We start from the raw sequence: 43,966 nt of genomic DNA on the forward strand, positions 1-43,966 counted from the left end.
AGGCTCTTGGTGCCGCGGCTCCAGGTCGGTCGGGTGGGCTTCGGAGGTGCTTTTCGTACGGCGATACCCCGAACTCGGACCTCCTGTCGCCTTTGTGCGCTCTGCTCTTGGCGGGGGGTGACCCCGCGCCGAAGCGCTGGCCGCTATCCTGCTGGCCGTGCCTGGGAAAGTTGCAGACGGTCGGGGCGGGGAGCTTGGAGTTGTTGATGAGGCTGGGGCGTGCCGTTGGGGGTCCGCGCAGGGCGACAGGAGGTCCGAGTACGGGGCGTCGCCTCTCCATCTGGGGTGCAGAAGGCTCTTGGTGCCGCGGCTCCAGGTCGGTCGGGTGGGCTTCGGAGGTGCTTTTCGTACGGCGATACCCCGAACTCGGACCTCCTGTCGCCTTTGTGCGCTCTGCTCTTGGCGGGGGGTGACCCCGCTTTGGGCCGCGGGGCGGGATCTTGGCGCGGTCAGGAGTCTTCATCTTCATGGCGCTGCTAGCAGCCCGGGGTGCAATGCCTCGCGCCGCCTCGCTTGGCCTCTTCGCCGATGGCTTTGTCGCCAAAACCTTGCAGTACGCCCGGTACAGCGGCGTTTTGGCTTCGCGCCCTCGGCGAAAAATCCGGCGCGAGGCGACACGATGCATTGCACCCCGGGCTGCTAGGCGACCGGTCGCGTCGCGGACGGCGGTCTGAAGGGGCTTTTTCTCGCCGTCAGGCAAGGCCGGAGTGGGGTTCGGGGGGTTGGTCGTCCTCGGTCAATGTTTTGATTGCGTGATTGCGTGATTGCGTGATTGCGTGATTGCGTGATTGTGATCGTGTGGCAGTCGGTGCATCCAGGTCTTTGGTGACGGCGATGGGGCTGGTCTTTCATCGATCTTCTTGGTGACCGCGAGCTCGCGGGGGGCGGTCGGGGCGTTCTTTGCTGGGGCTTTTTCCCCTTGTCCGCGGTGGTTTTCGCGGTTGGTCGCGCGAGGATGTCGAACGTCGCGCTCAATGACTGGTGACAATAATTGACCCGGTCTGCGTCGCTTAAGGCGCCGGTTAAGTGGTGACCTCGCGGTGCGGGGCTTTGTCAATGAGTGTGGCCGGGTTGACGGGGCAATTGTCTGTGCGCTGCTAGGGATATCGGTATGGATGCGCTCAACACCATCGCGCTTCGATCCCTGATGGCGCTCTGTGCCCTGCCCCTCGCTTGCGGAGGCGACGGGGCGAGCGCCGAGTCGAATTGGGGCTCCAGCATCGGCGATCCTCCGAGGGATACCGGTGACAATGATGGAGGCTCGGGCAACGGCGATATGAATGGATCGATGGACGATGGTGGGGGTGGTGATGGTAATGGTGACGGCGATGGTGACGGCGAGCCGGGGCCCGACTGTGCCGACAATCTCGAGTGTCCCGAAGGTCTGTGCGTCGAGGGGATGTGCTGCGCCTTCGAGCTCGTGTGTGGGGGGGGCTGCTGCGCGGAGGGCGAGGTCTGCCTGTTCGACGCGTGCGTTGTTCCCGGTGAGGCGTGCACGACCGCCGACGACTGTGACGAAGACGAGTACTGCGAGCTCGGTCTCGGCGAGCCGAGCCCCGGCCAGGGCCAGCCACCGCCGGGCCTGGTCTGCACCCAGAAGCTGCCGCCGACGGGCAGGTGCGTCGGGGCCCCGGTCGTGTGCACCGGCGAAGCCGACGATCCGCCGGACTGCGTCGAAGCCTGCGAGTACATGCCGACGCCCGGTGAGCTCAACGCCAGCCTCGAGTGGCAGTGGGGCCACAACGCGCCGCTGTTCATCAAGACCGACGTCTGGGCGACGCCGATGGTCGCGCGAATGTACGACGCCAATTGCGACGGCGAGCTCGACGCCAACGACCCGCCCAACATGGTGTTCGTGTCGGGGAGCGCCAACGGCACCTGCTGCTCGTGCAACAACATGAACGCGTGCAGGACCGGGGTCCTCAACCTCCTCGACGGTCGCTCGGGCGAGCGGATCTGGGCCAACGACTCGCCCGAGCCGGACTCGAGCGGCTGGGCGGGGCTCTCGGTCGCCCTCGGTGACGTCGACGGTGATCAGCGCATCGATGTGGTCGCGATGACCGGCGAGGGCAAGATCGCGCTGGTCAACGCCAACGGTGAGGTCACGCGAATCAGTGACCTGCCGGTCGCGGACATCTCGAGCAACTTCGGCTGGGGCGGCGCGATCTCGATCGCAGACATGGATCACGACGGGCACCCGGAGATCGCCTTCGGTCGCAGCCTGTTCTCGACCAAAGATGGGGTCATCAAGCGCGAGTGGGTCGGGACCGAGGGCAAGGGCGGGGGGACCGGGCGCGAGATCAGCCACATGGTCGACGTCGACGGTGACGGCGTGATGGATCTGCTCGCGGGCAACACCGTGTACGACATCAACGGGGACGTCATCTGGAAGCAAGAGGCCGTGCCCGACGGGTTCACGGCGGTCGCCGACTTCGACAAGGGCGGCTCGGCGGAGATCGTGCTGGTCAAGGGGGGCTTGTGGGTGCTCGACGCCAAGACCGGCGCGATCGAGCTCGGCCCGATCGATATCCCCTTCGAGGACACGCGCGGAGGCCCGCCGACGATCGCCGACTTCGACGGCGACGGCTGGCCCGAGATCGGGATCGCGGGCGGCAACGTCTATGTGGTCTACGACAACGACCTCTCGGTGTTGTGGCAGCACCCGACCCAGGACACGTCGAGCGCGGTGACCGGCTCCTCGGTGTTCGACTTCGAGGGCGACGGCCGGGCCGAGGTCGTGTACTCCGACGAGTGCTTCTTGCGCGTGTTTGATGGCATGACCGGGGAGCTGCGCTTTGCGACCCCAAACACGACCTTCACCGCGACCGAGATGTTGGTCGTCGCCGACGTCGACGGCGACGACTCCGCCGAGATCGTGCAGGTGTCCAACAGCGGCAACTGGACCTGCGACCAGCCGCCGTGGACGCTGGGCGACCCGGACACGGGGCTCCCGCCGTGGGAGCCGGTCAGCGACAGCCAGCCCTACTATCGCGGCATCTCGGTCTACGGCGCCGCCGACAGCTCGTGGGTCGGGACCCGGACGATCTGGAACCAGCACGCGTACAGCGTCACCAACGTGTGCAGCTCGGGCGACAGCGCGTGCGACGAGCCCAACGTCTATGGCGCGATCCCGCTGCTCGAGCGGGTCAATTGGCTGCTGCCGTGGCTCAACAACTTCCGCCAGAACGTCCAGGACGCCGGGGTGTACGACGCACCCAACGCGACCGTCGACCTGAACGTCGAGTGCAGTGACCCGATGCGGATCTGGGTCAGCGTGCGCAACATCGGGCTCGCGTCGCTGCCGGCCGGGGTCACCGTCGAGGTCCGGCGCCTCGACACCCAGGCCGTCGTCGGCGAGGTCGTCACGGACCAAGCGCTCTTCCCTGGCCAGATCCAGGGCCTCGAGCTGCAGACGGCGCTCGGGCCAGACCAAACGCTGGAGTTCGTCGGCGAGGTCGTGGTCGACCCGAGCGACCCGACCTTCGTCGAGTGCAAGGACGACGACAACCTGTCCGAGCCGGCCTCGGCGTTTTGTGCGGTCCCGTGAACGAGGCGCTCAGCGCCCTCGCCGAGGCCTCGCGGACCTGCCCGACAGCCGCCGGCCCTCGCACGATTCAGGCCGTCACTCGATGTGGACCGTGGCGCTGACGATCCGTCCGTCGCGGACGCGATAGCGGGCCCGGTGGGTGGCCGGGCGCGCTTCGCTTCCGGCGGGCGCCAGCGTGAGCCCGGAGCTCGCGTCGATCTCGTCGTCGCCGTGGGCCTCGAGCTCGAGCTCGTGCATCGCGACTGCGCGGACCGACAGGCGCGGATCGGCGAACCACGACCGCGGTTGCGGCTGCGGCTGCGGCTGCGGCTGGCCGGGGTCGCTCAGCTCGCGCTCGCTCGGGTCGAGGATCCGCCAGTTCACGGCCTCGGCGAGGAAGGGGGCGGCGGCGCTCGGCTCGTCGCCGTGGGCGGCATAGAAGCCGCGCACGACGTCGATCGGCGCGAGCGCGGCGGTCGTCCGCGGGTGCGGCAGGGGCAGCTCGTCGGCGCGCAGGACCGCGAAGATCTCGGCGAGCTCGTCGACATGGTCGGCGTGAAAGTAGTGGTTGCCTGCGGGCAGCCAGCGCCAGTCGAACCACGCGCGGGTCTCTCGGGCCCACTGCCACAGCTCGTAGATGTTGATCGCCGGATCCCGGGCGCCGCCGATCGCGGTGATCGGGACCGCGAGGGGCCCGCCGTCGACCGGGCGGTAGCTCATCATCATCCGGCTGTCGGCGCGCATGGTCGCCATGGCCATGTCGCGCAGCTCGGGGTCGCGCTCGAACTCCTCGAGACCCTGGAACTCGACGCTGCGCAGGAAGCCGAGCAGGAGCTCGTCGCTCATGTCGTGCAGCGGCGCGCCCGAGCGCTCGACCGTGGCGACCAGCTCATCGAGGTCGTAGCGGGCGGGCGGTCCGAGGGCGGCGACGAACAGGTGCCGCGGCGCATGGCCGGCGGCGGACAGCCGCTTGGCGACCTCGTAGGCGATCAGTGAGCCCGAGCAGTGGCCGTAGAGGGCGAAGCTCGGCCTGTCGTCTCCGGGCTCGGGCCGGCGGCGCGACACCTCGAGGTCCTCGAGGTCCTCGAGGATCGCCTCGGTGAGCCCGGTGACGAGGGCGTCGGCGGTGGCGGGCCAGGGCTCGCCGAGCCGGGTCCCGCGACCGGGAGACTCGACCGCGCGCAGCTCGAGCCACTCGGGCATCTCGTCGACCCAGGGGCGAAAGGCGCCGGCCGAGCCGCCGCCGAAGGGCACGCAGTAGAGCACCACGTCGGCCTGCGGGCGCGGGCGCGGGCACACGAACCACGGGCCGCTGCTGGCTGCGCTCGCGTCGGGCGCGGTCTCGCTGCGATCACGGAGCTTGGCCCGGATCGTGGCGACGAGCGCGTGGATCCCCGGGGCCTGAAGGACATCGAGCAAGGAGACCTCGAGGCCGCGCTCGGCCAGGCGCGCGCGCAGGTGCGAGGCCATCAACGAGTCGAGGCCGAGCTCGCGCAGCGGCACATCCATGGCCAGGTCCGACGACGCGCCGAGCTCGTGGGTCAGGGTCTCGATGACCAGGGCCTCGATCGAGGCTTCCGTGATTGTGGCGCCGCGCTCCTTTGTGACCGTGGCGGCGCTCGAGGCTGGCGTGGCGATCGCCGCGCGGGGATCGGAGAGCGAGAGCTCGGGTCCGTAGGCCCGCCGGGTCCACGGGTAGCTCGAGAGGCTGGTGACGCGGCCGCCCGGCTGCAGCGTCTGCCAACGCGGCTCGAGACCCCGGGCCCAGGTTCGGCCGAGCGCGTCGAGGAAGACCTCGGGCCCGCCGCCGCGCGCCATCGGGCAGCACAGGCTGACCGGAGGCTCGAGCTGGGCCAGCGGCTCTTCGAGGGGGACGGTCAGGACCGGGTGGGGCGACAGCTCGATCACGACGTCACCCGCCGGGCGCAGGACCTCGCTCAGGGCCGGCCACAGGCGCACGGGCTCGCGTAGGTTCGCCCGCCAGTAGCTCGGTCGCGTCGCGTCCTCGAGCCAGTCGAGGGTCACGGTCGAGAGCATCCGGGTCCGCGGGCCGTCGCCTGCTGCGAGGCCGGGCAGCGCGTCTTCGATCGCGTCGGCGAGCATGTCGACGTGGCTGCAGTGCGAGGCGTAGTCGACCTGGATCCTGCGGGTGAACACGCCGTCTCGCTCGAGCTCGGCCATGAGCTCGAGCAGCGGCGCTGGCGATCCGGCGACGACCACGTTGCTCGGGCTGTTGACGACCGCGATCTCCAGGTCCGAAGGGCGCGCGGACAGGCGCTCGCGCAGCGCCGCCTCCGACAGCGCGACCGTGGCCATGGCCCCGGGCGTGTCGAGGCGCTCGGCGACGAGGCGGCTGCGCGTGGTGATGACCCGGGCGGCGTCCTCGAGCCCGAGCAGACCCGCGACGTGGGCGGCCGCGACCTCGCCCATGGAGGTGCCGAGGACCACGTCGGGCTCGACGCCGACGCTGCGCCACAGCGCCGCGAGGGCGACCTGGACCGCGAAGATCGCCGGCTGAACCCGGTCGACGCGGGCGAGCTCGGTCGTTGAGGCCAGCGCGGCCGCCAGGCTCCAACCTGCGACCCTGGCGATCGCCTCGGCGCAGCGCTCGAGGGCGGCGCGAAAGACCTCGGACCCGTCCGCGAGCGCGCGGCCCATGTCGAGCCACTGACCGCCCTGACCCGAGAACAGAAACACGACCCGCGGGGGCGCGGAGGCGGCGAGGGTCGGGTGGGCCTTGGCGAGCGCGCTCGCGAGGCTCGGGCGATCGTGGCCGATCGCGTGGCCGCGCCAGGCCAGGTGGGTGCTGCGGGCGGCGAGGGTGTAGGTCAGGTCGCCGGGCTCGACGCTCGGCTCGTCGACGAGGTCGACGAGCTGCTCGACCCGCTCGAAGAAGGCCTCGCGGCTGGCGGCCGAGATCGCTGCGATCAATTGGGCTTGGCCCGCGTCGGCGGTCGGGCTCGGCGGCTCGGGCGGCGGGCCCAGGACGACGTGGGCGTTGGTCCCGCCAAAGCCGAAGCTGCTGACGGCGGCGTGGTGCGGGGGCCCCCAGGCTGTCTGCTCGCGCGGCAGACGAAAGCGCGTGCCCTCGATCTCGACGTCGGGGTTGAGGCGCTCGAGGTGGAGGTTGGCGGGGATCTCTTTGTGGTGAATCGCGAGCGCGGCCTTGATCAGCCCGGCGACGCCCGCCGCGGCCTCGGTGTGGCCGAGGTTGGTCTTGACGGCCCCGAGGTAGCACGGGCGCGAGGAGGCGCCATAGGTGCTGGACAGGGCCTGAAACTCGATCGGATCGCCGAGCGCGGTCCCGGTCCCGTGGGTCTCGATGAAGCCGACCTCCTCGGGCTCGACCCCGGCGTCGGCGAGCGCGGCCCGGAGGACGCGGGCCTGCGCGAGGGTGTTGGGCGCGGTCAGGCCGTTGCTGCGCCCGTCTTGGTTGACCGCCGAGCCGTGGATCACGGCGTAGACCCGGTCGCGGGCGAGGTCGACCTCGGACAGGCGCGCGAGCACGACCACGCCGCAGCCCTCGCCGCGCACGAAGCCGTCGGCGCGAGAGTCGAAGGCCTTGCAGCGCCCGTCGGCGGCCATCATCCCGAAGCGCGCCAGCGACATGGTCGTGTGGGGCACGAGGTGGGCCTGGACGCCGCCGACGAGGACCCGGTCGCACTCCCGCCGACGCAGGGCCGCGACGCCGAGGTGGACGGCGACCAGCGATGAGGCACAGGCTGCGTCGACGCTGAGGCTCGGGCCGCGAAGATCCCACAGGTAGGACAGGCGGTTGGCGAGGATCGAGTGGCTCGACCCGGTCGCCGCGTAGGCGTCGATGGCCTGGTCACCAAAGGCCAGCAAGGTCCAGTCGAACCCGGACGCGCCGATGAAGACCCCGGTCTCGCTGCCGCGGACGCTCGCGAGGGGCAGGCCGGCGTCGGCGAGGGCGCTCCAGGCGACCTCGAGCAGCAGCCGCTGCTGGGGATCCATCGTCCGGGCCTCGCGCTCCGAGACGCCGAAGAAGCCTGGCTCGAACTCGTAGATGCGATCGAGCATGCCGGCGAAGCGGGCCTCGGCCTGGCCCGCGGGCCAGCGCTGCTCGGGGATCTCGCGGATCACGTCGACGCCCCGGGCGAGGCCGGCCCAGAACTGGCGGGGATCGTCGAGGCCCGCGGGAAAGCGCAGGCCGATGCCCACGATCGCAATGGGCTCGGCCTGCGGCGCCTCGAGCTCGGCGACGCGGGCCTTGAGCGCGTGGATCCTCGACAGCGACTGACGCAGTAACTCGGACTTGTCCATGCTTGGAAGGGGCTCGTTTCTTGCTCAGGGCACGGGCTCGGCGAGCTCGCGCAAGAGCGCGGCCATGACCTCGTCGTCGCTCGCGTGTTCGACCTCGGGGTGCTCGGCCGGGGTCGGGTTCGTGGCGGCTGGCGTCACCAGGATCTTGCCAGGCTCGGACGATTTGGCCGCCGCGGGCGTGACGAGCTCGAGCAGGTGCTCGGCCAGCGCCCCGATCGTGGGGAAGGTGAACAACAAGGTGCTCGGGAGTCGCTCGAGTGGGGGTGGGATCAGAGTCTGGAGCTGGTTGCGCAGCTCCAGGCTCATCAGCGAGTCGAGCCCGAGCTCGGCGAGGGGTTGGTCGTGGCTGATCTGCGCGGCCGCGACACCGAGCACGGTCGCGGCACGCTCGGCGATCCAGCGGGCGAGCTCGCGCTGTCGCTCGCGGGCTCCGTGGGTGTCCGAGAGCAGGGCCTCGAGGGACAGCGAGGGGCTGGTTGCTGGGCCTCCGGCGGCCGCCGACTCGGGCTCGATCAGGGCGAAGCGCGGGGTCCGAGCCATGTCCGGCTGCGCGTCGCGGTAGGCCGGCCAGTCGAGCGGCGTCGCGCTGACGCTCGCGGGCGTGGTCGCGCTCGTCAACAGCCGCGCGAGCAGATCGGTGCCCGCGTCGGGCGTCAGCGAGGGCAGGCCGCGCCGGGCGAGGCGAGCGCCGCGACGCTCGTCGCCGGCGGCGAGGCCGATGTCCCTCCACGCTCCCCACGCGACCGAGAGGGCCGGCAGCCCCTGCCCACGACGCGCGGCCGCGAGGCCGTCGAGGTAGGCGTTGGCGAGGGCGTAGGCGCTCTGGCCCGGCGAGCCGAGCACGCCCGAGAGCGAGGAGAAGAGCACGAAGTGCATCAGCGGCAGCTCGCGGGTGAGCTCGTCGAGGTGCCGCGCGCCGTGGACCTTGGCGGCGATGACCCTGGCGAAGCGCGCGTCGTCGAGGTCGCGGAGCAGGGCGTCGTCGAGCACGCCCGCGCAGTGAATGACGCCCTCGAGCTCATGCTCGTGGGCGCCGACGAGCTCGGCGAGAGCGTCGCGATTGGCGACGTCGCAGGCGGCGAACACGAGCTCGGCCCCGCGCGCTCGCAAGGCGGTGATCGCCGCCTCGCTCGCGGCGCTCGGGGGTCGACGCGCGACCAGGACCAGGCGCCCGACGCCAGCGCCGACCAGCAGCTCGGCGCAGCGCAGGCCGAGCGCGCCGGTGCCTCCGGTGATCAGCCAGGTCCCGCCAAACAAGCCGAGCTCGGCCGAGCCCGCGACCGGCAGCATGATCCGCCCGGCGGCGCCCGGGTCAGCCTCGGGGTCGGACACCTGCAACACCAGCTTGCCCGTGTGCCGGGCGCGGGCCATCTCGCGCAGGGCATCGGCGCCGCGCTCGATCGGCCAGACCCGAGCGGGGAGGGGCTGAAGGCGGCCGGCCTCGACGCGCTTGACGAGCTCGCGCAGCCCGTGGCTGAGGGCCCCCGAGGCGAGCAGCGCGGGCTCGCCGACGTCGATCGCGAAGAAGGCGACGTTCTTGCGAAACACCGCCATGCCCAGGCGTCGGTCGGCGTAGATGTCGGTCCGCCCGATCTCGAGGAAGCGCCCGCCGCTGCGCAGGATCTCGACGCCGAGGCGCAGATCTTCGCCGGGCAGGGTGTTGAGCACGATGTCGACGCCCTCGCCGTCGGTGGCCTCGCGCAGGCCCTCGAACCACTCGTGCGAGCGCGAGCTCCAGGCCTGCCTGCAGCCGAGCTCGACGAGCAAGGCGCGCTTGTCGGGGGTCCCGGCGGTGCCGTAGACCTCGGCGCCGAGGTCGAGGGCGATCTGCAGGGCCGCCTGCCCGACGCCTCCGCTCGCCGAGTGGATCAACAGGCGATCCTTCGGGCCGATCTCGGCGAGGGTCACGAGGGCGTGAAAGGCGGTCAAGAACGCGCCGGGGAGGGTCGCGGCGGCCGTCGCCGACAGGCCCACGGGGCGGCGCGCGAGCAGCGACGCGGGGGTGATCGCGTGGCTGCCAAAGCCCCCGCCGGTCAAGATCGCGATCACGGGATCGCCGACGGACCAGCCGACGACCTCGGGGCCGAGACGCGCGATCCGTCCGCTGCACTCGACCCCGAGCGGGGGCGGGCCATCGACGCCGGGGTAGAGGCCGTGGGCCTTGAGCACGTCGGAGAAGCTGACCCCAGCCGCCTCGATTGCGATCTCGACCTCGCCGCGGCCGGGCTCGCCACGCTCGAGCTCACGCAGCGCGAGGCTGCCGAGGTCGCCCGGTTGGGCGCAGGTGAGCCGGAACGCGCGGCCCTCGGCGTCGGCGATCCGCTGCGGGGGCGCGGGGGGGATCGGCGCGCCGCGCCAGCGCCCCACCCATCGCTCGTTGTCACGCAAGACGAGCTCGCGCTCATCGTCGTCGGCGAGCAGGTGATCGAGCATCGCCTCGATCGAGGCCGAGGGGCGCCCGCGCGGAGCGAGCCCGCGCGGAGCGAGAGCGAGATCGATCAGCGAGAGATCCCACTGCGGGAGCTCGTGGCGCAGCGTCCGGCCCAGGCCCCAGGCCGCGCGCGCGGACGGGTTGATCGGCTCCGACGCGTCGGGATCTCGACCCTCGATCGACCAGGCTCCGCGGGTCACCAGCGCGACCTTGGCGGGCCCCGCTTCGGCGCGGGCGAGGTGTTGCAGCGGCCGCCACAGCTCGTCGAGGGCCTCGGTCCCGAGGTGGATCGAGGTCGCGCCTTCGAGCTCGGCCGGGGTCGGCGGCGTCGAGCCATCGACCCGCGTGATCTCGTCGACGCCGCGCTCGCGCAGGGCCTCGGCGATCGTGCTTGCGAGCTCGTCTTCGCCGCCGCAGATCAGCCAGCGCCCGCTCGGCGCGCGTGCGCCCTCGACGGCCGGGGCGCGGAGCCAGGTGTCTTCGAACAGGCGCAGGTCGTCGGGGCTCGCGGTCTGCGACTCGACCCGCGCGAGCCGGAGGCCCCGCATCGTCGCGACCGTGGCGCCGTCGACGGTGTGGACGACCAGGTCGGCGACGGCGTGGCGGGCCTCGCTCTCGCCCGCTTCGGGCTCGCGCAAGGAGGCGTGAACAAAGGCTCGGCTCGGGGGCGGGCCGTGGACGACCAGGGACTCGACGCCGACGGGCAGCCAGCGGCCGGGGGGGAGCAGCAAGGCGGCGGCGTGCTGGGCCGCGTCGACCCAGGCCGGGTGCAGCGAGCCTTCGCGCGCGACCTCCTCGGTCGCGCGCAGCTCGGCGAGGGCCTCGCCCGCGCCGACGCGGAGCTCGACGATGCCGCGAAAGGCCGGCCCGTAGCGGAGGCCGTCGGCGGCCATCCGCGCGTAGAGGGCTTCACCGGGGACGAGCTCGGGGCAGCGCTCGCGCAGCTTGGCCAGGTCGACGCGCCGGTCGGCCGCGGCTTCGGCTGGGGCGCCCGCGATCAGCCGAGCGCGGGCGTGGCGGATCCACGCGCCGCCCTTCGCCGACAAGATCTCGGCGTCCCAGAGCCCGGGCTCGACCACGCGGCAGACCGCCTGAAGCTCGACCTGCTCATCGTCGGCGAGGGTCAAGGCGGCCTCGATCTCGAGCTCGCGGAGCTCGAGCTCGCCGTCGTGGGCGCCGACGGCCCGCCGCGCCCAGACCGAGTAGGCGGCGCCCGGGACGACGGTCAGCGCACCGACCCGATGGTCGGCGAGCCAAGCTTGCGCGCCGAGCTCGATCGACAGGACCCGAACACCCTCGTTGCCGGCCTCGGCGACGACCCGGCCCTCGCTCGAGCTCCGCGCGGGTCCGGTCGCGGGCCAGTAGCGCTGGCGATCCCACGGGTAGGTCGGGAGCTCGATGAAGCTGCCCTCGGGGTTGAGCGCCGACCAGTCCGGGTCGTGGCCGCGCTCGTAGAGCCGCCCGACCAGCTCGAGCATGCTGCGGCGGTCGCCGAGGTCGTGGCGCAGGCTCGGCAGGCACACGGACCGGGTCTCGCCTCGGCTGTCCTGGGCCTCGCACCACTGCTTGACGCCGTAGCCGAGGACCGGGTGCGGGCCGATCTCCACGAAGGTCACGGGCCCGCGCGAGAGCAGCTCGAGCACGACCTCGTCGAAGCGCACGGGCGCGCGGAGGTTGTCGCTCCAGTAGCTTGGATCGAGCTCGGCCCCGGTCACCGCGCGGGCGCGGACGGTCGAGTACATGGTGGTCGTCGCGGGCTGGGGGCGGAGGCCGCTGAGCGCCGCCTGCAGCGGCTCGACCAGGACGTCCATGCCCGGGCTGTGCGAGGCGTAGCCAATCGCGACCCGACGGAAGAAGCGCCCGCGCGCTCGGATCCGGCTGCCAAAGCGATCGAGGGCCTCGGGGGCGCCCGCGAGCAAGACCGTCTGCGGGCCGTTGACCGCGGCGATGTGGAGCTCGTCGTCGAGCTCGGCCTCGGCCTCGGCGCGCGAGAGCTCCACGACCGCCATGCCTCCGGCCGGCGCCTGCTCGGCGACGAGGCGACTGCGGCTCTCGATCACCCGGCCGGCGTCAGCGAGGCCGAGCGCGCCGGAGGTCACCGCTGCCGCGACTTCGCCGATTGAGTGGCCAAGGACCGCGTCGGGTCGCAGCCCCCAGCCCTCGAGCAGACGGGCGAGGGCGATCTGGATCGCGCACAGTAGCGGTTGGACGACCTCGGCCCGATCGAGGCGCGAGTTGGCCTCCGGCGCGTTGAGCTCGTCGCGGAGCGACCACCCAAGGGTGGGCTCGAAGGCGTCGGCGATCGCGTCGAAGGCAGCTCGAAAGCTCGGCGCTTCGGCATGGAGCTCCCGGGCCATGCCGAGCGCGTGTGAGCCCTGCCCGGAGAACACGAAGACCAGACGGGAGCGACGCCCAACCTTGATGGTCTGCGCGTCGCGCAGGAGCCCGGGGAGCTCGTCGAGCTCGCCGACTACCGCAGTCCGCAACCTGTGATGATCGCGGTGGGACCCAAGGGTCGCGACGATATCGCTGAGCTCGGTCGGGGTGGAGGCGGCGACGCGATCGGCGAGGGCCCGCGCCCAGGCCGTCGACGCGGCCGGTGAGCGGGCGGAGACCGGGATCAACCAGGGCCGCGGGCTGACGCGAGCTGGCGCGGCGGTGACCCTTTTTGCCGGGGCTGAGCTCGGGGGTGCTTGCTCGAGGACGATGTGGACGTTGGTGCCGCTGAAGCCGAACGAGCTCACGCCCGCGAGCCGTCGCCCCGCCCTCGGCTCCCACGCGACCGCGCGCCTGGGGATCTCGGCGCGCAGCGGCGCGAGGTCGATGTCGGGGTTGAGGGTGTCGAGGTTGAGGTGGGGGGGCACGACGCCGTGGCGAAGCGCGAGCACGACCTTGAGGACCCCGGTGATCCCCGCGGCGGCCTCGAGGTGGCCGAGGTTGGTCTTGTGCGAGCCGAGCCACAGGCGCTCGGCCCGACCGCCGAAGACCTCCGTCAACGCCCGGACCTCGATCGGATCCCCGAGGGGCGTCCCGGTCCCGTGGGCCTCGATCATCGAGACCTCGTTGGGCTCGACGCGGGCGCGCTCGAGGGCCGCGCGGATCACCGCGGCCTGCGAGGCGGGGTTGGGGACCGTCAGGCCGCTGGCGTGGCCGTCGTGGAGCACCGCCGAGCCCCGGATCAGGGCCAGGATCCGATCCCCGGCGCGCTCGGCCTCGGACAGGCGCCGCAGCGCGAGGACCACGCAGCCCTCGCCGCGGACGTAGCCGTCGGCGGCGACATCAAAGGTCCGACAGCGGCCGCTCGGCGACATCGCGCGGTTGCGGCTGAGGAACACGCCGAGCTCGGGCGCGAGCATCACGTTCACGCCGCCGACGAGGGCGCGCTCGCACTCGCCGAGGCGCAGCGAGGTCGCCGCGAGGTGGAGGGCCACGAGCGACGAGGAGCACGCGGTGTCAATCGCCATGCTCGGCCCCTCGAGGCCCCAGGTGTGCGACAGCCGGCCGGCGGCGACGGAGGTGTCGGTGCCGGTGAAGTCGTAGGCGCCGATGTCCTCGGCCGGCCCGCCGTGGAATTTGAGCTGGCCGAAGTCCTCGGTGCCAATGCCGACGAACACCCCGGTTCGTGAACCGCGCAAACTCATTGCCGGCCAGCCGGATTGTTCGAGGGCCTCATGAGCGACCTCGAGCAGCAGCCGTTGCTGGGGATCCATGCGTTCGGCTTCGCGGGGCGAGATCCCGAAGAAGGCCGGGTCGAACTGGGTGAGGTCGTCGAGGAATCCGCCGGCCGCCGAGACCATCCGCCCGAGGCGGTCGGGGTCGGGGTCGGTCCAGGCCTCGGCGTCCCAGCGATCGGCGGGCACGGTCGAGATCGCGTCGGCGCCGGCCTCGAGCAGGCTCCAGAAGGCGTCGGGCGAGTCGGCGCCGGGCAGACGGCACGCGACCCCGACGATCGCAATCGCCTCGTCGGGGGCCGGGTGTTGGCGCGGGCGCGGGCGCGCGTCTTCGGCGCGAAGGTCTTCGGCGGTGGCGGTGGCGCTGGCGACGAGGGGCGCCGGGGCTGCGGCGGGCTCGCCGAGCACGACCTGAGCGAGGGCCGCGCGCGCGAGGGCCGACACGCTCGGGTGCTCGAACACCAAGGTGTTGGGCAGCGAGACCCCGAGCGCCGCGCTGACGCTCCCGAGCAAGGAGATCGCCAGGAGCGAGTCCATGCCGAGGGAGAACAGGCCCTCGTCGCGGGGCAGCTCGTCCTCGATCATCAGGGCCGCCCTGGCCTCGCGCTCGATCCAGTCTGCGAGGGCGTCCTCGCGCTCGGTCGCGGACAGCTGCTCGAGCTCCGCGAGCAGCGCGGTCGAAGGCGCGGACAGCTCGGGCGAGCGCGGCGTGGCCTCGCCGTGGTCGGGGTCCCACTGCGTGGTCTCGACGAGCAGCAGCTCGCGCTCGTCACGATCGAACATCACGATCTTGGTGTGGGTCACGACCAGCGCGGCGACCGGGGCCTGGGTTGCGCGGCCCTGGAGTCGGCCCCAGCCGCCCAGGACGCGCGGCTCACCGTGGATCAGCGAGGCCAGGCTTCGGGCGAGCTCGAAGGCGCGCAGCGTCGACACGCCGTCGAGGTGGAGGCGCCAGCTCGCCTGGCCGCGGTCGCTCGCGAGGACATCGGGGCCGAGCGAGCGGTCGAGGTGGGCGAGCTCGGCCTCGAGCACGGACCGGGGGCACGGCTCCCAGGCCACGTCGCTCGACCACGGGTCGAGGGCCGTCGCAACGCCGACGTTGGCGTTGAGCAGCTCGCGCCAGCCCTGGCCGTCGTCGGCCCAGACCTCGACGCCCGCGCGCGTGCGGCTCACGTGGACCCGGCGGATCGCTTCGGAGCTCGCGGCCATCAACGCGTTGAGGACCGGCGCGTCGACGAGCGCGAGCAAGAGGGGGATCAGGGCGCCGGCGTCGAGCTGATCGCCCGCGACCGGCCTCGCCTCCCAGGTCGGGCGCGGCTGATCGAGGCGGACGAGCTCGGTCCAGCCCGTCGGCGCGACCAGGATCGTGCCCGCGGGTCCGCGCGGGACCTGCGGGGCGTCGGGGAGGCGATGGCGTTGGCGCTGCCAGGGGTAGGCGGGCAGCGAGCTGACGTTGGCTCGCGGGACCAGGCGCTCGAGCTCGAGCGCCACGCCGAGGGCGTGGAGGCGCCCGGCGGCCTCGGCCAGCTCGACGCGCCCGTTGCCGTCGCGGCGCAAGGTCGGGATGGTCGCGCTCCGAGCCTCGTCGGGGCCCGCGCCGCGCTCGCCGAGGACCTGCGCGATCGGGATCTGCAGGGCCGGGTGCGGGCCGAGCTCGACGAAGACCGCGTCCATGTCGTCGGCGATCGCCCCGATCGCGGCGGCGAAGCGGACCGGCTCGCACATGTTCGAGACCCAGTAGTCGAGGTCGAGGGGCGCGTGGCGACGCCCGCCGTCGACGGTCGAGTAGAAGGGCACCTCGGCGGGGGTGGTCTCGACGCTGCCGGCGAATTCTTTGAGGCGAAAGCTCGCCGGAATGACCGCGGGGCTGTGGAAGGCGTAGTCGGTCGACACCCACCGGGCGAAGCGGCCGCGGGCGCTGAACCCGGCCCGGATCCGCTCGAGCGCCGCCGAGGGTCCGGCGAGGACGCAGGCCGCGGGGCCGTTGATCGCGGCCACGCTCACATCGCTCTCGCCGAGCGCCGCGACCTCGTCGGGGCCGATTGCGACGGCGAGCATCGCCCCGCTGCCGCGCAGCTCGGCCATCACCGTCGCGCGCATGGCCACGATGTGGCAGGCCTCGAACAGCGGCAACGCGCCGCAGGCCCACGCGGCCGCGATCTCGCCCACGCTGTGACCGACGACCGCCGCGGGCCGAACCCCGAGAGACGCGAACCATGTCACGAGGCCGACCTCGAGGGCGAAGAGCGCGGGCTGGGCGAGCTCGGTCGCGTCGAGCTCGGCGTCTTGCAGGGCGTCGAGGACCGAGGGGCCGCCGAGGCTCTGGATGAGGCCGTCGATGTCTTCGATGATCCGCCGAACCTCGACCGAGGACTCGAGCAGGGCGCGGCCCATGCCCCGGTAGACGCCGCTTTGCCCGGCGAACACGAAGACCAGCGCGGGCGCCGAGCGACGCGCGTGGATCGTTGGGGCCGCGCGGAGACGCTCGGCGAGCTCGCTGGCGTCGTCGCCCGCGGCGGCGAGGCGCCAGGCCTGCTGCCCGCGGCGGTGGGCGGCCGTGTAGCACAGGTCCGCGAGCGGCGGGTGCTCGCCAGCGAGGAGCGCGATCCAGCGCTCGCGCAATTGGTCGAGCGCGTTGGGGTCGCGGGCGGACAGGGTCAGGAGCGAGGGGACCAACGGGGGCTCGTGGTCCTCGACCGAGAGGCCGCGCTCGAGGATCACGTGGACGTTGGTCCCGCTGAACCCGAACGAGCTCACCCCCGCGAACTGGCTGTGGAGGTCGGTCGCGTGCAGCGGCACGCGCAGCGGCGAGGTGTCCCAGGGGACCATGGGGTTGCCGCGATCGAAGTGGATCTGCGGCGGGATCATGCGCTGCTCGAGCGCGAGCACGGTCTTGATGAAGCCGGCCACGCCCGAGGCCGACTCGAGGTGGCCGAGGTTGGCCTTGAGCGAGCCGATCCACAGCGGGGTGTCGTCGGCGAGGCGCATGGCCTTGGCGAGGGACTCGAGCTCGATCGGGTCGCCGAGCGAGGTCCCGGTCCCGTGGGCTTCGACGTAGCCGACCTCCTCGGGCTGGACGCCGGCCTCGGTGATCGCCGCGCGCAGGAGCGCCCGCTGGGCGAGGCCGTTGGGCACCGTCAGCCCGCTGGTTCGGCCGTCGTGGTTGAGCGCCGAGCCGCGGATGATCGCGCGGATCCGATCTCCGGCCAGCATCGCGTCGCTGAGCCGCTTGAGCACGACCATCCCGCAGCCCTCGCCGATCGCGATGCCGTCGGCGCCGACGTCGAAGGGGCGACAGCGGCCGGTCGGAGACAGCATCCGGTTCTTGCTCCGCTCGACCAGGGTCAGCGGCGAGAGCAGGGCGTTGACGCCCCCGGCGATCGCGAGGTCGCACTCGCCCGCGCGGAGGCTGCGGACCGCGAGGTGGATCGCCGTCATCGACGACGAGCACGCGGTGTCGACGGTCAGCGAGGGCCCGTGGACGCCGAGGAAGTGGCTCAGGCGGCCCGAGAGCACCGAGCTGCGGGTCCCGCTGGCGGTGAAGCCGTCGACCCAGTCGGCCTCGGCCCGGCCGAGCAGCTTCGCGCCGTGATCGTAGTTGAGCGCGCCGACGAACACCCCGGCGGCGGTCTCTTCGAGGCTCGAGATCGCGACGCCGCTGTCTTCGAGGGCGCTGACGCTGACCTCGAGCAGCAGGCCCTGCTGCGGATCCATGGTCTGGGCCTCGCGCGGCGAGATCCGGAAGTAGCCCAGGTCAAAGGCGTCGACCTCGTCGATCAGCCCCGCCTCGCGGGTGTAGGTCCGGCCCGGGGCGTCGGGGTCGGGGTCGTACCAGGGCTCGATGTCGAAGCGCGAGCTCGGGATCGGGCCGACGGCGTCGGTGCTCGCGAGCAGCATCGACCACAGGTCCGCGACCGAGTCGGCGCCGGGGAAGCGGCAGGCCATGCCGACCACGGCGATCGCCGCGTGATCGCTGGCGACGATCTCACGGGGCACGCGCTGGTCCGACGCGAGGCCGAGGAGCTCGCCGAGGTGACGGACGAGGCGCGGGAGGGTCGGGTAGTTGAAGGCGATCGTCGCCGACAGGTTGAGGTCGAGGCGCTGCTCGAGCCGACCCTTGAGGGTCACCGCCATCAGCGAGTCCATGCCCTGCTCGGCGAAGCCCACGTCGTGGACGAGGCCGTGGACGAGGCCGAGGATCTCGCGGATCTCGGTCTCGACGATCCGCTCGAGCGCGGCGAGGTTCTCGATCACCTCGCGCTCACGGGGGGCGCTCGGGGCCGGGACGATCTTGGTGACCAGCTCCTCGACCAGCGGCGGCGTCCAGGTCAGCGAGCGCGAGAATTGATCCCAGTCGACCGGGACCAGGACGAGGTGGGGCGCGTCCATCGTCCAGGCCGACGCGAACCACTCGATGCCCTCGCCGACGTCGAGGGGCCGCACGCCCGAGCGACGAAAGCGTTCGCGGTCCTGCTCGCGCAGGCGCTGCGATTGGTTGGTCCAGATGCCCCAGCTCTGGCTCTGGGCGGGCAGGCCCGCGGCGTGGCGCTGCTCGGCCAGGGTGTCGAGGAAGGCGTTGGCCGCAGCGTAGGCGCCCTGCCCGGGGTTGCCGAGGACCGAGGCCATCGACGAGAGCAGCACGAAGCGCTCGATCGCGTGGTCGCGACACAGCTCGTGGAGCAGCAGCGCGCCCCGGACCTTCGGGGCCATGACCTCGGCGATCTGCTCGCTCGTCAAGGTTGCGAGCGGGGCGTCTCGGAGGGCCATCGCCCCGTGGATGACCCCGGTCAGCGCGGGCAAGGACGCGAGCAGGGCCTCGAGCGCGGCGCGATCTGTGACGTCGCAGCGGACGAAGCGGATCGCCTCGCCGAGCTCCTCGAACTGCTCGCGGGCCGCCGGCGAGGGCTCGCTGCGACTGGCGAGGATGACCTGCTGTGCGCCGCCCTCCTCGATCAACCACCGCGCGAGCTGCCGCCCGACGAAGCCGGCGCCTCCGGTGATGAGCACCCGCCCGCCGGACCAGCTGGCTTCGCGGGTCTCGCGGGTTGGGACCAGGCGGCGGATGAGGCGGCGGCCGCCGACGATCGCGACCTGGTCCTCGTGATCCTCGACGAGGATCGCGTCGGACAGCAGCGCGATCGATTCGTCTTTGGCGAGATCGATCACGCGGTGGCGGAGCTCGGGGTGCTCGCGCTGGAGCACGCGGGCGAGCCCCCACAGGGCCGCGAGCGCGGGGGAGCCCGGGTGCCCCTCGATCGCCTGGGCGCCGCAGGTGATCCAGGTCGAGGTCGCGCCCGCGTCGACGACCATGCGCAGCTCGTCGACGGCCGCGCGCGTGAGCGCGACCGCGGCCTCGTCGCCCGGGCCTTCGGGCGTGGTCCACAGCGCGATCACGTGGACGCGGGGGCCCGTGTCTGCGGCGCTCGAGAGCGCCTGGGCGAGGTCCGTGCGCAGGACCAGATCGACCTCGGCGCCAGCCTCGTCGAGGAGCTCGCGCAGCTCCTCGCCGAGGGGCGTGATCGCGTCGACCACGACCACGCAGCGATCCGAGCCCGCGACCATGTCGATCGGCGGCAAGGGCCGCCAGATCAGACGCAGCGCGCCGACCGGTGCGCTGCCCTCGAGGTCGTCTCGCTCGACCGGCAGCAGCGAGACGTCGTTGATCTGAGCCAGGAGGCCCCCGTCGCTCCGGTCCCAGAGGGTCAGATCGCCGCTCAGCGGCCCGCGGGGGCGCGAGGCGAGCACGCGGACGCGCTTCGCCTGGGTCCGAAACAGGCGCAGGTTGGCCGTGAACAAGGCGTTGGCCTGGTCGGTCGGCGCGTCGATCAGCAGGGTCTGGAGCGCGGCGTCGAGCAAGGCCGGGTGGACGCCGCGCTCTAGACCCTGCGGATCGACGGTCTCGGGCAGCGCGAGGTCGGCGATGATCGTGTCGTCGTCGCGGATCAGCCGCTCGATGCCGCGGAAGGTCGGGCCGTAGTTGTTGCCGGCCGCAGCCCAGGCGGCGTAGGGCGGCGGCTCGGCGCTCGCCTCGTCGAGCGCAGGCATCTCGCCGGCCGGGAACTCGACGTTGAGCACGAGCCGCGCCCGCGCGTGGCGGACCCAGGCCTCAGCCTTGGCGGCGAACAGCTCGACGACGTAGTCCTCGCCGTCGCGCTGGGCCGAGATCTGGACCTCGCGCGCGCTCCGGTCGAGGACCAGCGGGGCCTCGAGGACCGCGCCGTCGACCTCCCAGGTCCCGGGCACGCGGGCGATGACCTGGCGCATCCACGCGATCATTGCGATCCCGGGCACGGCGATCTCGCCGTGAACTCGGTGGTCGGCGAGCCATGGCTGGCGGCGCAGATCGAGCTCGAGCGCGAGGACCCAGCCGCCCTTGGCGGTCGGTCGGGGGCCGGACGATCGCGCGGGTGAAGCGGGCGGCGGCCAGAAGCGCTCACGGTTGAACACCGAGGTCGGGAGCGGCGCGATCTTGCCCGGCGACATCAGCGAGCGCGCGTCGAAGGCCACGCCCGCGACGAACAGCGCGGCCAGCGAGTCGAGGAGCGCGTCGACCTCGTTGTGGTTGCGGCGTAGGCTCGCGACCGCGGTGCCGGGGGGGACCGGAGCCCCGGACGGCTCGGCGTCCGCGAGCGCGCGCTCGATCACCCCCGTGAGCAGGGGGTGGGGCGAGACCTCGATGAAGGTCCGGGCGCCCGCGTCGATCGCCCGCCGCAGCGCGCGATCGAAGCGTACGGGCCGCCTGAGGTTCTCGATCCAGTACGAGCCGTCGAGCTCTTCGCCCGCGAACTCGCGGTCGAACACGGTCGAGACGATCGGCACCTTCGCGCTGACCGGCGCGAGCTCGCGAAACTCGAAGTGGAGAAAGCCGCGCAGCGCGTCGACTTGCGGGCTGTGCGAGGCGATGTCGACGTCGACCATCCGCGCGAAGATGTCGCGCTCGCGCAGCTGCTCGACCCACGCGGCCACGGCCTCGGGCGCGCCCGCGACCACGCTGCTCTCGCCGTCGTTGACGACCGCGAGGCTGAGCTCGTCGGGCAGCAGCTCCATCAGCGCTTCGAGCCCGAGCCCGATCGCCGCCATCGCCCCGCGCCCGGCGATCCGCAGGAGCAGGCGGCTGCGGCGGGCGACCACGCGGGCGCCGTCGGCCAGCGACAGCGCCCCCGCGACGCAGGCCGCCGCGATCTCACCTTGGGAGTGGCCGATGACCAGGTCGGGCTCGATCCCCCACGAGCGCCACAGGGCAGCCAGCGAGACCATCACCGCCCACAGCGCGGGCTGAACGACCTCGATGCGCTCGAGCGAGGGCGCGCCCGGGGCCCCGCGCAGGATCTCGCGGACCGACCAGCCCGTCTCCGGGCGCAGGGCAGCGTCGCACGCGTCGAGGGCCTCGGCGAAGGCCGGCGCGCGCTCGAGCAAGACCCGGCCCATGCCGATCCACTGCCCGCCCTGGCCGGGGAACACGAACGCGATCTTGCCGCTGTCGTGGACCTGGCCGCGGTGGACCACGGGCGTGGCCGAAGCCGCCGCGCCTCGGCTGCCCTCGATCTGCGCGAGCCCTCGGGCCAGGCTCTCGCGGTCCTCGACGACGACCGCGGCCCGGTGTCGGTGGTGCGGTCGGTGGTGGAGCAGGGTCCAGCCGAGGTCTGCGAGGGGGACCTCCGGGTTGCGGGCGAGGTGCTCGCGCAGCTCCAGCGCCGCCTGGTCGAGGGCCTCGGCGCTCGTCGCCGTGACCGGCACGAGCGTCGCGCCGCGGGGGGCGACTGGCTGGACGAGGCCGCGGCCGCGGAGGGTGTCGAGCAGGGCGTGGAGATCTTCGTACTCGTCTTGCTCACGGTGCACGCAAGCGAGCGCTTCGACCGGGCCATCCATCGTCTCGCGGATGGCCGCGCCGAGGACCGGGTGTGGGCCGATCTCGATGAACACCGGGGGGGCGCCCCGGCCGAGCTCTCGCAGACCATTGAGCAAGTCGAAGGGCTGACGGAGGTTCCTCGCCCAGTAGCTGGCCCCTGCAGACTCCGCGGGTGCCCATCCGTCGTTCGTCGTCGACCACCAGGCGACCGTACCCGCGCGCGGGGTGATGGTCGCGAGCGCAGCCTCGAGCTCGCCGAGGATTGGTTCGACGTGGGCAGAGTGCGAGGCGTAGCCGACCCGACCCCGTGCACAGCGAACCCCCTCGGCCTCCCATCCTCGTTGCGCGGCCTCGAGCGAGCTCGGATCGCCGGCCACGAGGGTGCGGCTTGGAGCGATCTTTCCGGCGATCGACAAGCCGGGGGGGAGTTCACCGAGCTTGTCGAGCCCGAGTCGCACGACCATGACCGCGCCCGCGCCAGCGAGGTGCGCGGCCGCGAGTCGGGCCCGAGCAGCGATGACCGCCGCGGCGTCTTCGAGCGAGAGGTGACCTGCGATGTGGGCTGCTGCGACCTCGCCAATGCTCTGGCCGATCACGGCGTCGGGGTGGACTCCGTGGGCCGCGAGCGTGCGCGACAAGGCGACCTGGATGGTGAACAGCAGCGGCTGGATGACGTCGGGCGAATCTTGCGGTTCGCGGCTACACAGGTGCTGGAGCGTCGACCAGCCGATCAGCGGGCGCAACGCGGCATCACAGGATTCGACCGCCGCGCGGAACTTTGGCTCTCGGTGGAGCAGAGCTTGACCCATTCCCAACCATTGGCCGCCGTGGCCGGAGAACACGAACACGAGCTCGGACTTCTCCGCGCTGGGCTGCGCGCGACGTCCCTCGTGTTCGTCCGAGGTTGGTGATGAGGCTGCTCGAAGCGCCCCCGGGGCAGACTCCAGCGCGAGGTGGGCGTTGGTCCCACCAAAACCGAACGAGCTGACCCCCGCCAGACGGGCCCGCTCGCGTTGGGGCCACGCGCGGGGCTGAGTCGGGACCTGGAGGCGGAGCCGGTCGAAGTCAATGTGGGGGTTGGGGGTCTCGAAGTGGAGGTTGGGCGGGATGACCCCGTGGTGCAGCGCCAGGGTCGTCTTGATCAGCCCGGCCATCCCGGCGGCGGCCTCGAGGTGGCCGAGGTTGGTCTTGACCGAGCCGATGAGGAGCGGATCCCCCTCTTCGCGATCGGGACCAAAGACCGCGCCGACCGACTCGGCCTCGATCGGATCCCCGAGGTAGGTCCCCGGTCCATGCGTCTCGACGAAGTCGACCTCCGCAGGCGGGATACCGGCGACGGCCCAGGCCCGGGCGAGCACGGCCTCCTGGGCGTCGCCCGAGGGCGCCGTGAGCCCGTTGGAGTAGCCGTCGTTGTTGATCGCGCTCCCGCGGATCAGCGCATAGATCGGGGCTCCGCGCTCCAGCGCGAGCGAGAGCGGCTCGAGCATCACGACCCCGACGCCCTCGCCGCGGACGTAGCCGTTGGCGCGGGCGTCGAAGGCCTTGCAGCGGCCGTCGGGGGCCATGGCCCCGAACTTGCTCATTGCGACCGAGCTCAGCGGCGAGAGCATGAGGTTGACGGCGCCCGCCAAGGCCCGCGTGCACTCGCCGCGCTGCAAGCTCTGCACGGCGAGGTGGATCGCTACCAGCGATGACGAGCACGCGGTGTTCACCGTCAGGCTCGGCCCGCGCACACCCAGGAGATAGGACAGCCGCCCCGCGATGATCCCGGGGTCGTGCCCGGTCGCGCTGTGTTGTTGGATCCGGGTGGGATCGTCGCCGACCACCCGATCCCAGTCGTTCCACATCGCGCCCGCGAACACGGCCGTCGCGCTGTCGACGAGCGAGCGCGGGATCACCCCACCGCTCTCCAGGGCCTCCCACGCGACCTCGAGGAAGATCCGCTGCTGCGGATCCATCTCGCGGGTCTCGCGGGGCGAAATACCGAAGAAGGCTGGGTCGAAGCGATCGACCTGGTCGAGGAAGCCTCCCCAGCGCGTCGCCGACTTCCCGGCCGCCGCCGGATCGCTGTTATACCAGCGCTCGGAGTCCCAGCGGTCGATGGGGACCTCGGTGACCGCGTCGACGCCGTCATGGAGCAGCCGCCAAAACGCCTCGGGTGAGTTCGCGCCCGGGAACCGACAGCCGAGACCAACAATTGCGACGGGTTCGTCGGCGACGACGCTCAGATCTGCTGGATGCGTGGCTTGCGTGGCCCCACCCTCGAGGTAGTTGGCGAGGGCTTTGACGGTCGGGTAGCGCCACGGGACCGTCGTCGAGAGCGAGCGACCGACGTGGGCTTCGAGCTTGGCGAGCAAGGCCAGGGCGAGCACCGAGTCCAGGCCTTGATCCCGCAGCCTGCGGTCCGGGGCGATACGCTCGGGCGCGACGTCCATCAGCTCTGCAACCTGGTCGAGGATCCACCGCTGGAGGGCGCTCGGACGGTTGACAGACGAGTTGGTCATGAAAGCTTCCGCGCAGGTCCAAGGAGCCGAGCAGGGCACGAGCCGAGAGGATCGTCGCCCGGGGACCCTGCCTCACATTGTACGAGCGTCAAACGGTGACTCGGCTCCCAGCAGGCGCTCACGGTCATGGAGCGCCGTCGACGCTGGCGCGGATGCGAACCGGTGGCCCTTTTGAGTCCCATCCGCGCGCGTGCGTGCGCAGGAAGCTCGGCTTGCGAGAGCGATCTCGCTCGTTCGGGACACAACGCTTCTTGCGGCCGTCGATTGACGCTACATTACTGCTCACGAGCCCGTGAATGACGCAGTCCGAGGCACGAAAAGAGCCCTCGCTCGGTTTCCTCGATGGCTATGAGCTCCAGCGGCTGATCCGGAAGACCCGGAGCACGGCCGTCTATCACGCCTCGCGCAATCGTGACGGCTTCGCTGTGATCGCGAAGTTCTACCTGGCCAACAAGGACGGGACCGAGGGCCACTTCGAGCACGAGTATCAGCTCCTGAGTTCGCTCGGGGTCGCGGGCGCGGTCGAGGCCGTGGATCTGGTCCGCGCGGGCCAGCAGCACGTCCTCATTCTCAAGCGCTTCCCCGGCATCGATCTCGGCGCGTTCATGAACGGTCGCGCGCTCGACATCGAGACCTTCTTGGCGATCGCCGTCAAGATCACGGCGATCCTCGCCGAGGTCCACGCGCGGCGCGTCATCCACCGCGACATCAAGCCGAGCAGCATCCTCGTCGACCCCGACACCCTCGAGGTCTGCCTCGCCGACTTCGGCATCTCGGTCGCGCTCGAGCGCGATCACCGTGAGATCTACGATCCAGGCGTCAACGCGGGCACGCTGCCCTACCTCGCGCCCGAGCAGACCGGACGGACGACTCGCGCCGTCGACCATCGCAGCGATCTCTACTCGCTGGGCGCGACCTGCTTTCAGATGCTGACCGGCCGTCCGCCGTTCACCGACACCGAGCCACTTCGGCTGGTCCACGCCCACCTCGCCCGGGTGCCGGCTTTGATCAGCCAGGTGCGCCCCGAGCTCCCCGAGGTCCTCGCATCGATCATCGCGCGTCTGCTGGCCAAAGATCCGATCGACCGCTACCAGTCGGCTCGGGGGCTCTTGTACGACTTCGAGCGCTGCCAGCGAGAGCGCCATGGATTCGAGATCCCCAGCTTCGAGGTCGGGCTCGGTGACGCCTCCGAGCGCCTCGAGCTGCCCGACCGGCTCTATGGGCGTTCGACCGAAGTCGAGCGCTTGTCCGAGGCGTTCGAGCGGGCTTGTCGGGGGCAGGCGGAGCTTCTGCTCCTTCACGGGCCGTCGGGTATCGGCAAGACCGCGCTGATCCATTCGCTGCAGCCCCAGCTCGCCGAGCGAGAGGGCTACTTCGCCGCTGGAAAATTCGAGCAGTTTCGCAGCAACATGCCTCTGCTGGGCGTCACCCAGGCGCTCTCGCGCCTCGTGGACCGCCTGCTGATCGAGGACGAAGACCGGGTCGAGGCCTGGGAGCGCCGGCTGAGCGAGGAGCTCGATTCGACGGCCTCGGTGTTGGTGCCCCTGGTCCCGGAGCTCGAGCACCTCCTGGGAGCTCAGCCCGACGCCCTCGAGCTCGGGGCCCTCGAGTCTCGCAACCGCTTGCTCATCGCGCTTGGTCGGCTGGTCGCGACGATCGCTGCGCCCGAGCACCCGGTGGTCTTGTTTCTCGACGATCTGCAGTGGAGCGACCCGATCAGTCTGCGTGTGATTGAGCATCTGGTCACGGCCAGCGACGCCAAGGGGCTGTTGGTTATCGGCGCTTATCGCAGCGAGGATGTCGGAGCCGACCACCCGCTGCGAGGCCTCGCCCAACGCGTCGACGAAGTGTTGGAGCTCGAGCTCTTGCCGCTCTCCGCGGTGGCCGTGACCGAGCTGGTCTGCGACACCTTGAAGGTCGGCTTCGAGCGCGCCGCCGAGTTGGCCGGTTCGTTGGCTGGGCGCACGGACAACAACCCGCTCCTGGTTCGGCAGCTCCTGGTTTTACTGGAGCAGGAGGGGGCGCTGACCCGTGGACCCTCGGGATGGACCTGGAGCGCGGACGCCGTTCGCAAGTCGGGGATCCCCGGTGACGCGCTCGGCATGATCAAGGCCAAGCTCGAGCGGCTGTCGCCGGAGCTGCGCGAGGTCCTCGCGGGGGCGACCTGCGTCGGGAGCCGCTTCGACTTGACGGGCTTGGCGGCCGCGCTCGAGCGACGGCCGGTCGAGCTGCTGCCCCACGTGACCTCGCTGGCGGATGAGGGCTTGTTGGCCCTGTCAGAGTCAGAAGTCTGCTTTACCCATGATCGCATCGAGGAGGGGGCGAGGCATTGGCTCGATCCCGAGAAGGAGCTTCGCTACCGTCAACGGATCGGCCGCTTCTTGCGGGACAACACACCCGACGCTCAGCTTCACGAACGAATCTACGAGATCGTCGATCACCTCAACCGAACAATCGAGGCTGAAGATGACGCTGGGCGCCTGTGGGACCTCGCCGAACTCAACCTCCAGGCAGGTCGGGCCGGGCTGCGCGCATCGGCCTCGATGATGGCCGCGCGATACCTCGAGGCCGGGCTCGCGGCGGTCGCACGCGCGCGGGCGTGTGAGGGCGGTGCGTCCTCGGCTGGGGGGATTAGCGAAAGTCACGACGCTCTCGAGCTCTCGCTGGGCGTGCAGCATGCTCGCTGCGTCTCGCTGATGGGGGACTACGAGCGCGCGTCCGAGCTCTTCGACGAGCTCATGGCGTCTGCGTTGGATCCCCTCGAATATGCCAACATCGCCTTCATACGACTCGACGCTTGCACGATCGCAAGTCGGCATGAAGACGGGATTCGCGCCGCTCTGGCGGGGCTCGACAAGCTCGGCCTGCGCCTGTCCCGGTCGCCGGGGCCCCACGTGGTCATCTCTGCGCTGTTGCACATGAAGTGGGCGTTTCGGGCCAAGATCCGGGCCGCCATCGATCAACTCGCGGCTTGCGAAGATCCGGCGGCGCAGCTGCGCATGGATCTGTTGGGGAAGCTGGTGGGCCCCGCGTTCGTGGCTGGCGGCACCTTGTCCGTGGTCACGATTGTCTTGACGGGGCTGGAGAGCCTGCGCAATGGAAGGACCCCCAGCCTGGGTAACTATCTGGCGCTGGTAGGAATGGTGATGGCAGGCGGCCTGGGTGACTATCACGGGGCCGCCGAACTCGCCAAGCACGCCTTGAAGCTGATCCACGAGCCCAACGCGACCAAACGCGGCATCACGGTCTTGCTGGCATACAGCATCGTCTTGCACTGGACGCGCCCCTACTCGCAGTGCTTCGAGGGCGTGGAGTCGAGCTTCGAGTTGGCCCGCGAGGAGGGTGACCTCGAGTACGCGACTTATGCGATCCTCCATCGCGTTGGCTATCAGTCGGCGATGGGGCGGCCCCTCGATATCGTCCGCGTAGACGCGCAAGAGGCGGTTCGCTTCGCCAGCAACACGGGCATGGTCGAGTTCGCCGAGGCCATTCGTGTTCGGGTCCGCATGTCCGAGGCCCTCGAGGGCACCGAGGTCCCCGACGACTTCGACCCCAACGACTTCACCCTGCTCTATCCGCGCTGCGTCGCCGTCAACTGGGCGATGCAGCCCCTGGTGTTCCTCGGCCAGCCGGAGCGTGCGCTGGCCCTCTCCGAGGTCGTCGTGGCCAAGGCGGGGGAGGGGTTGTTTGGCTTTTACCTCTACCCCGAGTTCGTGTTCTACCGAGGCCTGGCCGCCGCCATCGCCTACGACGACGGCCGCCAGGACCAACTCGGTCGCCTGCGCCGAGTCCTTCGCGCGAGCCTGCGCCAGCTAAAAAAGTGGGTCGCGGTCTACGAGGGCAACCTCGGCCCCCACCTGCTCCTGCTCGAGGCCGAGCGCGCGCGGATCCGAGGTCAGACCGTGCGCGCCCAAGACACCTACGAGCGCGCCGCACGTGAAGCCGCCGGGCACTTCCCCCAGATCGAGGCCTTGGCCTGGGAGCGGCTGGCCCTGCTCATGGTCGCGCGCGGCTGGGAGGGGCTGGCGCAGACGCCCGCGCTACGTGCCCACGATCTCTACGAGGCCTGGGGCGCCGTCGCCAAGGTCGCCCAGATCGAGCGTGACCATCCCAGCATTCGCTTCCGATCGGGCTCCTCCGCGGTCCCCTACAGCATCCACGAGACGGTCTCGGCGACGACCTCGGTGATGGGCGACTCGCTGGACGTCGCCAGCGTGCTCAAGAGTACGCTGGGGATCACGCGCGGGCAGAGCCACGACGAGGTCGTCTCGAGCGTCCTGGCCGCGGCGATCGAGAACGCCGGGGCCCAGCGTGGGGTCCTGATCCAACAGTTCGACGAGGCGCTCCACGTCGTCGTCGAGAACGACAGCGAGGGCTCGACCGGCCGCATCCATGAGCCGATCCCGCTCGCCGAGGCCGAGCTGATGGTGCCGACCTCGCTGGTTCGTCTGGTCGCGCGCACGCGCAAGCCCCGGATCATCCGCGACGCCCGGACAGATCCAGACTTTTGCGCGGACCCGGCCGCCGCGGCGAGGAAGGTCCTGTCGATCGTCTGCGTGCCGATCCTCAGCCGCAACGAGCTGGTCGGCGTGCTCTACCTCGAGAATCGCCTGTCGACCGGCGTGTTCACCCCCGACCGCCTCGCGCTCCTCGACCACCTCGCCGCGCAGGCCGGCATCTCACTCCAGAGCGCCCGGCTGTTCGACGCGCTGCGCGGCCGCGAAGCCCAGTGGCGCTCGCTGGTCGAGCACGCCCCCGACAACATCGCGATCGTCGATCGCGAGGGCTTCATCAAATTCATCAACCGCGGGGTCGTCGGCGAGGGCAAGGAGCTCGTCGGTCGGCGCATGGCCACGCTCTTTGCCCCCGAGTACCACGACCGAGTCAGCGCCGCGATCACCGAGGTCTTCGACGCGGGCGAGCACTCCAGCTTCCAGGCCGAGATCCTCGGCGAGGGCGACGAGCGCCTGTGGTGGACGACGCGCCTGAGCCCGATCCTGCGCGACGGTGAGGTCGTGCGCGTGACCTTGATCAGCAGCGACGACACCGAGCACCGCGAGCTCGAGTCGCAGCTGCGGCAGTCGCAAAAGATGGAGGCGGTTGGCGCCCTCGCTGGCGGCGTCGCCCACGACTTCAACAACCTCCTGAGCGTGATCCTCAGCAGCGCCGAGCTCGCGCGCGAGGGCCTGTACCCCGCCGAGGACGCCTTCGACGAGATCATGGCCGCGGCCGAGCGCGCGGGCGGCCTGACCCGTCAGCTGCTGGCCTTCAGCCGCAAGCAGATCTTGCAGCCGCGGGTGCTCGACCTCAACGAGAGCGTCGCCGCCATGACCAAGATGCTCCAGCGCCTGATCGGCGAGGGCATCGATCTCATCCTCGATCTGCGCGAGGGCCTGGGCTGGGTCCGGGTCGATCCGGGCCAGCTCGAGCAGGTCGCGCTCAACCTGGTCGTCAACGCCCGCGACGCGATGCCCAAGGGCGGAAAGATCCTCGTGCGGACCTCGCAGAGCGAGCTGAGCCCGGCCAAGCTGTGGCGCCACGAGGACCTCGAGCCCGGCCTCTACCTGCTGCTGGAGGTCCAGGACTTCGGCGAGGGCATGGACGCGGTCACGCGCGAGCGGATCTTCGACCCCTTCTTCACGACCAAGCCCGCGGGCAAGGGCACGGGCCTCGGGCTGTCGACGGTGCACGGCATCGTCAAGCAAAGCGGGGGCTTCATCGAGGTCGACAGCGAGGTCGGCGTGGGCACGACCTTCTCGGTCTATCTCCCGGTCGTCGACCGCTCCGACGGGGTCCCCTCGAAGCTTGGCGACGACCTCGCGAGCGGGCGCGAGACCGTCTTGGTGGTCGAGGACGAGGTCAGCGTCCGCAAGCTCATGGTCACGACCCTGACCCAGCAAGGCTACACGGTGCTCGAGGCGGCCAGCGGCGAGCAGGCCCTGAAGATCGCCGCCGACAGCGACTGGATCGATCTGCTGGTGACGGACGTCGTGCTGCCAGACGCCAGCGGCAGCGAGATCGCCGAGCAGGTCCTCAACAAGTTCCGCGACATGGCGCTGCTCTACGTCTCGGGTTACATCGACGACTCGATCACCACGCCCGGGGTCGACGCGGGCGCGCAAGCCTTTTTGAAGAAACCCTTCACCCGCGAGCTGCTCGCTCGCAGGGTCCGCGAGGCCTTGGACGAATGACACTCTCCATCACAGATCAGACCGGGCCCATCGTCGTCACGCTGGCCTATTTGGGCTTGTATTACGGGTTTCAGGTCCACCAGCTCCGGGTCAAGGTCCGGCTCCAGCGCGAGTACCTCGAGCGCGGTGAGAAGTTCGACCGCTACTTCGGGCAGGACCGCGAGATGCTCGCGGCCGATCGCACCCAGCTAAACATGCTCGAGCACATGCCCCCGCTGCTCGTGTTGCTCTGGCTCAACGCCGTGTTCATCGGGCCTCGCGGCGCGACGATCGGTGGCGCGATCTACGTCGCGGCGCGAGCCTTGTACCCCTTGATGCTCGGCTCTCGCCTCGGTCGGAGCATCCGCGCGCAAGTGCTCATCGCGACGGGCCTGGGCTACGCGGTCTTGGTCTATTTCATGGGCGCGCTGATCTGGGCCTTGCTCGCCGGATAAAACGCGCAGAATCGAGCCGACTGTTTTGGCAGCTGTGCGCGGGCTGCTGGTCGATATGATCGACTCGCGCGCCAGACACTTCGACCGGTGGGGGACGGGACGCGGCCGCGTCGGATAGGCTGCGTTGTGAAGTTTCGAATTACGACCTACCCACTCTCTCAGCGCTTGGCCGCCAGCGTGGCGTTGTTGCTCGGCCTCTCGCTCGGTTGCGCCGACGACACCAGCAGCAGCGATCCACAGGATCCGACGACGGAGACAGGCGGCGACGGCGACGGCGACACGGGCGACGGCGACGGTGACCCCGGCGACGGCGACGGTGACCCTGGCGACGGCGACGGTGACCCCGGCGACGGCGACGGCGACGGTGACGGTGACGGTGACGGCGACGGCGACGGCGACGGCGACGGCGACGGCGACGGCGACGGCGACCCCGGGGGCGTCTGTGGAGACGGTGTCGTCGACGCTGGCGAGGAATGCGACGACGGCAACCCCAACGACGACGACGACTGCTTGTCGACCTGCGTCGCGGCGACCTGCGGCGACAGCTTCGTCAACCTGAACGGGATGAGCCCGGAGGAGTGTGACGACGGCAACGACGACGACAGCGACGACTGCCTGTCGACCTGTGTCACCGCGACCTGCGGCGACGGCTTCGTGCACATGGGCGTGGAGGGCTGCGACGAGGGCGTGAACAACTCCGACATGGGCGCGTGCCTGTCGAGCTGCGAGATCGCATCCTGCGGCGACGGCTTCGTCCAGGACATGATGGAGGAGTGCGACGGCATGGACCCGGACAACGGGACCTGCGCCATGTGCCTGGGGATCTGCGACCAGGGCTGGGGCGACTGCAACATGGACATCGGGCTCGACGGCTGCGAGACCCCGCTGTGCGGGGGCACCTGCGACAACCCCGGCGATCCCAACGGCGTCCAGCAGTTCGACTACACCGGCCAGATCGACGAATTCATCGTGCCGCCGTGCGCCGAGACCCTGACCATCGAGGTCTGGGGCGCCCAAGGCGGTGACAATGTCGCCCTCACCGGCGATGGCGGCAAGGGGGCGCGGATGAAGGGCGACTTCGAGGTCGTCGAGGGTCAGGTGCTCAAGGTCATCGTGGGTCAACGGGGCACCGACGCCAGTCAGGGCAACGCCGCCAACGGAGCCGGTGGCGGCGGCGGCGGCAGCTTCGTGTGGACCGATGGCGAGGTGGAGCCGATGATCGTCGCGGGCGGCGGGGGCGGCTCTTCGCTGACCAACAACGGTCAGCCCCACTACTACGGCAAGCCCGGCGTCATCACCGAGGACGGCTCGGGCAGCCGCAGCGACGACCAATTCGGCAACGCGCCCGGGGGCACCAACGGCAGCGACGGCAAGTCGGTGTCGGGCTCGGGCGGCAACGGTTGGAGCTCGGTGATGCTAAACCCGGCCGGCACCCCGGCGTGCAACTACGGAGGCCACGGTGGCTTCGGCGGCGGTGGGGGCTGCGGCTGCGCGCCCAACATCTGCAATGCCTTGCACACCGCCGGCGGCGGCGGCGGCTACTCGGGCGGTGGCGCCGGGGGCAGCTGCTACTACTACGGCGGTGGTGGTGGCGGCTCGTTCAACGCCGGCGCCAACCCGGACAACGAGGCCGACGTCCGGGAGGGCAACGGCCAGGTCATCATCAGCTGGTGATCGTAGCCTCGTAGCCTCGTAGCCTCGTAGCCTCGTAGCCTCGAACGGGCGACCGAGCCGCCGGACCCTCTCGCAGGGTTCGGCGCGCTCGTTTGGCGCGAGCGAGCCGAGCCGCGCTCAGGCGTCAGCCTCGTCGAGGTCAGCCTGCAAGGCCGCGCGCTGGCTCTCGTCGAGGGCCGCTTCGATCACCAGCTCTTGCTCGGGCCAGTCGACCCCGAGCGCGACCGGAGCCTGACCGCCGAGCTCGAAGCTCAAGTACTGGACCGAGGACAGCCGGCCCTCGCCGACCTGGCGCGGATCCCAAGTCGGCGTGCGCCGCTCCCCATCGGCCATCTTGGCGTAGATGTGGTCGAGCAGCCCGAGCCACGCGCCGAGCTTGACCCCGCGCTCGGCCTCGTCCTCGATCCCGATCAGCAAGGTCGCGCACAGGCTGCCCTGCGACCCGAGCAGCTCGTTGTAGGTGTCGACCTCGTGCTGGATGTCGGCCTCCTTGACGATCTGCTCGACGCGGACCATCTCCTGGATCTGGTAGCGCACGGTCTCGCGGTTCTCGAACAAGAACGCGAACCACTCGCCGACGAGGATCCGGCGCAGGTTCTTGGCCGCGAGGGCCGAGTCGCGCACGGCGTCGCGGCGCTCGTTGTAGGTGACGTAGTCGAGGATCTCGGTGCGCTGTACGGGCTTCATGCGTCGTCCTTGGCGGGCTCGGGGCTGAGGATCGGGAGGTGGCGCTTGCCGTCGTCGGGCTTGGGCGCGGCCTTGGGGTCGAAGCTGTCGCCGCGGTAGGCCCGGGCGAGGATCGACATCGGGTGCATCGGGCTCACGCCCGCGTGCTGTTCAAACTGGATCGCCGCGAGGGGGCAGTCGGTCGCCCACAGCTCGGTCTTGGCCTCTTTCATCTGGTCGAAGGCCTTCTTGCCCACGCGAATCGAGTACTCGAAGCTCTCGACCTTCATCGCGCTGGTTCCGTCGTGGCCGCAGCACTCCATGACCGTCGCGGGCTTGACGTCGAGCAGCTTGCGGATCAGGTCGCGGCCCTTGAACCCGACCGACTGCGCGCGGAGGTGGCAAGGCACGTGGTAGGCGAAGCCCTCGGCCTCGGGCTTCGACGCGAACTCGGTGTTGAAGCGGGCCTGCTTGCGCAGACCCCAGAGAAACTCGCCGGGATCGCGGACGGCGTCGGCGACCTTCTGGACCCGCTCCTTGTGCTCGCGCTCGACGAGCTCGGGCCACTCGCGGCGCAGCATCATCGAGCAGGTCGGGTTGATCGCAACGACCTTGGCGCCGGCGTCGACGTAGGGCTCGAGCAGGGCGACGTTGTGGTGGATCTTGGCCCGGACCCCGGCGAGGTCGCCGCCCTCCCACGCTGGCATCCCGCAGCACTGAAAGTCGCGGCGGCAGCGAATGTCGACGCCGTTGCGCTCGAACACCTCGACGGTGTCGCGGCCGATCTGCGGCTCGTTGTTCTGGACGTAGCAGGTCTGAAACAGCACGACCTCGCCGCCGGGCAGCTGGCCCGCGCGCCCGGTCTTGGTCGCCCAGCGATCGAAGGTCTCGAGCGCGAAGTCGGGCAGCTGCTTGTCGCGGTGGATGCCGACGACCTTCTCCATGAACCACCGGTGAATCCCGACCCGGTTCATCTTGTTGGCCAGGCCGACGCTCGCGCGGGCCAGGGCCCCGGTCCGATCGGGATCGCGCAGGGCGAGGTCGCGCAGCGAGGGCCCGTGGTCGGCGGCGCGCTGGGCCTGGTAGCGGTGGACGAGCTTGGGGAAGTCGAGCTGGAATTTGTGCCCGTCGCGCGGGGTGTAGGGGCACTGGACCTCGCACAGCTTGCACTGGAAGCAGGCGTCCATGACCGCGTCCTTGTCTTGCCTGCTCAGGCGGGTCACGTCGCCGTCGTACTTGTTGTCGATCAGGTCGAAGAGGTTCGGGAACGAGTCGCAGTACTTGAAGCACATGCGGCAGCCGTGGCAGACCTCGAACACCCGGGTGACCTCCTTGGCGAGGGCCGCCTCGCTCCAGTAGAGGTGGTCGTTGGGGTCGTAGGTCAGGCCGTCGGTGGGCTCGTAGGAGATGTTCTGCGGGGTGTCGGCCATGCGGGTAGCCTCGAGTCTATAGCCCAGGCGGCGGCGCGCGCCCAACGACAGACGGCCGCCCAGTTCTGCAACTGGGCGGCCGTCTGTGGAGCTTGCGCTCGGGTCGGGCTAGAAGTGCTCTTTGAGCAGGCGCTCGAACCGGCCGGCGTGGGACTTCTCGGCCTTGGCCAGGGTCTCGAACCAGTCGGCGATCTCGCCGAAGCCCTCTTCGCGCGCGGTCTTGGCCATGCCCGGGTACATGTCGGTGTACTCGTGGGTCTCGCCCGCGATGCCCGCCTTGAGGTTGTTCTCGGTGTCGCCGATCGGGAGCCCGGTCGCCGGGTCCCCGGTCCGCTTGAGGTAGTCGAGGTGGCCGTGGGCGTGGCCGGTCTCACCCTCGGCGGTGTCGCGGAAGTTGCCGGCGACCTCGGGGAAGCCCTCGACGTCGGCGATCTTGGCGAAGTAGAGGTAGCGGCGGTTGGCCTGCGACTCGCCGGCGAAGGCCGCCTTGAGGTTGTCCTCGGTCTTGGTTCCCTTGAGCTCTGCCATCTTGGATCTCCTGAAATTTGTGTGGACGGTCGGTGTCGCGGGTGCCGGCTCGAGCTGAGCCTGGCACGCGGCACGGGGGGCGCCGTGGATCGGCGCCTCGTCCGACTTATCACGCGTCAGACGGCGATGCCACCACCGCGGGGGCGAGCCCAAAAGCTCACGTGTTTTGCGGCTGCGCGAGAGAGTTGGCGGCGCGTGAGCCAGGCGCGGGTGGAGGGCGCTCGGGCCCGGGGATAGACTGCGCGCCTCATGCCCGACATCGGTTCCGACGCTCCCGACTTCACCCTCCCCGACAACAAGCGCGAGGCCGTCACGCTGTCCGAGCAGCGCGGCAAGAACGTGGTGCTCGCGTTCTTCCCGGCCGCGTTCACGGGGGTCTGCGAGAAGGAGCTGTGCACCTTCCGCGACTCCCTCGCGCAGTTCAACGAGCTCGACGCTGCGGTCTACGGCGTCTGCGTCGACGCGCCCTTCGCCAACGCGGCCTTCGCCGAGCGCAACAAGCTCAACTTCCCGATCTTGTCCGACTACGCGCGCAAAGCCGTCCAGGCCTACGGCGTCGCGCACGATGATTTTGCCGGCCTCGCGGGCTACACCGCGGCCAAGCGCTCGGTGTTCGTGGTCGACAAGGAGGGCAAGCTCCGCTTCGCGTGGGTCGCCGACAACCCCGGCCAGGAGCCCGACTACGACGCGGTCCAGGCCGCGGTTCGGGCGCTCGGCTAGCAGCCCGGGGTGCTAGCCCTGGCTGCCTCCGCGCAACGACGAACGGAGCCCCCGGCGACGCCGGCGGGCTCCGTCTTTCGTTGGTCAGGCCGGTCCGAGCGGGCAGCTCAGAGCGCCGCGACGAGGTTGCCGTCGAGGCTCGGCAGCGGCGTGTCCCAGCTCGCCATCGCCGGGCGCAGGGGCTCGTCGAGCTCGACGGGCACGACCTCGAGCGCGGCGGCGGTCAGCTCCTCGCGGCTCGGCTGGAACAAGGTCGCGACATAGCGAAAGCCCCGATCCTCGAGCATGTCCTCGGGCTCGGCGTGAACGAGCTTGCCGCGCTCGCTCAGCCACACGGTTCGGTAGCCGTGGAACTGGGCCAGTTCGGACACGATCTCCTCAACGCGGGACTCGAGGGCGGCGAGCTTCATGCCAGGACCGTTGCATGGGGCGATTGTCCGGCCAAAAAAACGTCGAACTCGTCAGTAGTTGTAGTTCCAGCACTCGTCGCCCTGGCCGAAGCCGCAGTGGTTGGGCAGGCACTCGGCGAGGTAGACGAAGGTCTCGCGGTCGGCGGGATCGAGCGAGTCGCAGCTGTTCTCGCAGGTGATCATCTGCTCCTCGAACTGCGGGTCGAGGTAGGCCTCGCCGGGCGGGGCCCCGCTGATCAGGCACGAGTACATCCACCGGCAGCCAGCCTTGCAGGGATCGCCGGCGGCGGCGGTGATGCCCTCGATCGCGGGCCCGTGGCTGACCTCGGCGAGCTCGGTCCAGCCGTCGGCGGCGCAGCTACGCACGGCGCCGCAGTCGTCGCGCTGCTCGCAAGCCAGGAACGAGGCCCGGGCTGGGGAGTCGTCGGGCGCGTGGACGCACAGGCTCAGGCACTCGAGCTCGAGCCCGCCGGCCTCGGAGGCGCGGAAGTCGTCGCTCTCGCGCAGGCAGTCGCTGAGCCGCCCGCAGGTTCGTTCGCAGGGCTCGGCCTCGCTCGCGCTGGTCGACGCGACCGAGACCAGCGCCCGGGCGAGGCCGGTCCCCGCGTCCGCCGAGGCCTCCGCCGAGGCCGCCTTGTTGGCGCGGGTCCGGGCGTGGGTGTTGGCCTCGGTTCCGGCGACCGAGGCGTTGGGGGAGTCGGCCTTCGGGGCGCCCTGATCGGACTTGTTGCACGCGCCGGCGATCAGCAGCCCCGCTCCAAACAAGGCTGCGACGGCGGTGGATGGCCAGGGGCGCGGCACGAGGCAGAGGCTACCACGGCCGCTCAGGCGCCCGGGTGCGCGATGATGCACTCGATCACGTCCTCGCAGCTCGACAGCGAGGCGCACGCGCCCACGGCCTGCTGTTGCTCGTCGTCGAGGACCTCGCCGCACTCGCGGGTACATTCTTGGATCCCGTCCCGGTCCTGGTCGGTTCGCTCGCGGTCGTAACAGCGAGCGAAGGCCAGGCAGGCCAGCTCACAGCCGTTGTACTCGACGAGAGGCGGCCGCTCGGAGCGGCGGTCGGGCCAGGCGCCGCGGACACAGGCGAGGAAGGGCTCGCAGGTCGGCGCCTCGTGGGTCGAGGGCCGCTCGCAGCCGTACAGCGTGGCCGGGTCGCGGTCCGGGGCCGCGAGGCAGGCGTCGAGGCAGCTGAGCTCGATCGCGGCCGCGGCCGCGGGGCTCTGCTCGCCCTCGACGACGACACAGTCGTGGACGTCGGCGCAGCCGAGCTCGCAGGCTGAGGCTCCCAAGACCGCCGTCCAGGCGCCGGGCTCGCTGGGAGCGCCGGGCTCGCCGGGAGCCTCGGGCTCGTCGGGAGCCTCGGGCTCGACCGCCCTGGGTTTCTCGCTCACCGCGCCCGAGCTCGACGCGGACGGACGCGAGGGCGCGGGCGCGGGGGCCGGCGCGGCCGGCCGACACGCGCTCAGCGAGGCGACGAGCGCCAGCAGCAGCGTCGCCCGCGTCATCCGAGCCCGAGCCGCTCGACGTCGTCCTCGTCGAGCCCGAAGAAGTGGCCGACCTCGTGGAGGATCGTGATCTCGACCTCGTTCACGAGGGTGTCGTGGTCGGGGAAGTCGGCCAGCAAGTTGGCGTAGAAGAGCACGATGCGGGTCGGCGCGTGGGCCGAGTCGCCGGCCGCGAAGCGCCCCGACTCGAGGCCCTCGAACAGGCCGAGGGCGCGGGGATCGAAGCCCTCGCGGACGAGGCCCTCGTGGGGGAAGGCCTCGAGCACGACCGGGACCTCTTCGAGGAGGGGCTGGAACTGCTCGGGGATCTCGCTCAGGACCCGCTCGGCGGTGGACTCGATCAGGGTCAGATCTTCTTCGGTGTGGCGCCCGCGAAGCTCGGCCTCGCGGGTGTCGAGGCGCAGGACCTCGAGGAAGTGGATGATCATGCCCTCGCGGTCGTTGGCCTCCTCGCAGGCGAGCGCGCGGAGGTAGTGGGCGTTGACGTGCTCGGGGTAGCGACGCAGCAGCTTGTCGAGCGACGCGATCCCGGCCTCGGGCCCGTCGCGCTCCCAGTCGACGGTCGCGCGCTCGTAGAGGACCTTGTGGTGCTCGGGCCCGAGCTCGGCGGCGAGCTGATCGACGAGGGCTTCGGCCTTGTCGAAGTCACGCTCGTCGAGCGCGTCTTGCAGCGCGAGCCAGCGCGGGTCGGCAAGGTCGTCGTACCTCGGCACTCGGCGAGGTTAACAGGCGCGGGTCAAACACACCAAGCTCCTCAGCGCGGCGCCGCGGACCGGGCCGCGCGGATCCCTGCGGCCATGATCCGCGCGGCCTCGAGCATCCGCGGGCCCGGGCGCCCGGAGAAGCGCTCGTCGAGGGCGTAGACCTGGCCGCGTCGAGCGGCGCGCAGGGCCTCGAGCCCCGGGCGCTCGATCAGCCTGTCGACGTCGAGCTTGTCGGCCGCGACCCCGCACCACGACACGAAGCAGACCTCCGGATCGGCGCCGACGAGCTCGTCGGCGTCGATCTCGAGGCTCGAGCCGGGCCGATCTCCGAACACGTTGACGCCGCCCGCGAGCGCGATCAGCTCGTTGCTGTAGCAGGCGGACCCGGGCGAGAACATCGGCCGCGGCCACCACTCGAGGTACACGCGCGCGGGCGCGCCGAGGCTCGCGGCGTCGCGCTCGAGGGCCGCGATCTGTTCGCGCATGTCGCCGACGACCTGTGCGGCGCGGCGCTCGACGCCGAGCACCCGACCGAGCAGCTCGAGCTCGGCGAGGACCTCGGCGATCGAGCGCGGGGCGAGGACCAGCTGCGGGACCCCGCGGGCGCGCAGCCCGGTGACGTTGCGCTCCATGCCCGGGACCGAGAGCGACGAGACCACGAGCTCGGGCTCGAGCGCCGCGACGCGGTCGAGGTCGGGCCCGAGGTCGGGGCCGAGGCGCTCGAGCTGCGCGGCCTCGGGCGGGTAGTCGGAGCTGTCCTCGCACGCGAGCACCCGCTCGAAGCAGCCCAGGGCCGAGATCGCCTCGAGGTTGGACGGGCAGATCGAGATCAGCCGCTGCGGCGCCGAGGCCTTGGGCGGGGGCTCGAGGGTCGCGGGCGCGATCGGCCCGCGGGCGAGGACCTGGCCCGAGTCCGCGACCAGCTCGATGGTCCGAGCGCCGCGAGCGATGAGCCAGCACGAGACCGCGTGGACGAGGTCCGGGTCGGCCGCGCCGCGCTCATCGACCTGCTGCTGCGCGAGGCCGCAGCGGGCCCAGCCGACCCGGCCGTCGGCGAACTCGAGGGTGAACGCCTCGGACCGCGGGTCCTCCTCGAAGGGACGCTCGGGTCGCCGCAGGGCGAGGTGCTGGCGGGTCTGCCACTGGTGCGCGGGCTTGGCCACGGGGCCTTGTAGCAACACCTGGACGCGCGCGCGTGATCCGAGCGAAGCTGGCGTCGCTACCATGAGATGCGCACACGAGCTTGCATTCCTGCGTACGGGCGCTTGCGCGGCGGCGCTGCTGGCCGCGGCCTGTCGCCCCGCGGTCGCGCCGACCCCGATCCCGACGTCGACCGCGACGTCGACGCCCGCCGCGGTGGCGCCCGTGGACGTCGAGCCCAGCTTGCGTGTGCGGATCACCCCCGCGCTGGAGCCCGACCCCAGCGTCGCGGTGCACATCGAGCTTCGTGGCCCGGCCGAGCCCGACGAGGCCCTGCGGACATGGAGCCTGGCCGGGCCCCTCGCCGGCCCGGTCGAGGTCCGCGCGGGCGACGCCAAGGGGCCGCTCCGCGCGGTGGTCGAGGACTCCGCGGGCCCGTCGACGGGCCTGCGCTTCAGCTTTGATCGCACGCCAACGCCCCCCCTGGAGCTCGACTATGTGCTCGCGCCAGTCGCCGCCGACCGCGGCCGCCTCGCTCGCCTCGCGCTCGACGACACCCACTTGTTCGCGACTGGCGAGGCCCTGCTCTTCCTGCCCGAGGGCGCCCGCGATCGCCGCCAGACCCTGGCGATCGACATCGACACCGGGGCCTTCGAGTCCAGCCTTGGCGAGGACGGCGTCACCGGCATGCCGCCGCTGCGCGCGGCCAGCAGCTTCGCGGCCGCGGCCTCGACCGAGTTCGAGGGCTGGGCCTTCGAGCTGCGCCGCGCCGCGTTCGTGGCCGGCTCGCTCGAGTGGGCCGAGTTCGAGAGCATGCAAGGCGACGATCGCTGGCTCGGGATCGGGCTGAGCCGCTTCGACCAGCGCTGGTCGGCGGCCGAGGTCGCGGGGGTCCGCTCGGCGATCGACAGCGACATCGGCATGCCGACGCCCGACCCCTTCGTCACGATCCTGGTCAGCACGATGGCGAGCGCCGACGAGGCCAGCGTCCTCGCCGAGCTGCGCGGCCGCGGCCTGGTCATCGCGGTCGGCATCCACAAGGTGTGGGACGCCGCGGTCCGCATCAACACGACCCAGGCCCTGGTCGCGCGCTGGCTCGGCGGCGTCGCGCGAGTGCTCGAGCCCGGGCTCGAGCACGCCGACGAGCGGGCCCTGTGGTTTGAGCTCGGCGCCACGCGCTTCGTCGCCCGCGAGCTGCTCTACGAGCTCGGGCTGCTCGCCGACGAGGACTACACCGCCGAGCTCGACGCCATCGAGCTGGAGCTTGCGAGCTCGCCCGTGCGGGAGCTGAGCCTGGCCGAGCTCGCCGAGCTGGTCGCCGCGGCGGACCCCGAGCTCCCCGCGAGCCTGCAGCCGGCCGCCGACGCCCGCGCCCAGCTCGCCGCCCGCGGGGCCATGGTCATGGCCTGGTTTGACCAGCAGCTCGTGGCCCAGAGCGAGCATGGATTGACCCGGATCGAGGAGGTCCTGCGCATGCTCGTGGCGACGGCCGTCTCGGACCAGCGCCGCGAGCTCAGCCTCGACGAGCTCCTGGCCAGGGTCGCGTCCAAGCTCTCGCGCGAGCAGCCACCGACCGCCGCGCTGCGGGCCGACTTCGAGGCGGTCGTCGGCGCCGGGCGGCGGCCGGCGCTCGCCGCCGATGTCTTTGGTCCCTGCTTTCGTCCGCGCAAGGGCAAGACCCGGCGCTTCGAGCTGGGCTTCGTCGACGTGACTGGCCCGGGTGACGAGCGGCCGAGCGTCGCCGCCCTCGATCCGCAGGGGCCAGCGGCCAAGGCCGGGCTGCGCCCTGACGATCGGCTGCTGAGTCTCGACTACGTGCTCGGTGACGCCGAGCAGCCGGTCCGGCTCACGGTCGAGCGAGCGGGCGGGCCGGTCGAGCTCGAGTATCAACCCGCGGGCCCGAGCGTGCGGGTGGTGCGATGGCAGCGCCTCGCTGGCGTGGCGCCCGAGGCCTGCGTGCGCTGAGCCGGGCGAGCGGGGCCAACACTCGAACGTCGGTCGTCGCTCGGGTCGCTCGGGTCGCTCGGGTCGCAAGCTACACTCCCGCGGTGATCATCATCGAGACGCCAGCGATCTCCCGTGTCGAGCGCCAGGGCTGGGTGTCGCTGGGAGTCGGCGCAGGGTTGGCGTTGCTGGCCAGCGCGCTCCCGCTGCCGCGTTTCATCTTTGGCTATCTGACGATCCTGGTCCACGAGATGGGCCACGCGCTCACGGCCTGGCTGTTTGGGTACCCCGCGATCCCGACCTTCGACTTCACCTACGGCGGCGGGATCACGCTCCAGGGCGGTCGCGTCTGGGCCCTGCTGCTGGTCCCGCTCGGCCTGCTCGCGTGGATGGGCTGGCAGCACCGCGCCAACCCCCGGGCGAGGTGGGCGTGGGGCGCCGCCGGGGCCCTGTTCATGGTGGTGGCCGTCAGCCCCGCCCACCGTCACCTCATCGTGCTCATGGGCCACGGCAATGAGCTGATCATCGCCACGGTGTTCATCTATCGGGCGCTGTCGGGCGCCGCGATCAAGCTCCCGGCCGAGCGCCCGCTCTATGCCGCCTGCGGCCTGTTCATCGTCTTCGAGAGCCTGCGCTTTGGGTTTGGCCTGATGACCAGCGAGGCGCTGCGCGAGATCTATGAGCAGGCCAAAGGCGGCGGGCACGTGATGGACTTCAGCCGGCTCGCCGGTGAATTCGCGGTCCGCGTAAAGACCCTGGCCGCGCTCTTCTTCATGAGCGCGCTCGCCCTTCCTGGCCTGGCGTTCTTGTTGTTCCGCTACCGCGAGCGGATTCGGACCACGATCGTCAGCACCCTCGGCGCCGAGTCATCGCAGTAGCCGCGGGCGTACTGCAAGTTTTGGCGACAAAGCCCTCGGCGAAGAGGCCAAGCGAGGCGGCGCGAGGCATTGCACCACGGGCTGCTAGGAGCAGCCCACGCGGACCGGCAAGGTGCCGGGGATCCTGCCGAAGTCGGCCTGGTCCTCGACCACGACCGTCAAGAAGGCGTCGTGCTCGACGACCACCGCCGGGTACTCGAGCCCACGAAAGGCGGCGCGGACGTTCGGCCACACGACCAGCTCGCTCGGCCGCTTGGCCGCCTCGGTCTGCGCGAGTTGCTCCTCGAGCAGCTCTCGCAGCACGCTCGGCCCGTGGCCTTCAACGATCGCGGCGCTCACGATCGAGCCGGCGCGGTCGATCCAGACGGCGACCCGCATGGGCTTGCCGCGGTGGCGGAAGCCACGCGGGCGGACCACGCCGCCGATCCACTGGATGGCGCGGGGTTGGTTGGCGCGCTCGCTCGCGTTGGGGGTTGTCAGGGAGTGCTTGGGGGTGGTTGTGGGCTCCATCAGCCCTGTTCTCGGCCCGGCCTCGGGCTTGTTGCAGGGTTGAGCAAAAAAAATCTGGCGCGAGGCCGCGCGCGGTCCCGGGGCGCCCCAACGCGCGATCCCGAGCAGCCCCGCTTCGCCGGCGGGTCGGCCGAAGACTCTCTCCCGTCGCGCCCGCGCCTGTGTTCTACTCCGGGACCGTGACGACCCTGGACCAGCTCGCCAAGCTGAGCACCAGCGCCGCGAGAGCCACGCCCGCGCAACTCGAGGGCCTCGCGACCCTTCTCGGCGTTGATCGCGAACACCTGCAAAGCTGGCTCGAGCAGATCCACGGTCGGACCAAGCTGCCCAAGGCCCTCGGTCGCCTGTGGCCGGGGCCCGACGACGCCCCGCGCGAGCGCCCGAGCATGTCCGAGGAGCTCGGCGCGCTGCGCTGCTCCGACGCCCGCCACGACCCGGCCTTGCAGGTTCAGCTCGCGCAGCTCCTCGGCGCGCCGCCGGCCGTGGTCGAGCTCGATCTGAACGAGGCCCACCACCGCTCGCGCCTCGACAATATTGAATTCGAAGCCAGCGAGGCCGCCTACCTCGCCGCCCTCGAGGCTCGCCCGCGCCAGGCCAGCCCGAGCCCGAGCCCGCGCCCGAGCCCGCGCCCGCGCCGGGCCGCGGCCAAGCCCGACCGGCCCGCCGCGCCGAGCAGCGCGCTCTCGCCGGAGCTCGCCGCGCTCCGGGTCTCCGACGCGCGCAACGACGACCTCGTGCTCCTGCGCCTCGCCGACGCCCTCGACCTCTCCCCCGGTCGCGTGCGCGCGGCCCTCGAGCAGGCCCACCATCGCCAGCGCCTCGATCGTGTCAACTTCACCGCGGCCGGCCCGACCCAGGAGCTGCTCCTCGCCCCGAGCGGGCCCGCGCCCCTCAGCTACCCGACCCCCGGCGAGTCCCCAGCTGAGGCCCCGGCGACGGCCCGCGACGCGGGCACGGCCTACCT

18 protein-coding genes and 1 pseudogene are annotated in these 43,966 nt (G+C 71.3%); 8 read left to right on the top strand and 11 right to left on the bottom strand.

The window, feature by feature from the left end; all coding sequences use genetic code 11:
- The first annotated feature begins 1,288 nt into the window (after nt 1-1,288).
- The gene (locus ENSA5_RS05165) at nt 1,289-3,547 is read left to right on the top strand and encodes an FG-GAP repeat domain-containing protein (protein WP_106390433.1); all 2,259 of its coding nucleotides are present in this window, start codon (nt 1,289-1,291) and stop codon (nt 3,545-3,547) included.
- Nucleotides 3,548-3,622: 75 nt separating this feature from the next.
- Here the strand turns inward: ENSA5_RS05165 and ENSA5_RS05170 are convergent, their stop codons facing one another.
- Entirely contained in the window at nt 3,623-7,810 is a 4,188-nt protein-coding gene (locus ENSA5_RS05170) for a type I polyketide synthase (protein ID WP_106390434.1), read from the bottom strand.
- Between the two features lie 24 nt (nt 7,811-7,834).
- Complete coding sequence (locus tag ENSA5_RS05175) at nt 7,835-24,265, bottom strand: type I polyketide synthase (RefSeq protein WP_106390435.1); 16,431 nt, start codon at nt 24,263-24,265, stop codon at nt 7,835-7,837.
- Between the two features lie 296 nt (nt 24,266-24,561).
- Between ENSA5_RS05175 and ENSA5_RS05180 the strand changes: the two genes are divergently transcribed.
- From ENSA5_RS05180 to ENSA5_RS05195, 3 genes are all read left to right on the top strand, one after another.
- Nucleotides 24,562-30,456, top strand: a complete 5,895-nt coding sequence (locus ENSA5_RS05180; RefSeq protein ID WP_106390436.1) for an AAA family ATPase — start codon at nt 24,562-24,564, stop codon at nt 30,454-30,456.
- Nucleotides 30,453-30,890 carry an MAPEG family protein gene (locus ENSA5_RS05185; protein WP_106390437.1) on the top strand — a complete coding sequence of 146 codons (438 nt, stop codon included), beginning with the start codon at nt 30,453-30,455 and terminating at the stop codon, nt 30,888-30,890. Before ENSA5_RS05180 ends, ENSA5_RS05185 begins: the two co-directional genes overlap by 4 nt.
- Before the next feature lie 165 nt (nt 30,891-31,055).
- Nucleotides 31,056-32,564, top strand: a complete 1,509-nt coding sequence (locus ENSA5_RS05195; protein ID WP_181197390.1) for a glycine rich domain-containing protein — start codon at nt 31,056-31,058, stop codon at nt 32,562-32,564.
- 117 nt (nt 32,565-32,681) lie between these two features.
- Here ENSA5_RS05195 and ENSA5_RS05200 read toward each other — a convergent pair whose 3' ends face one another.
- From ENSA5_RS05200 to ENSA5_RS05210, 3 genes are all read right to left on the bottom strand, one after another.
- The gene (locus ENSA5_RS05200; RefSeq protein WP_106390439.1) at nt 32,682-33,251 is read right to left on the bottom strand and encodes a DUF3501 family protein; all 570 of its coding nucleotides are present in this window, start codon (nt 33,249-33,251) and stop codon (nt 32,682-32,684) included.
- Entirely contained in the window at nt 33,248-34,660 is a 1,413-nt protein-coding gene (locus ENSA5_RS05205; protein ID WP_106390440.1) for a heterodisulfide reductase-related iron-sulfur binding cluster, read from the bottom strand. Before ENSA5_RS05205 ends, ENSA5_RS05200 begins: the two co-directional genes overlap by 4 nt.
- Before the next feature lie 108 nt (nt 34,661-34,768).
- On the bottom strand, nt 34,769-35,188 hold the full coding sequence (locus tag ENSA5_RS05210) for a rubrerythrin family protein (protein ID WP_106390441.1): 420 nt from the start codon (nt 35,186-35,188) through the stop codon (nt 34,769-34,771).
- Between the two features lie 249 nt (nt 35,189-35,437).
- Here ENSA5_RS05210 and ENSA5_RS05215 point away from each other — a divergent pair, with 249 nt between their 5' ends.
- Nucleotides 35,438-35,908: a redoxin domain-containing protein gene (locus ENSA5_RS05215; RefSeq protein ID WP_106390442.1), complete on the top strand. Its 471-nt coding sequence runs from the start codon at nt 35,438-35,440 to the stop codon at nt 35,906-35,908.
- Nucleotides 35,909-36,015: 107 nt separating this feature from the next.
- Here the strand turns inward: ENSA5_RS05215 and ENSA5_RS05220 are convergent, their stop codons facing one another.
- The 5 genes from ENSA5_RS05220 to ENSA5_RS05240 are packed head-to-tail and all read right to left on the bottom strand — an operon-like array spanning nt 36,016 to nt 39,693.
- The gene (locus ENSA5_RS05220; RefSeq protein WP_106390443.1) at nt 36,016-36,318 is read right to left on the bottom strand and encodes a hypothetical protein; all 303 of its coding nucleotides are present in this window, start codon (nt 36,316-36,318) and stop codon (nt 36,016-36,018) included.
- A gap of 51 nt (nt 36,319-36,369) precedes the next feature.
- Complete coding sequence (locus tag ENSA5_RS05225) at nt 36,370-37,119, bottom strand: hypothetical protein (protein ID WP_146155348.1); 750 nt, start codon at nt 37,117-37,119, stop codon at nt 36,370-36,372.
- 23 nt (nt 37,120-37,142) lie between these two features.
- On the bottom strand, nt 37,143-37,826 hold the full coding sequence (locus ENSA5_RS05230; RefSeq protein WP_106390445.1) for a hypothetical protein: 684 nt from the start codon (nt 37,824-37,826) through the stop codon (nt 37,143-37,145).
- On the bottom strand, nt 37,823-38,539 hold the full coding sequence (locus ENSA5_RS05235) for a metallopeptidase family protein (RefSeq protein WP_106390446.1): 717 nt from the start codon (nt 38,537-38,539) through the stop codon (nt 37,823-37,825). The genes ENSA5_RS05230 and ENSA5_RS05235 overlap by 4 nt, the downstream gene beginning before the upstream one ends.
- A 41-nt stretch (nt 38,540-38,580) precedes the next feature.
- Nucleotides 38,581-39,693 (bottom strand): cobalamin-binding protein, encoded by a 1,113-nt coding sequence (locus tag ENSA5_RS05240; protein WP_181197391.1) that lies wholly within the window; start codon nt 39,691-39,693, stop codon nt 38,581-38,583.
- A gap of 202 nt (nt 39,694-39,895) precedes the next feature.
- Here ENSA5_RS05240 and ENSA5_RS05245 point away from each other — a divergent pair, with 202 nt between their 5' ends.
- Nucleotides 39,896-41,635: a hypothetical protein gene (locus ENSA5_RS05245; RefSeq protein WP_146155349.1), complete on the top strand. Its 1,740-nt coding sequence runs from the start codon at nt 39,896-39,898 to the stop codon at nt 41,633-41,635.
- Between the two features lie 83 nt (nt 41,636-41,718).
- Nucleotides 41,719-42,492: a hypothetical protein gene (locus ENSA5_RS05250; protein ID WP_106390449.1), complete on the top strand. Its 774-nt coding sequence runs from the start codon at nt 41,719-41,721 to the stop codon at nt 42,490-42,492.
- Nucleotides 42,493-42,576: 84 nt separating this feature from the next.
- On the opposite strand, the gene ENSA5_RS05255 is transcribed toward ENSA5_RS05250, so the two are convergent.
- Nucleotides 42,577-43,002, bottom strand: a complete 426-nt coding sequence (locus tag ENSA5_RS05255; RefSeq protein WP_106390450.1) for a hypothetical protein — start codon at nt 43,000-43,002, stop codon at nt 42,577-42,579.
- A 179-nt stretch (nt 43,003-43,181) separates the two neighbouring features.
- On the opposite strand from ENSA5_RS05255, the pseudogene ENSA5_RS05260 reads away from it, so the two are divergent.
- A pseudogene (locus ENSA5_RS05260) lies at nt 43,182-43,966 on the top strand (hypothetical protein); the annotation flags it as partial.

The organism is Enhygromyxa salina (genome assembly GCF_002994615.1).
In the GTDB taxonomy this organism is placed as follows: Bacteria; Myxococcota_A; Polyangia; order Nannocystales; family Nannocystaceae; genus Plesiocystis; species Plesiocystis salina_A.

Coding starts and splice junctions, on each gene's coding strand:
- ENSA5_RS05200 (WP_106390439.1), bottom strand. CDS start 33,251: ATGAAGCCCGTACAGCGCACCGAGATCCTCGACTACGTCACCTACAAC.
- ENSA5_RS05180 (WP_106390436.1), top strand. CDS start 24,562: ATGACGCAGTCCGAGGCACGAAAAGAGCCCTCGCTCGGTTTCCTCGAT.
- ENSA5_RS05170 (WP_106390434.1), bottom strand. CDS start 7,810: ATGGACAAGTCCGAGTTACTGCGTCAGTCGCTGTCGAGGATCCACGCG.
- ENSA5_RS05210 (WP_106390441.1), bottom strand. CDS start 35,188: ATGGCAGAGCTCAAGGGAACCAAGACCGAGGACAACCTCAAGGCGGCC.
- ENSA5_RS05165 (WP_106390433.1), top strand. CDS start 1,289: ATGGACGATGGTGGGGGTGGTGATGGTAATGGTGACGGCGATGGTGAC.
- ENSA5_RS05185 (WP_106390437.1), top strand. CDS start 30,453: ATGACACTCTCCATCACAGATCAGACCGGGCCCATCGTCGTCACGCTG.
- ENSA5_RS05230 (WP_106390445.1), bottom strand. CDS start 37,826: ATGACGCGGGCGACGCTGCTGCTGGCGCTCGTCGCCTCGCTGAGCGCG.
- ENSA5_RS05175 (WP_106390435.1), bottom strand. CDS start 24,265: ATGACCAACTCGTCTGTCAACCGTCCGAGCGCCCTCCAGCGGTGGATC.
- ENSA5_RS05255 (WP_106390450.1), bottom strand. CDS start 43,002: ATGGAGCCCACAACCACCCCCAAGCACTCCCTGACAACCCCCAACGCG.
- ENSA5_RS05205 (WP_106390440.1), bottom strand. CDS start 34,660: ATGGCCGACACCCCGCAGAACATCTCCTACGAGCCCACCGACGGCCTG.
- ENSA5_RS05215 (WP_106390442.1), top strand. CDS start 35,438: ATGCCCGACATCGGTTCCGACGCTCCCGACTTCACCCTCCCCGACAAC.
- ENSA5_RS05220 (WP_106390443.1), bottom strand. CDS start 36,318: ATGAAGCTCGCCGCCCTCGAGTCCCGCGTTGAGGAGATCGTGTCCGAA.